The sequence below is a fragment of the Inquilinus sp. genome, assembly GCF_039594555.1.
Lineage (GTDB): Bacteria > Pseudomonadota > Alphaproteobacteria > DSM-16000 > Inquilinaceae > Inquilinus.
Genome location: NZ_JBCNNF010000004.1, coordinates 1 through 47948, shown reverse-complemented (window position 1 = coordinate 47948; position 47948 = coordinate 1). Strand labels below are relative to the sequence as shown.

The 47948-nt window shown below is 69.7% G+C and carries 46 protein-coding genes; 26 read left to right on the top strand and 20 right to left on the bottom strand.

The window, feature by feature from the left end:
• Positions 1-171: 171 nt before the first annotated feature.
• Positions 172-1092: a helix-turn-helix transcriptional regulator gene (locus ABDW35_RS01055; protein WP_343711985.1), complete on the top strand. Its 921-nt coding sequence runs from the start codon at positions 172-174 to the stop codon at positions 1090-1092.
• Positions 1093-1112: 20 nt separating this feature from the next.
• Here the strand turns inward: ABDW35_RS01055 and ABDW35_RS01050 are convergent, their stop codons facing one another.
• Complete coding sequence (locus ABDW35_RS01050; protein WP_343711984.1) at positions 1113-1505, bottom strand: type II toxin-antitoxin system VapC family toxin; 393 nt, start codon at positions 1503-1505, stop codon at positions 1113-1115.
• Positions 1502-1732, bottom strand: a complete 231-nt coding sequence (locus ABDW35_RS01045) for a hypothetical protein (protein ID WP_343711983.1) — start codon at positions 1730-1732, stop codon at positions 1502-1504. Before ABDW35_RS01045 ends, ABDW35_RS01050 begins: the two co-directional genes overlap by 4 nt.
• 50 nt (positions 1733-1782) lie before the next feature.
• Between ABDW35_RS01045 and ABDW35_RS01040 the strand changes: the two genes are divergently transcribed.
• Positions 1783-2313, top strand: a complete 531-nt coding sequence (locus ABDW35_RS01040) for an AAA family ATPase (RefSeq protein ID WP_343711982.1) — start codon at positions 1783-1785, stop codon at positions 2311-2313.
• On the opposite strand, the gene ABDW35_RS01035 is transcribed toward ABDW35_RS01040, so the two are convergent.
• From ABDW35_RS01035 to ABDW35_RS01005, 7 genes are all read right to left on the bottom strand, one after another.
• Entirely contained in the window at positions 2314-2643 is a 330-nt protein-coding gene (locus ABDW35_RS01035) for a TfoX/Sxy family protein (protein WP_343711981.1), read from the bottom strand. It lies immediately after the preceding gene.
• Between the two features lie 12 nt (positions 2644-2655).
• Positions 2656-3510, bottom strand: a complete 855-nt coding sequence (locus tag ABDW35_RS01030; RefSeq protein ID WP_343711980.1) for an FCD domain-containing protein — start codon at positions 3508-3510, stop codon at positions 2656-2658.
• Positions 3477-5036: a HEAT repeat domain-containing protein gene (locus ABDW35_RS01025; RefSeq protein ID WP_343711979.1), complete on the bottom strand. Its 1560-nt coding sequence runs from the start codon at positions 5034-5036 to the stop codon at positions 3477-3479. Before ABDW35_RS01025 ends, ABDW35_RS01030 begins: the two co-directional genes overlap by 34 nt.
• Positions 5037-5133: 97 nt before the next feature.
• Positions 5134-5979, bottom strand: coding sequence for a carbohydrate ABC transporter permease (locus ABDW35_RS01020; RefSeq protein WP_343711978.1), 846 nt, complete (start codon positions 5977-5979; stop codon positions 5134-5136).
• The gene (locus ABDW35_RS01015) at positions 5969-6907 is read right to left on the bottom strand and encodes a sugar ABC transporter permease (protein ID WP_343711977.1); all 939 of its coding nucleotides are present in this window, start codon (positions 6905-6907) and stop codon (positions 5969-5971) included. Before ABDW35_RS01015 ends, ABDW35_RS01020 begins: the two co-directional genes overlap by 11 nt.
• Positions 6904-8124 (bottom strand): sugar ABC transporter substrate-binding protein, encoded by a 1221-nt coding sequence (locus ABDW35_RS01010; RefSeq protein WP_343711976.1) that lies wholly within the window; start codon positions 8122-8124, stop codon positions 6904-6906. The genes ABDW35_RS01015 and ABDW35_RS01010 overlap by 4 nt, the downstream gene beginning before the upstream one ends.
• Positions 8125-8253: 129 nt before the next feature.
• Entirely contained in the window at positions 8254-9567 is a 1314-nt protein-coding gene (locus tag ABDW35_RS01005; protein ID WP_343711975.1) for an L-fuconate dehydratase, read from the bottom strand.
• Positions 9568-9789: 222 nt separating this feature from the next.
• Between ABDW35_RS01005 and ABDW35_RS01000 the strand changes: the two genes are divergently transcribed.
• Positions 9790-10476 (top strand): FadR/GntR family transcriptional regulator, encoded by a 687-nt coding sequence (locus ABDW35_RS01000; RefSeq protein ID WP_343711974.1) that lies wholly within the window; start codon positions 9790-9792, stop codon positions 10474-10476.
• Between the two features lie 12 nt (positions 10477-10488).
• Here ABDW35_RS01000 and ABDW35_RS00995 read toward each other — a convergent pair whose 3' ends face one another.
• Positions 10489-11499 carry a LacI family DNA-binding transcriptional regulator gene (locus ABDW35_RS00995; RefSeq protein ID WP_343711973.1) on the bottom strand — a complete coding sequence of 337 codons (1011 nt, stop codon included), beginning with the start codon at positions 11497-11499 and terminating at the stop codon, positions 10489-10491.
• 197 nt (positions 11500-11696) lie between these two features.
• Between ABDW35_RS00995 and ABDW35_RS00990 the strand changes: the two genes are divergently transcribed.
• The 4 genes from ABDW35_RS00990 to ABDW35_RS00975 all read left to right on the top strand — a co-directional run bounded on the left by ABDW35_RS00990 (position 11697) and on the right by ABDW35_RS00975 (position 16314).
• A complete protein-coding gene (locus tag ABDW35_RS00990; protein ID WP_343711972.1) occupies positions 11697-13052 on the top strand; it encodes a sugar ABC transporter substrate-binding protein in 1356 nt (451 codons plus the stop codon).
• A gap of 289 nt (positions 13053-13341) precedes the next feature.
• Complete coding sequence (locus ABDW35_RS00985) at positions 13342-14289, top strand: sugar ABC transporter permease (protein WP_343711971.1); 948 nt, start codon at positions 13342-13344, stop codon at positions 14287-14289.
• Positions 14282-15118 carry a carbohydrate ABC transporter permease gene (locus ABDW35_RS00980; RefSeq protein ID WP_343711970.1) on the top strand — a complete coding sequence of 279 codons (837 nt, stop codon included), beginning with the start codon at positions 14282-14284 and terminating at the stop codon, positions 15116-15118. Before ABDW35_RS00985 ends, ABDW35_RS00980 begins: the two co-directional genes overlap by 8 nt.
• Positions 15119-15141: 23 nt before the next feature.
• Entirely contained in the window at positions 15142-16314 is a 1173-nt protein-coding gene (locus ABDW35_RS00975; protein WP_343711969.1) for a glycoside hydrolase family 172 protein, read from the top strand.
• A gap of 30 nt (positions 16315-16344) precedes the next feature.
• Here ABDW35_RS00975 and paoC read toward each other — a convergent pair whose 3' ends face one another.
• Genes paoC through paoA form a run of 3 tightly spaced genes read right to left on the bottom strand, consistent with a single transcriptional unit; the run spans position 16345 to position 20138 of the window.
• Positions 16345-18552, bottom strand: coding sequence for an aldehyde oxidoreductase molybdenum-binding subunit PaoC (gene paoC, locus ABDW35_RS00970; protein WP_343711968.1), 2208 nt, complete (start codon positions 18550-18552; stop codon positions 16345-16347).
• A 3-nt stretch (positions 18553-18555) separates the two neighbouring features.
• The gene (locus tag ABDW35_RS00965; RefSeq protein ID WP_343711967.1) at positions 18556-19506 is read right to left on the bottom strand and encodes a xanthine dehydrogenase family protein subunit M; all 951 of its coding nucleotides are present in this window, start codon (positions 19504-19506) and stop codon (positions 18556-18558) included.
• Positions 19503-20138, bottom strand: coding sequence for an aldehyde dehydrogenase iron-sulfur subunit PaoA (gene paoA, locus ABDW35_RS00960; protein ID WP_343711966.1), 636 nt, complete (start codon positions 20136-20138; stop codon positions 19503-19505). The genes ABDW35_RS00965 and paoA overlap by 4 nt, the downstream gene beginning before the upstream one ends.
• Before the next feature lie 278 nt (positions 20139-20416).
• Here paoA and ABDW35_RS00955 point away from each other — a divergent pair, with 278 nt between their 5' ends.
• Genes ABDW35_RS00955 through ABDW35_RS00910 form a run of 10 tightly spaced genes read left to right on the top strand, consistent with a single transcriptional unit; the run spans position 20417 to position 31383 of the window.
• Positions 20417-21205, top strand: a complete 789-nt coding sequence (locus ABDW35_RS00955; RefSeq protein ID WP_343711965.1) for a GntR family transcriptional regulator — start codon at positions 20417-20419, stop codon at positions 21203-21205.
• Positions 21202-22707, top strand: a complete 1506-nt coding sequence (locus tag ABDW35_RS00950; protein ID WP_343711964.1) for an ABC transporter substrate-binding protein — start codon at positions 21202-21204, stop codon at positions 22705-22707. The genes ABDW35_RS00955 and ABDW35_RS00950 overlap by 4 nt, the downstream gene beginning before the upstream one ends.
• A gap of 2 nt (positions 22708-22709) precedes the next feature.
• Complete coding sequence (locus ABDW35_RS00945) at positions 22710-24203, top strand: ABC transporter substrate-binding protein (protein WP_343711963.1); 1494 nt, start codon at positions 22710-22712, stop codon at positions 24201-24203.
• Positions 24204-24236: 33 nt separating this feature from the next.
• The gene (locus ABDW35_RS00940) at positions 24237-25163 is read left to right on the top strand and encodes an ABC transporter permease (RefSeq protein WP_343711962.1); all 927 of its coding nucleotides are present in this window, start codon (positions 24237-24239) and stop codon (positions 25161-25163) included.
• Positions 25160-26029: an ABC transporter permease gene (locus ABDW35_RS00935; RefSeq protein WP_343711961.1), complete on the top strand. Its 870-nt coding sequence runs from the start codon at positions 25160-25162 to the stop codon at positions 26027-26029. Before ABDW35_RS00940 ends, ABDW35_RS00935 begins: the two co-directional genes overlap by 4 nt.
• Before the next feature lie 8 nt (positions 26030-26037).
• Positions 26038-26823 (top strand): SDR family NAD(P)-dependent oxidoreductase, encoded by a 786-nt coding sequence (locus ABDW35_RS00930; protein WP_343711960.1) that lies wholly within the window; start codon positions 26038-26040, stop codon positions 26821-26823.
• A 10-nt stretch (positions 26824-26833) separates the two neighbouring features.
• Positions 26834-27724 (top strand): polysaccharide deacetylase family protein, encoded by an 891-nt coding sequence (locus tag ABDW35_RS00925; protein ID WP_343711959.1) that lies wholly within the window; start codon positions 26834-26836, stop codon positions 27722-27724.
• A complete protein-coding gene (locus tag ABDW35_RS00920) occupies positions 27721-29271 on the top strand; it encodes a gamma-glutamyltransferase (RefSeq protein ID WP_343711958.1) in 1551 nt (516 codons plus the stop codon). Before ABDW35_RS00925 ends, ABDW35_RS00920 begins: the two co-directional genes overlap by 4 nt.
• A complete protein-coding gene (locus ABDW35_RS00915) occupies positions 29264-30418 on the top strand; it encodes an ABC transporter ATP-binding protein (protein WP_343711957.1) in 1155 nt (384 codons plus the stop codon). Before ABDW35_RS00920 ends, ABDW35_RS00915 begins: the two co-directional genes overlap by 8 nt.
• Entirely contained in the window at positions 30415-31383 is a 969-nt protein-coding gene (locus tag ABDW35_RS00910; RefSeq protein WP_343711956.1) for an oligopeptide/dipeptide ABC transporter ATP-binding protein, read from the top strand. The genes ABDW35_RS00915 and ABDW35_RS00910 overlap by 4 nt, the downstream gene beginning before the upstream one ends.
• A 141-nt stretch (positions 31384-31524) precedes the next feature.
• On the opposite strand, the gene ABDW35_RS00905 is transcribed toward ABDW35_RS00910, so the two are convergent.
• From ABDW35_RS00905 to ABDW35_RS00885, 5 genes are read right to left on the bottom strand one after another with little or no spacing between them, the layout of a single operon-like run.
• Positions 31525-32988, bottom strand: coding sequence for an aldo/keto reductase (locus tag ABDW35_RS00905; protein ID WP_343711955.1), 1464 nt, complete (start codon positions 32986-32988; stop codon positions 31525-31527).
• Positions 32972-33946, bottom strand: coding sequence for a branched-chain amino acid ABC transporter permease (locus ABDW35_RS00900; RefSeq protein WP_343711954.1), 975 nt, complete (start codon positions 33944-33946; stop codon positions 32972-32974). The genes ABDW35_RS00905 and ABDW35_RS00900 overlap by 17 nt, the downstream gene beginning before the upstream one ends.
• Positions 33943-34854, bottom strand: coding sequence for a branched-chain amino acid ABC transporter permease (locus ABDW35_RS00895; RefSeq protein ID WP_343711953.1), 912 nt, complete (start codon positions 34852-34854; stop codon positions 33943-33945). The genes ABDW35_RS00900 and ABDW35_RS00895 overlap by 4 nt, the downstream gene beginning before the upstream one ends.
• Positions 34851-35585, bottom strand: coding sequence for an ABC transporter ATP-binding protein (locus tag ABDW35_RS00890; protein WP_343711952.1), 735 nt, complete (start codon positions 35583-35585; stop codon positions 34851-34853). Before ABDW35_RS00890 ends, ABDW35_RS00895 begins: the two co-directional genes overlap by 4 nt.
• Positions 35585-36388, bottom strand: a complete 804-nt coding sequence (locus ABDW35_RS00885) for an ABC transporter ATP-binding protein (RefSeq protein WP_343711951.1) — start codon at positions 36386-36388, stop codon at positions 35585-35587. The genes ABDW35_RS00890 and ABDW35_RS00885 overlap by 1 nt, the downstream gene beginning before the upstream one ends.
• 151 nt (positions 36389-36539) lie before the next feature.
• Between ABDW35_RS00885 and ABDW35_RS00880 the strand changes: the two genes are divergently transcribed.
• The 4 genes from ABDW35_RS00880 to ABDW35_RS00865 are packed head-to-tail and all read left to right on the top strand — an operon-like array spanning position 36540 to position 39975.
• A complete protein-coding gene (locus ABDW35_RS00880; RefSeq protein WP_343711950.1) occupies positions 36540-37256 on the top strand; it encodes a GntR family transcriptional regulator in 717 nt (238 codons plus the stop codon).
• The gene (locus ABDW35_RS00875) at positions 37249-37605 is read left to right on the top strand and encodes a TIGR04076 family protein (RefSeq protein ID WP_343711949.1); all 357 of its coding nucleotides are present in this window, start codon (positions 37249-37251) and stop codon (positions 37603-37605) included. The genes ABDW35_RS00880 and ABDW35_RS00875 overlap by 8 nt, the downstream gene beginning before the upstream one ends.
• Before the next feature lie 4 nt (positions 37606-37609).
• On the top strand, positions 37610-38659 hold the full coding sequence (locus ABDW35_RS00870) for an aldo/keto reductase (RefSeq protein ID WP_343711948.1): 1050 nt from the start codon (positions 37610-37612) through the stop codon (positions 38657-38659).
• 56 nt (positions 38660-38715) lie between these two features.
• Complete coding sequence (locus ABDW35_RS00865; RefSeq protein ID WP_343711947.1) at positions 38716-39975, top strand: ABC transporter substrate-binding protein; 1260 nt, start codon at positions 38716-38718, stop codon at positions 39973-39975.
• A gap of 111 nt (positions 39976-40086) precedes the next feature.
• Here ABDW35_RS00865 and ABDW35_RS00860 read toward each other — a convergent pair whose 3' ends face one another.
• A complete protein-coding gene (locus tag ABDW35_RS00860) occupies positions 40087-40302 on the bottom strand; it encodes a hypothetical protein (RefSeq protein WP_343711946.1) in 216 nt (71 codons plus the stop codon).
• Between the two features lie 90 nt (positions 40303-40392).
• A complete protein-coding gene (locus tag ABDW35_RS00855) occupies positions 40393-41712 on the bottom strand; it encodes a mandelate racemase/muconate lactonizing enzyme family protein (RefSeq protein ID WP_343711945.1) in 1320 nt (439 codons plus the stop codon).
• 150 nt (positions 41713-41862) lie between these two features.
• On the opposite strand from ABDW35_RS00855, the gene ABDW35_RS00850 reads away from it, so the two are divergent.
• From ABDW35_RS00850 to ABDW35_RS00830, 5 genes are all read left to right on the top strand, one after another.
• Positions 41863-42891 carry a LacI family DNA-binding transcriptional regulator gene (locus ABDW35_RS00850; RefSeq protein WP_343711944.1) on the top strand — a complete coding sequence of 343 codons (1029 nt, stop codon included), beginning with the start codon at positions 41863-41865 and terminating at the stop codon, positions 42889-42891.
• Positions 42892-43159: 268 nt separating this feature from the next.
• Positions 43160-44356: a mandelate racemase/muconate lactonizing enzyme family protein gene (locus tag ABDW35_RS00845; protein WP_343711943.1), complete on the top strand. Its 1197-nt coding sequence runs from the start codon at positions 43160-43162 to the stop codon at positions 44354-44356.
• A gap of 143 nt (positions 44357-44499) precedes the next feature.
• Positions 44500-46005 (top strand): sugar ABC transporter substrate-binding protein, encoded by a 1506-nt coding sequence (locus ABDW35_RS00840; RefSeq protein WP_343711942.1) that lies wholly within the window; start codon positions 44500-44502, stop codon positions 46003-46005.
• Positions 46006-46085: 80 nt separating this feature from the next.
• Positions 46086-47042 (top strand): sugar ABC transporter permease, encoded by a 957-nt coding sequence (locus tag ABDW35_RS00835; protein WP_343711986.1) that lies wholly within the window; start codon positions 46086-46088, stop codon positions 47040-47042.
• Positions 47039-47948, top strand: a 910-nt coding sequence (locus ABDW35_RS00830; protein ID WP_343711941.1) for a carbohydrate ABC transporter permease, incomplete at its 3' end; no start/stop codon positions are given. The genes ABDW35_RS00835 and ABDW35_RS00830, both read left to right, overlap by 4 nt.

Below are 47948 nucleotides of genomic sequence, written 5' to 3'. Positions count from 1 at the left end.
GCCGGCACCGATCAGGTCCTGAACCACGGCGGAGCCGACGAAGCCGGTGGCGCCGGTGACGAAGACACGCATGAAGAGAGCCTCCTGTGAAGAGCGGAGGCGACGGTCCCGCGATGTGCTATCCTGGTAAAGACGGGAGATTATACGGGTATAATGGCTAACAGGCTCGCCATGCCGGTCGCGAACGACAACCCGCTCGGGGTCTATCTGAAGGATCGCCGCGCCAGGCTGGACCCCGCCTCCTTCGGCCTGTCCGGGCCGCGCCGGCGCACGCCCGGGCTGCGCCGCGAGGAGGTGGCCCAGCGCGCCAATATCAGCGCCACCTGGTACACCTGGCTGGAGCAGGGCCGCGGCGGCGCACCCTCGGCCGATGTGCTCGAGCGCATCGCCCGCGCCCTGATGCTGACGGATGTCGAGCGCGAGCACTTGTTCCTGCTGGGGCTCGGCCGCCCACCCGCGATCCGGTTCCAGGCGCCGGAGGGCGTCACGCCGCGGCTGCAGCGCGTGCTCGACGCGCTGACGCTGAGCCCTGCCCTGGTGAAGACCCCGACCTGGGATGTGGTCGCCTGGAACCGGGCCGCGGCGGCGGTGCTGACCGATTACGGGGCGCTGCCGCCGGAGCAGCGCAACATCCTGCGCCTGATCTTCCTGGATCCCCGCGTCCGCGCCGCGCAGTTCGACTGGGACGGCGTGGCCCGGTTCGTCGTGGGCGCGTTCCGCGCCGATGCGGCGCGCGCCGGCGCGACCGACCGGGTCGGAGCGCTGGTGGAGGAGTTGTGCCGGCTGAGCCCGGACTTCGCGGCGATGTGGCGCGACAACGACGTCCGCAGCTACGGCGAAGGCCTCAAGCGCCTGCGCCACCCGGTTGCCGGACCGATCGCCTTCGAGTTCTCGGCCTTCGCCGTCGACGGCCGGCCTGATCTCGGCATGGTCATCTACAATCCGGCGACGCCGGAGGATGCGGACCTGGTCCGGTCGCTCGTCGAGACGAAGGAGGAAACTGCCGGCGTCCACCTGGCCTCGCATCCGCGCGGGCGCGGCGACGTGGCGATGAGCACGGACGATATCACGGCACTCACCCGAGAGGGCTGAATGACCGTCTCCGCTTCGCGTCAAACCACCTCGACCCGCGCCCGGTGCCCGGGCGCGGCGGCGAGGCGCTGGTCACGGGTCAGCAGCGGGGCATCGAGCGCTTCGGCCAGGGCGATATAGGCGGCGTCATAGGCCGTGACATTGGCCCGCAGATCCCAGATGCGCGGCAGGAGGATATCGTGCGGATAGCGGTGGAGGGGGAAGTCCGCAAGATCGACCAGGGCGGCGCGGCCGCGCATATCGTCGATCTCCCCATTCGTGGCATAGCGCCGGATGACCTGTGCGACCTCGACATCCAGCAGATGGGGTGCGTGAAGCGTGACGGCGGAATCGAACAGCCGCGCCTCCACGGCTGCGGCCGCCGGCGTGCGAAGGAGCACTTCGATCAGAGCCGACGCGTCGACGACGATCATCGTCGATCGCGTTCGGCCCGCACCGCCTGTGCCGGCGCTTCGGTCGGCGCCACCGCCGGGCGCTGCTCCAGGCGCGCCCGCAACTCGTCGAGCGTCGGCCGCTCGGCCAGCCGGCGCATCTCCTGGAGCAGATAGTCGGAGAGCGACATGCCGGCCAGCGCCGCGCGCGACTTGAGCTGACGGTGCAGCACGTCTGGCACGTTGCGGATCTGGATCATCGTCGTCATGTGGAAAACATGGGCGCATGTGATACACATGTCAAATCGAAGGGATCACCATGGACCGTTTCGTCGTCATCTCCGGCTGTTCGGGCGGCGGCAAGTCGACGCTGCTGGCCGAGCTCGGGCGGCGCGGCCATGCCGTGGTCGAGGAGCCGGGGCGACGCATCGTCAAGCAGGAGCTGGAGCGCGGCGGGCGGGCCCTGCCCTGGGTCGACGGGCCGACCTTCGCCCGCCGCGCCATCGCCATGGCGCTGGCCGACCGTGCCGCCGCCGGGATCTGGCTCGGCTGGGTGTTCTTCGATCGCGGCCTGATCGACGCCGCATCGGCCCTGCAGCACATGACCGGCGAGCCGGCGCTGGAGACTCTGGCCCGGCCCAACCCCTATCACCGACGTGTGTTCCTGACCCCGCCCTGGCCGGAGATCTACGGCACCGACCCGGAGCGCCGCCACGGCCTCGACGCCGCGATGGAGGAATATGAGCGGCTGCTGAAGGATTACCCGGCCCTGGGATACGAGGTCGTGATCCTGCCGAAGGTGAACGTGGCCGAGCGTGCCAATTTCGTGCTGCGCACCCTGGCCGCGTAGCTATTTCGGCGGCAGGGTGCGGACGAAGGCGAGCGCGGCGTCCAGCAGCTGGCGGCGCAGCGCGTCGTCGCCATAGGCCGCGGCCCTGGCCCGCACCCAGCCGGGCATGTCCCGCCCCTGCATGACCATGATCTCGACGCCCGGCTGCTGCAGCGCCCAGCTGTCATTGCCCTTGCCGAGGCGGACCAGCATGCTGTCGACGCGGGCGCCGCACAGCAGGTTGCCGTGCAGCAGCCAGGCCAGGCCGCCGAACATCCGCTTCTCGTCCAGGCCCGGCTCCTCGCCCAACGCCTCGCGCACCAGTTCCTCCAGCCCCGGATCGCGCGCCATGCCCCTGCCCTCTCAGTCCGGCGCCGCCACCTTCTCGGCAATGCCACGGTTGCGGGTCAGCATCGCCATCACCGCGTCGCGCGCCTTCTGCGGGTCGCGGCCGCGGATGCCCTCGGCGATGCCCATATGGTAGTCGGCCGACGGGCTGTAGGCGTATTCGGCGGCGATGCCATGGGCCGAGACCAGGAACTGCACCCGCAGCAGCACGTCGAGCGGCCGGGCGAAGCCGGACAAGAGCCGGTTGTGCGAGGCGTTCAGCACCGCCAGGTGGAAGGCGACATCGGTGTCCAGCACCTGCGGCATGGTCTCCACCGCCAGCCGCGCGGCCAGGGCGACGATCGCCTCCGCCTCCTCCGCCGTGGCGCGCAGGGCCGCCAGCTCGGCCGCCCGCGGCTCGACGAGCTCGCGCAGCTCGGAGATCTCGACCAGGAAGCGGCCGATGCCATCCGGCTCGCGCAGATGCCAGGCGAGCACGTCGGGGTCGAGGATCGACCATTCCTCGCGCGGCCGGATGCGGGAGCCGTAGCGCCGGGCGGTGCGGATCAGCCCCTTGCCGGCGATGACCTTGATCGCCTCGCGCATGGCGTTGCGGCCGACCGCGTATTCGGCAGCCAGCTCGGTCTCGGTCGGCAGCGGCCGGCCGGCATCGTAGCGGCCGGCGACGATGGCGCGGCCCAGCGCCTGCACCGTCTGGCGCACCGCGCCGCCCGCGAGCGAGCGGCCGGACGCGCCGGACAGCGTGCTTTCCAGCAGGGCGGCCAGTGCCTCGGGGTCCGAAGGTCCGCTGGGGGGAGAGAGCCGCCGATCCGCCAATGCCGCGCCGTGGAAACAGGTCAGAAAATGCTCGCCGCCGTGGTCATCGGACACCAGCGAGAGAGCTTGAGATAGGGTATCAGCACCCGGTATGCGGCGTCATCCCCGATGCGGTGCAGCGCCTCGACCGCATAGCCGCGGACATAGCGGTTCTCGTCCCCGGTCAGCACCCGGCCCAGCGCCGGCACCGCCGCGGCGGCCGTCGGCCCCATCCGGGTCAGGCCCAGCACCGCGTCGAACCGCACCTCGGCATCGGCATCGTCCAGGGCGCGGGCCAGGGCGGCGACGATGGCATCGTCGGCCGGCTTCAGCCCCAGCGCCTCGACCGCGGCGATGCGCAGATGCGGGTCGGAGTCGCTGCTGGCGGCGATCAGCGCGTCGCGCACCTCCGCCCCCGTCCCGGCGATCTCGCCGAGAGCGAAGGCGGCGAATTTGCGCGACCGGCCGGCGCCGCCGCGCAGCAGGCGCAGCAGCTCCGGCACCGCCGGCGCTCCGATTTCGACCAGCCCGTAGATCGAGGACAGGGCAATGCAGTCCTTCGGCGTCAGCCGGCCGGAATCGCTCTTGTTCGAGCCATCCTCCGGATCGCGCCTGGTATCGGCCTCGACCCGCTGCACCAGCGCCGGCAGCGCCGCCTCCCCGATCGCGCCCAGGGCATAGGCGGCGTCGAGCTGCAGCGCCTCGTCATCGCCGTCGAGATGCGGCAGCAGCGCCGGCACCAGCGCCGCGGCGGCGGGCCCGAGATCGGCGATGGTCGACATCGCGGCCGCAGCCTCCGCCGTCGTGCCGGCCAGCGCCGCGCGCAGGGCGTCGAGGTCGGCCGTGCCGCCGGCCGCGGTGCTGCCGGTCAGCCAGCGCCAATGCGCCTTCCAGGCCGCTTCCATCGGGAAGGACGGCGTCTGGTCCGGCGTCCGCCAGGCGGGATCGCCATGCGGCCAGGCCGGCGCGCTGACCGGCGCCATGCGGATGAACTCGAACTTCATCATGAACCGCTTGTCGGCGGTCAGGTTCTTCATCTTCCGGTGCCAGATGTCGTAATGGATCATCAGCACCGAGCCGGCGGGACCGGACCCGTTGCGCTCCAGCGCGTCCGGGTCCTGGATCCCGGCGGCGAGCAGGTGGCTGCCCGGCACCACCCCGGTCGGCCCCAGCTCGGCCGGCGTGTCCTGCGGGTAATACATGATCATGACCCAGCGCGGCCGATGGTTCCGCACCCGGCGCATGTAGCCCCAGTAGCTGTCCTTGTGCCAATGCTGGATCGGCGAGCCCGGCGGGTTCTTATGCAGGGCCCGGTGCGGATGCATGATGTAGTCCGGCCCCAGCACGCTGGTCAGCGCGCCCTTCACCACCGGGTCCTCGAACACGGCGTTGATCTCCGGCACCAGCGGCAGGAGGTTGTTGCCCGGGTTCTCCAGCTTCTCGCCGCCGATCAGTTCGTCGAAACGCTGGAAGATCTGGTCGTGGAACGATTTCGGCAGCGCCGTCTGCAGCACCAGATAGCCGTTGGCCAGGAATTGGCGGATCTGCGCGTCGGTGAGGAGGCGCGGCGCCTCTGCCTGTGCCGGAACATGCATGTCCATGGTCGTTCCCTTCCCGTCCTATGGTGCGTCCGTCAATGATGCGACTCTAAATGGGATTTAGCAATATCTCATCATCTCTAAATCCTCTTTAAAATGACTACCGCCCGCCGAAGCCGGAGTTCATGGCGATGCCGCTGAAGATATAGCGCTGCAGCAGGATGGTCAGGCACAGGCCCGGGATCATCGAGATCGCGGCGCCGGCCATCAGGTAGTTCCACTGCGTGCCCTGCTGGGTCTGGAACATGGTCAGGCCCAGCGGGATGGTGGCGTGTTCGGTCCCGTTCACGATGATCAGCGGCCACAGGAAGCTGTTCCATTGCGCCGTGAAGGTGAACAGGGCCAGCAGGCCCAGCACCGGCAGCGACATCGGCAGGATGATGCTGACCAGGATGCGCAGCCGCGAGGCGCCGTCGCACAGGGCCGCCTCCTCCAGCTCGCGCGGGATCGTCTTGAAGAACTGGCGCAGCATGAAGGTACCGAAGGAGCTGAAGGCCACCGGCAGGATCAGCGCCTGGAAGGTGTTGACCCAGTCCAGCCTGCTGATGAGGAGGAACAGCGGGATCACCAGCACCGCCTGCGGGATCATCAGCGTCGAGAGGTAGGTCAGGAACAGCGTGTCGCGGCCGACGAAGCGCAGCCGGGCGAAGGCATAGGCGGCGAGGCTGGAGACGGTCAGCACGATCACCGTCACGGCGGCGGAGACCATGGCGCTGTTCAGGAAGAAGCGGCCGAAGGGCAGGTAGACCCAGGCATCGAGGAAGTTGCCCCATTGCCATTCGCTGGGCAGCAGCCGCGGCGGCACGGCCAGCACCTCGCCATTCGGCCGGATGGCGTTGGTCAGCATCCAGAAGAACGGGAACAGGAAGGCCAACGCCACCAGCGCCATCGCCCCCTGCGAGACCAGCGTGCCGGCGGTGATCGGGCGGGAGTCCCTATTCGTCATAGTGCACCCATTTCCGCTGCAGCCGGAACTGGAGCGCCGTCAGCGCCATGATGATGACGAACATCACCCAGGCGATCGAGGAGGCGTAGCCCATCCGGTAAGTGGTGAAGCCGTTCTGGTAGATGAAGAAGCCGAGCGTGGCGGTGGCGACGCCAGGCCCGCCGCGGGTCATGGAATAGACCTGGTCGAACACCTGCAGCGCGGTGATCGCGGTCATCACCGTGCCGAAGAACAGGGTCGGCGAGATCAGCGGCAGCTTGATCCGCCAGAAGCGCTGCCAGGCGTTGGCGCCGTCGATCTGGGCGGCGTCGAGATAGGTCTGCGGGATCGATTCCAACGCCGCCCCGAACAGCAGCAGGTTGTAACCGAAACCCGACCACAGCGAGACGATGACGATCGCCTGCATCGCCCAGGCCGGGTCGACCAGCAGGTTGGGCAGCGGCAGGCCCAGCGACTGCACCAGCCAGTCCATCAGCCCGCCGGGGGTGAAGATCAGCACCCAGACCAGCGAGGCGCCGATCATCGGGGTGAAGGTCGGCAGGAAGAAGATCAGCCGGAACAGCCGCTTGCCCCAGCGCAGGCTGGAAATCCAGACCGCCATGCCGACCGCCAGCACGATGTTCAGCACCAGGTATTCGACGGTGTAGAAGACCGTGTTGACCAGCACCCGCCAGAAGCTGGGATCGACGGTGAACAGCCGGATGTAGTTGGCGAAGCCGACCAGCTTCGGCTGGTTCAGCAGCTGCCAGTTGGTGAAGCTGAGCGCCAGCGACGCCACCAGCGGGAACAGCAGGAAGGCGAGGAAGCCGAGCAGGCTGGGCAGGAGGAACCAGAAGGCGGCCCGCCCCTCCGCCCGGAAGGCGCGGCGGCGCCGGACCCGCGGGACGCCCGCCACCCGCGCCCCGAGATCCTGGGCCCGCACGCTCATTCGGCGGCCAGGCTCTGCACGGTGGTCAGCACCTCGGAGCCGCTCTGCGACCCGCTGAAGGCCAGCGGCGCATACTGCTCCAGGAGTTCCGACACCGAGTTCCAGTTGGCGGTGGTGCGGTAGGGCTGGGCGGTCTTCAGCGCGGCGTCGATGGTTTCGCGCGCCCCGGTCACGCCCTGGGCCGCGACGTCGTACCAGTAGCCCTGCTGCGCGGTGCGGGCCGGGAAGGCGCGGCCCTGCGAGGCCAGATACTGCTCGGCCTCCGGCCCGGTCAGCACCTGGATCGCCTTCCACGCCAGGTCCTTGTGCGGGCCGGTCTTGTTGATGCCGAAGCCCGACCCGGCGGTGAAGGTGACGCTGCCGGCCTTGCCCGCGGGCAGCGGCGCCAGCCCGACCGGGAAGTTCGAGGATTTCCGGATGTTGATCACCTCCCACGGGCCGGTGACGTACATGGCGACATTGCCGGCCAGGAAGCGGCCGCGGGCGATGTCGCCGGACATCTGGCCGCTGGCGGCGATCACCGGCGCCACCTTCTCCTTGGTCACCAGGTCGACATAGGACTGGAAGGCGGCCCGCAGCGCCTCGTCGCCGAAGTTCAGCTCACCGGCCTCGGTCAGGTGCTTCGCCCCGTCGGACAGGGCGAACTCCATCCAGTCGCTGGCGGTGACGGCGAAGCCGAAATTGCCGTCCCGGGTCAGCGCCTTGGCCGCCGCCAGGAAGTCGTCCCGGCTCCAGCCGACCTTGGGCGGCTCGACCTTGTACTTCGCGAACAAATCGCGGTTGTAGTAGACAATCCAGGGCCCGAAATCATAGGGCAGCGCATAGAGATGGCCGTCATAGCTAAGGCCGTCGAGGATCGATTTGTCGAACTGGCCCAGGTCGAAGCCCTGCTTCACATAGTCGTCCAGCGGCTCGAACAGGGTGGTGAAGCCGGACAGCCGCAGCGACTGGATGCTGACGATGTCCGGCAGCGTGTTCGACGCCGCCAGGGTCGGCAGCTTGGTCCAGTAGTCGCGCCAGGGCGCGGTCTGCAGCTCGACCTTGATGTCGGGATACTGGGCGTTGACCATCCCCGCGACATGCTTCCAGGCCTCGGTCTCGGCATCGGTGCCGGCCCACATCTGCCAGGTCAGGGTCACCGGCTCCGCCCGGGCCGCGACAGTGGATAGCGAGGCGGCGGCGGCGGCCACCGTCAGAATGGTCGTCAGCGTCTTCATGGCGTTCGTCCTCCTGCTGCGGCCGCCTTCTTCCGGGCGGGCGCTTGGTTGATTGGCGTCGACCTCTATCCCCCGTCACTTCGGCTCCGGGCGTTTCGGCGTCGGCTCGCCATGCCACCTACAGCGTGGTCATGGCCGGGCCTCCTGGCCGTCGCGCCAGGCGCTGCCGTCGGGGAAGCGATGGGCCTGGAGCGAGGCGGGCTTCATGGCGATGGAATAGCCGGGCGCGGTCGGTACGACGTAGCAGCCCTTCTCGATCCGCACCGGGTCGACGAAATGCTCGTGCAGATGGTCGACATATTCGATGAAGCGGCCGGCCTTGGTACCGCTGACCGACACGAAGTCCCACATCGACAGGTGCTGCACGTATTCGCACAGGCCGACGCCGCCGGCATGGGGGCAGACCGGCACGCCGAACTTGGCGGCCATCAGGATGATCGCCAGGTTCTCGTTGACACCACCGACCCGGGCGGCGTCGATCTGGCAGAAGCCCATGGCCGTGGCCTGCAGGTACTGCTTGAACATCACCCGATTGTGGACATGCTCGCCGGTCGCGACCCGGGTGCCGTAGCGCCGCAGCACCCGGTCGATCTGGGCGTGGCCGAGGATGTCGTCGGGGCTGGTCGGCTCCTCCACCCACAGCGGCTTGAACGGCAGCAGCGCGGTCGACCACTCGATCGCCTGGCCGACATCCCAGACCTGGTTGGCGTCGACCATGAAGGTCAGGTCGTCGCCGATCTCGGCCCGAACCAGGGCGGCGCGGGCCAGATCGGCCTCGCGGTCGGCGCCGACCTTGATCTTGAACGCCTTGAAGCCCTGGGCCAGCGCCTCGCGCACCAGGCGGCGGATCTTGTCGTCGCTGTAGCCGAGCCAGCCGGCGCTGGTGGTGTAGGCGGGATAGCCCTCGGCCAGCAGCCGCTCGATCCGTTCCGCCTTGCCGGCCTCCTGCCCGCGCAGCAGTTCCAGCGCCTCGTCGGGCGTCAGCGCGTCGGTGATGTAGCGGAAGTCGATGCAGCGCACCGTCTCCTCGGGCGTCATGTCGGCCAGCAGGCGCCACAGCGGCTTGCCCTCGGCCTTGGCCCAGAGGTCCCAGATCGCGTTCAGCATCGCCGCGGTGGCGAGCTGCATCACCCCCTTCTCCGGCCCCAGCCAGCGCAGCTGGCTGTCGCCGGTCAGGCGGCGGTAGGTGGCGCCCATGTCGCGGGTGAACTCGGCCAGGTCGCGGCCCAGCACCGCCGGCTTCAGCGCCTCGATCGCGGCGCAGACGATGTCGTTGCCGCGGCCGATGGTGAAGGTCAGGCCGTGGCCTTCCAGGTCGCCATCGGTCGAGAGGATCACGTAGGCTGCGGAATAGTCGGGGTCGGGATTCATGGCGTCTGACCCGTCCAGCTTCTTCGCGGTCGGGAAACGGATGTCGAGGACGCTGATCCGGTCGATTTTCAAGGGTGTCTCCGTCCCAGGACGGCACGCCATGACGGCGGCCCGAGCGACGTTCCACGACCGCTTCTCCGGCGGCTGGCCCGCCTTTTTGGCCGGCGGGTCTTGGCATTAGGGGCAGGGCGCGGCTAGGCTGTCAAGTGGTCAGACCAGCTCAAATGGGATTTAGACGAAGTTTCTTTTGGGCACCGGCTGGCTGGTGGTGAGGCCTTAGAGCGGCAGGGCACGATGCCCCTTCAAGCGGTCGTCAATCGCAAGCTCTACATCCAGATCGCCGAGCAGATCACGGCACTGATCGAGTCGGGCGAGTTCAAGCCGGGGCGACAGCTGCCCTCCGAGCGCGACCTGGCGCAGCAGCTGGGCGTCAGCCGCCCGACCGTGCGCGAGGCGCTGATCGCGCTGGAGGTGGCGGGGCTGGTCGAGGTCAAGATCGGGGTCGGCGCCTTCGTCCGCGCCGCCGCCAAGGGCCCCCTGCCCGAGGCCGACCATTCGGCGCTGGAGATCATGCAGGCCAGGGCGCTGGTGGAGCCGGAGCTGGCGGCGCTGGCGGCCCTGCATATCACCGCCGAGGGCCGGGCCGAGCTGGCCGGCATCGTCCAGGCGATGCACGGCCAGACGGCGCGGCGGGAATGGTCGCAGGGCTCCGACCGGGCACTGCACCTGCTGATCGCCGAGCATTGCGGCAACCAGGCGCTGAAGGAGATCGCCCTGACCCTGTGGCGCGGCCGCGAGGAGGGGCTGAGCGCCGCCTTCCACCAGCATCTGTCGCGCCGGCCGGCGCTCCTGGACCGGATCATGGCCGACCATGACGGCATCGCCGCCGCCATCGCCGGCAGCGACCCGGACCGTGCCCGGGCGGCGATGGCGGCGCATCTCGACTATGTGCAGAAGGAGATGCTGGCGGTCTGGGACTGACCGCCGGCGTGGTCAGGCGATCACGCGGCAGGAGTCGCGCACCGCCAGCTGCGGCGCGAACACCGCGCGCACCGGGTCGGCCGGCGCCGTGCCGGCCAGACGCGCCAGCAGGCATTCCACCGCCCGCTCGCCCATCGCCCGCACCGGCTGCACCACCGCGGTCAGCCCCGGCGAGAAGGCCGTGCTCCATTCGAAATCGCCGATGCCGGCGACCGAGACGTCCTTCGGGCAGCGAAAGCCCTGCTCGGCGATCGCCCGCATCACCCCGATCGTGGTCAGGTTGCTGGTCGAGAAGATCGCCGTCGGCCGCGGCCGGTGGTGCAGCAGCGCCGCCGTGGCGTCCTTCGCCGTCTCGATCTGAAAGTCGCCGCAGACGGCCAGCGCCTCGTCGAAGGCGATGCCGGCATCGTCCAGCGCCTCGCGATAGCCGTCGAAGCGGTCTGTCGCGGTCGAGATCCCCGGCCGGCCGGTGATGACGCCGATGCGGCGATGGCCGCTGCGGATCATGTACTCCACCGCCATCCGCGCCGCCGCGCGGTCGTCGAGCATCACGGAATCAAGATCGGGCAGCCCCCGCAGCGTGCGGTCGACCAGCACCGCCGGCACGGTGACCAGGCGCCGGATCGCCTCGGCATTGCCGGGCTCGACCCCGCTCAGCACCAGGATCAGCCCGTCTGCGCGCTGGGTGCGCATCAGCTGCAGGTGCCGCAGCTCCTTCTCCGGATCGTCGGCGGAGGCGCACAGCACCAGGGCGTAGCCGGCGGCGTCGCAGGCCCGCTCGATCGCGGCGGCCAGGGCGGCGAACAGCGGGTTGGTGAGGTCCGGGATGATCAGGCCGATGGTGCGGGTGCGCCCGGTCTTCAGGCTGCGCGCCACCCCGTCTGGGGCGTAGCCCAGCTCCTCGATCGCCTGCTGCACCCGCTGGCGCAGCGCGGCGCTGACCGGCGCCGTCCGGTTGACCACCGCGGAGACCGAGCCGATCGACACCCCGGCCCGGTTCGCCACATCCCGCAATGTCGCCATGGTCTTCCGAAGCCGTTGCCAAGCTGCAAATCGGATGATAGCCTTTCTGAAACGTTTCAAACAAGCGGATAGCGGCTGAATTCCGAGGCTTCGGACGGCTGCATCCGGCTGCGATTTGCCGGAACCGCCGGATCGGCTGAAAGGTTTCGATTCGGTCGGCGCCGGCACCGCATCACGACAAGAAGGGGAGGATCGTCATGACCCGCCGCAACGGCACCATCACCGGACATCCGATCGGCCGCCGCACCGTCCTGGCCGCCGGCACCGCGCTGGCCGGCGCCGGCCTGCTGCCGATGCCCTACATCTCCCGTGCCCGCGCGGCGGAGGGGCCGCTGAAGTTCTGGCAGTTCTACGCCCCCGGCGGCGCCGTGCCCGGCCAGGTGCAATGGTTCCAGGACATGGTGAAGGGCTGGAACGACAGCCAGGAGGTGAAGGTCGAGCTGGAATACATCCCGACCTCGCAATACATCAACGGCACCAAGCTGCAGACCGCCTTCGCGGCCGGCGAGGGGCCGGACATCTTCCTGATCAGCCCCGGCGACTTCCTGCGCTACCACAATGGCGGCGCGCTGCTGGACCTCGCCCCCTATGTCGCGGCAGAGGCCAGGGCCGATTATTACGACACCGCCATCGCCACCCGGCTGGTCGATGACGGCCTCTACGGCCTGCCGATGGAGGTGGAGCCGATGGCGATCTACTACAGCGTCAAGGCCTTCAAGGACGCCGGCCTGGGCGATGCCGACATCCCGAAGACCTGGGACCAGCTGCTGGAGGTGGCCAAGAAGCTGACCAACGACCGGCGCTTCGGCATCCTGTTCGAGACCAACCCCGGCTACTACCAGAACTTCACCTGGTACCCGTTCCTGTGGCAGGGCGGCGGCGAGATCGTCGGCCCGGACGGCAAGAGCGGCTTCAACTCCGACGCCGCGAAGGCCGCGCTGAAGTTCTGGCAGGATGCGGTCGCCCAGGGCGTGGCGCCGCGCAAGCCGCTGGGCTACGGCGCCAACGACATCGCCGCCAATCTCGGCTCCGGCTTCTGCGCCATGCAGAATGTCGGCATCTGGGGCATCAGCGCCCTGCGCAACGCCGACCCGAACTTCGAGTACGGCGTGTTCAAGCTGCCGCTGCCGCCGGGCGGGCAGGACCGCACCGTGGCTGGCGGCTGGGCCTTCGTCGCCAACGCCAATGGCCGCAACACCGAGGCGGCGGGCAAGTTCTGCGCCTGGGCGCTGGGGTCGATGGAGCCGGGCTCGGTGCAGCGCGTTGCCGACTGGTGCACCAAGGCCAAGAGCGACATGCCGCCGCGCAAATCCGCCTTCGAGAAGGCAACGGCGGCCCAGGCCTATGGCAGCGGCGCGATGAAGACATTCGCCGAGCAGGTGTTCCCGACCGCGCGCGGCGAGCCGCGGGTGCCGCCCCAGGTCTACAAGGCGATCTCCGACGCCATCCAGGCCTGCCAGCTGAACGGCGAGGATCCCGGCAAGCGGGCCGAGATGGCGGCGCAGCAGATCGACGGGTTCCTGGCCGGCTATGACGGCGCGCCGATCCTGTGATGGCGATGCACGAGGCTTCTGGACGGATATCGACGTCGGAGCGTGTTGCCTCTCCCGCTTGCGGGAGAGGTCGGAGACGCGAAGCGGCTCCGGGTGAGGGCCTGCGGCCTCGATCATCGGAACCGCTCTGCCCGCATCGGGAACGGAGCATCCGCTCGCTAGCGGCAAAGATGCGCCTTCGGCAAGACCGAGCCGTCCCCTCACCCGGACATCCTTCGGATGTCCGACCTCTCCCGCAAGCGGGAGAGGCAACGCGAGAGTGGAGGCGTCCAGACAGATGGCCGGCGGCATGAGCACGGCTTCACGAGCCGCGATCTCGCAGGCAGCGGGGACGGCCAAGCCCCGCCGCCTGTCCGCCCGGCATCGGGAGTGGATCGCGGGATATCTCTTCGTGCTGCCCGACGCGCTGGGCCTGCTGGTCTTCGTTGGCGGGCCGATGCTGCTGTCGCTCAGCCTCGGCTTCTTCGGCGTCACCGGCTTCGGCGGCTACCGCTTCGTCGGCCTGGCGAATTACCGCCGCATGCTGGCCGACCCGCTGTTCCTGGAGAGCCTGAAGGTCACCCTGCTCTATGTCGTGCTGCTGGTGCCCAGCCTCTATGTCACCGGCCTAGGCCTGGCCCTGCTGGTGCACCGGCGCAGCCGCTTCTCCGGCCTGTTCCGCACCATGTTCTTCCTGCCGCACATGGTCAGCCTGGTGGTGGTCGGGCTGATCTGGCAGGTGCTGCTGATCGACAAGATCGGCGTGGTCAGCCGGATCTCGGCCGCGATCGGCCTCGGCGGCCTGTCCTGGCTCGGCGACCCCGGCCTCGCGCTGTACGCCATCGTCGGGGTCAGCGTCTGGTTCCTGATGGGCTACTACATGCTGATTTTCCTGTCCGGGCTGCAGGACATCCCGCGCGAATATCTCGACGCGGCGCGGATCGACGGCGCCGGGCCGGTCGCCGCCTTCCGCCACATCATCCTGCCGCTGCTGCGCCCGACCAGCTTCTTCGTGCTGCTGGTGTCGACCGTCACGGCGGTGGCCGGGGCCCAGACCTTCGACCTGGTCTATGTCATGACCAAGGGCGGGCCGGCCAACTCGACCTCGCTGGCGATCTATTACATCTACGAGCAGGCGTTCCAGTTCGGCGAATACGGCTATGCCGCCGCCATGGCCTCGGTGCTGGTGATCATCCTCTTGGCCTTCACCGTGCTGCTGTTCCGGGTCACGCGCGGCGGGCGCTTCGACTATGACTGACGCCGCCCTCCCCGCCCGCGCCACCCGCCCGGCCGGCACCGTCTGGTTCCTGGCCTCGGCCCTGGCGGCCCTCACGGCCGTGGCGCCGCTGCTGTGGATGCTGTCGATCGCCTTCAAGGGGCCGGACGAGATCTTCGATTCCGGGCTGATCCCGGCGCGGCCGACGCTGGACAACTTCCTCTACGTCTTCACCGAGGTCGATTTCCTGCGCTTCCTGCTGAACACGCTGGTCGTCGCCGGGTCGGTGACGGTGATCGCGCTGCTGTTCCACTCCATGGCCGGCTACGCCCTGGCGCGGCTGCGCTTCCCGGGGCGCGAGGCGATCTTCCTCGGCATGTTCGCGACCTTCCTGATCTCGCTGCCGGTGATCATCGTGCCGCTGTTCATCCTGGTGCGGCAGCTGGGGCTGGTGAACTCCTATGGCGGCCTGATCATCCCGGCGATCTTCAACGCCTTCGGCATCTTCCTGCTTCGCCAGTTCTATTTGAACGTGCCGCGCGAGCTGGAGGAGGCGGCGTTCATCGACGGCGCCGGCTACTGGCGGGTGTACTGGAGCATCGTGCTGCCCTTGTCGCGGCCGATCCTGGCGGCCCTGGCGATCTTCTTCTTCCTGGCCAACTGGAACGCCTTCCTGTGGCCGCTGACCATCACCACCGATGAGAGGCTGTGGGTGGTGCAGGTCGCGGTGGCCAGCTTCCAGGCCCAGTACTCCGCCTCCTGGAACTACATCATGGCCGCCTCCACCGTGGTGGCGCTGCCGACCCTGCTGCTGTTCGTCCTGTTCCAGCGGCAGATCATCGAATCGATCAAGACCGGCGGGCTGAAATAGCCGCCGCCACGGGAGACAGCACCATGCAGAGCAATGCCGGATTGTCGCCGCTGCGCGGCCTGGCCAAGCTGCGCCAAGCCCGGACCCGGCGCTTCTCCAGCTGGGACCGCACCGGCGGCAATGACGACCGGCTGCACATCGCCCCGGGCGAGACGGTGACGATCGCCGAGGCCTCGGGTGCCGGAATCGTCACCCATATCTGGGTCACCGTGAACTGCGCCAGCCGCCACGCGCTGCGCAAGATCGTGCTGCGCGCCTGGTGGGACGGCGAGGCTGAGCCCAGCATCGAATGCCCGCTGGGCGACTTCTTCGGCATGGGCCACGGGCAGACCCGCAACTTCGCTAGCCTGCCGCTGCAGATGAGCCCGCAGGATGGCAAGGCGCTGAACTGCTATTTCCCGATGCCCTTCGCGGCCGGCATGCGCTTCGCCGTGACCAACGAGGCCGAGCACGAGCTGCTGTTCTACTACTACATCGACCTCGAGCTGCACGACGCGCTGGAGGACGGCCTGGGCCGCTTCCACGCCCAGTGGCGCCGGGCCGCGCCGCAGCCCTTCGCCGAGGCCGGGCTGAGCAATGAGGAGGTGCTATTCGGCGGCGTCACCACCGATGCCGCCAGGAACCACACCATCCTCGACGCCGCCGGCCACGGCCACTATGTCGGCTGCCTGCTGAGCGTCTATTCGCTGCGCCGGTCGCGCAACTGGGACTGGTATGGCGAGGGCGACGACATGATCTTCGTCGACGGCGAGCCCGGCATCGCCGTGCCGGATGCCGGCCGCAAGCGGCAGATCGCGGCGGAGGCACCGCAGCCGGTCATCGCCGATCGGTTGGAGAGCGCGCCCGGCGCCAACGACGCCTGGCCGCCGACCCTGCATGGCACCGGCACCGAGGACTACTTCAACACCGCCTGGTGCCCGAACCAGGAGTATTCCGCCCCCTATCACGGCATCATCGCCGGCGGCGGCCCGAACTGGCAGGAGCCGGTGACGCTGTACCGCTTCCACATCGAGGACCCCGTGGTGTTCAAGCGGTCGATCCGCGTCACCATCGAGCGCGGCCACGCCAACCGTCGCGACGACGAGGTGTCGAGCACCGCCTTCTGGTACCAGGCCGAACCGCACAAGCCCTTCCCGCCCCTGCCCGCCGCCAAGGACCGGCTGCCGAGCTTCCGGGCGCCGTTCGAGGAGCGCTGAGGCCTGCGGCCCCGGTGCAGGCCGCAGCGATCACGCCACCTCGGGCAGCCGGTCCAGCAGCTTGTCGAGGGTGATCGGATAGTCCCGCACCCGCACGCCGGTGGCGTTGTAGACGGCGTTGGCCACCGCCGCGGCCACGCCGCAGATGCCGAGCTCCGCCACGCCCTTGGCCTTCATCGGCGAGGAGTACGGGTCCACCTCGTCCAGGAAGATCATGTCCTGGTGCGGGATGTCGGCATGGACCGGCACCTCGTAGCCGGCGAGATCGTGGTTGACGAAGAAGCCGTGGCGCTTGTCGACCGCCAGCTCCTCCATCAACGCGGCGCCGACGCCCATGGTCATGGCGCCGATCACCTGGCTTCGCGCCGCCTTGGGGTTGAGGATGCGGCCGGCGGCGCAGACCGAGAGCATGCGCCGCACCCGGATCTCGCCGGTGGCCGCATCCACCGCCGTCTCCACGAAATGGGCGCCGAAGGTCGATTGCTGGTGCGTCTCGGTGACATCGCCGAACTCGATCGTGTCCTCGGCGACCAGGCCGCCCTCGCCCGCCGCCTGGGCCAGCGGCGCGCTGCGGTTGCCGGCGCGGACCTGACCGTCGGCGAAGACCGCCTCGGCGGAGTTGAAGCCGAGCTTCTGGGCGACAGCCTCGCGCAGCTTGACGCAGGCGGCGTAGACGCCGGAGGTCGAGCTGGCGGCGCCGAACTGCCCGCCCGAGCCGGCCGAAACCGGGAAGCTGGAATCGCCGAGCCGCACCACCACCTTGTCGAGCGGCACCCCCATCATCTCCGCCGCGGTCTGGGCGATGATGGTGTAGCTGCCGGTGCCGATATCGGTCATGTCGGTTTCGACCGTCACGTCGCCGCGCGCGTCGAGCCGGACGCGGGCGCCGGACTTGACCAGCAGGTTGTTGCGGAAGGCGGCGGCGACGCCCAGGCCGACCAGCCAGCGCCCCTCGCGCGTCTGGCCGGGCTTCGGGTTGCGCTTGCTCCAGCCGAAGCGCTCGGCGCCGGTGCGCAGGCACTCCACCAGATGGCGCTGCGAGAACGGCCGTTCGGGCTTCTCCGGATCGACCTGGGTGTCGTTGAGGATGCGGAACTCGACCGGGTCTAGGCCGAGCTTCTCGGCCATCTCGTCGATCGCGATCTCCAGCGCCATCATGCCCGGCGCCTCGCCCGGCGCGCGCATGGAGTTGCCCTCCGGCAGGTCCAGCACGGCCAGCCGCATCGCCGTCATCCGGTTGGCGCCGGCATAGAGCAGGCGGGTCTGGTTGACGGCCAGTTCGGGCCCGCCGCCGGGCAGGTCGCCGGACCAGCTTTCATGGCCGATCGCGGTGATCTTGCCGTCGCGATTCGCGCCGATGCGGATGCGCTGGATGGTGGCCGGGCGATGCGTGGTGTTGTTGAACATCAGCGGCCGGGTCAACGCCACCTTCACCGGCCGCCCGGCGGCGCGGGCACCGAGGGCCGCCAGCAGCGCATCGGCCCGCACGAACAGCTTGCCGCCGAAGCCACCGCCGATGAAGGGCGAGATCAGGCGGACCTTCTCCTTCGGGATGCCCAGCGTCTTCGCCACGTCGCCCACGCCCCAGTCGATCATCTGGTTCGAGGTCCATACGGTCAGCCTGTCCCCGTCCCATGCGGCGATCGAGGCATGCGGCTCCATCATCGCGTGGCCCTGGTCGGGCGTGGTGTAGGTCTCATCGAGCCGGACCGGCGCCGCGGCGAAGGCACCTTCGAAGTCGCCGACCGCAGTGTCGGCCGGGCCGCCGATCTTGGGCTCGGGCTTGGTCGCGGAACCCTTCGCCGCCGCGAGGTCGAAAGCCCCCTCGCCCTTGGCATAGTCGACGCGGATCAACTGCGCCGCCGCACGGGCCTGCTCGAAGGTCTCGGCCACCACCACCGCGATCGCCTGGTGATAATGCTCGATCTCCGGGCCGCCGAGCAGCTTGGCGGTGTTGTAGTCGCCCTTGCCGAGCTTGCCGGCGTTCTCCGCCGTGACGATGGCCAGCACGCCGGGCGCGGCCTTGGCGTCGCCGAGCTCCATCCCGGTGATCCGGCCCTTGGCGATGGCCGAGCCGACGACATAGCCATAGGCCGGGTTCGGCACGGCGTCGTGCCGCTCATAGGCGTAGGGTGCCGTGCCCGAGGTCTTCAGCGGGCCGTCGATGCGGTCGGTCGGCCGGCCGATGACGGTGAGCCGGTCGATCGGGTTGGCGCCGGCGGGGGTGTCGAATTTCATGGTTCAGGCCCTCGCTTCGGCCAGCACCGCGGCGAGCGTGCGCTCGACCAGCGGCAGCTTGAACGCGTTCTCGGGGGTCGGCTTGGCGCCGGCCAGCAGCTGCGCGGCGACCGGCTTGGCCCCGCGCGGCAGCTGGGCCTCCGCCGCCTCGACGCGCCACGGTTTGTGCGCCACGCCGCCGAGGGCGACGCGGCCGGTGCCGTCGCGCTGCACGATGGCGCCGACCGAGACCAGCGCGAAGGCGTAGGACGCCCGGTCGCGCACCTTGTGATAGACCTGCGCGCCGCCGACCGGCTTGGGCAACGTCACCGCGGTGATCAATTCCCCGGGATCGAGCGCCGTCTCGATATGCGGTGTGTCGCCGGGCAGACGGTGGAACTCCCCGATCGGGATGGCCCGTGTCGCGCCGTCGGGCTTCACCGTCTCCACCGTCGCGTCCAGGGCGCGCATCGCCACCGCCATGTCGCTGGGATGGGTGGCGATGCAGGCGTCGCTGGTGCCCACCACCGCGAGCTGCCGGCTGAAGCCGCCGATCGCGGCGCAGCCGCTGCCGGGCTGCCTTTTGTTGCAGGGCTGGTTGGTGTCGTAAAAGTACGGGCAGCGCGTGCGCTGCAGCAGGTTGCCCGCGGTGGTCGCCCGGTTGCGCAGCTGGCCGGAGGCGCCGGCGAGCAGCGCCCGCGACAGCAGGGCGTAGTCGCGCCGAACGCGCCGGTCGGCGGCAAGGTCGGTGTTGCGCACCAGGGCGCCGATGCGCAGGCCACCCTCCGGCGTCTCCTCGATCGTGTCGAGCCCGAGGCCGTTGACGTCGACCAGATGCGCCGGCGTCTCGATCTCGAGCTTCATCAGGTCCAGCAGGTTGGTGCCGCCGGCGATGAACTTGGCGCCCTCGGTGCGGAACACGGCCGCGGCGGCCTCGGCGGGCGAGCGCGCCCGTTCGTAGGTGAAGGACCTCATGCCTCCCTCCCCGCCACCTCGGTGATCGCCTCGACGATGTTGGAATAGGCGCCGCAGCGGCAGATGTTGCCGCTCATCCGCTCGCGCAACTCGGCCTCGGTCAGGCGCGGCTGGGCGGTCAGGTCGGCCGTGACATGGCTGGGAATGCCGGCCTCTACCTCGTCCAGCATCGCCACGGCGGAGCAGATCTGCCCGGGCGTGCAGTAGCCGCACTGATATCCGTCATGCCTGACGAAGGCGGCCTGCAGCGGGTGCAGCCGGTCGGGTCGGCCCAGCCCCTCGATCGTGGTGATGCGCTCACCGTCATGCATCACCGCCAGGGTCAGGCAGGAATTCACCCGCCGCCCCTCGATGATGACGGTGCAGGCGCCGCACTGGCCGTGATCGCAGCCCTTCTTGGTGCCGGTCAGGTGCAGGTGCTCGCGCAGCGCGTCGAGCAGCGTCGTGCGGGTGTCGAGATCGAGGTCGCGGGCTTCGCCATTCACGGTGAAGGACAGCTTGGTCATGACGGGGGCTCCGGCAGTGGCGGCTGCGGCATCGGCGACCGACGGCATCGTCGTCATCGCCGCGGAGGCGGCGGTGCCGATCATCAGGCCGCGCCGGCTGATTGCGAGTTCGCCGAGTGTGTGCATGGTGTCCCAATCCCACTTGGCTGGCGGTTGCTGGCAGAGGGGCGGTTCAGTCATCGGACCGCGGGAACGACCCTTGGGATCCAGGGTCAACGCGCGGGGGCGACGCGTGCGAGCGATGCGGATCGGCGCGCCCTTAATCCGAGCCAATGCCCTGGCGGCTGCAAGAGTTCCTCTCGACCAAGCCAAGCAGCAAACGGTCGGCATGGGAAATAACACCCACCTTCGTGAAATTTCAGATTCAGCTTGTGAGATGTCACGTACAATGAGACGCTCACAATATGTACGATCATTCCTCGCCCTTCGCCCAGGCGCGCACGCCGGGTGCCGAGCCGAAGGCGGCCTTCGCGCTGAAGCGGCTGCGCCGCGCCGTGATCGAATGCGAGCTGCGGCCGGGAACGGATTGCTCGGAGCCTGATCTGGCCCAACGCTTCGGCCTGGGCCGGGCGGCCGTCCGCACCGCCCTCACCACCCTGGCGGCCGAAGGGCTGGTCGCGGTCGAGCCGCGGCGCGGCTGGCGGGTGGCGCCGGTCACCGGCGCGCTGATCGGCGACGTGATCCGTGCCCGCCAGGCGCTGGAGCCCGGCCTGGCCGAGCTCCGGCTGCCGTCCGACGCCGCCGCCGGGCTGATGGCGCTGACCCGCATGGGCGCGGCGCTGCAGGAGCGCGAGGACCGCCAGGCCCTGGTCACGCTGCGCGCCGCCGACCGCCAGATTCTGGACCGGCTGGCCGCCCTGGCCGGCGGGCTGGTCGGCCGCTGGCTGGACGAGGCGTGGAACCAGGCGGACCGGATCACGGCCTTCTTCGACCTCGCCGGGCGGCACCACCGGCCGCCGCGGCGCGAGGCGCTGATCGCCGCCCTGGCGGCCGGCGACGCCAAGGCGGCCCGGCATGAGATCACGGCCGCGCTGACGGCCTTCCAGGACTTCGCCACCGCCGCCCTGCTGTCCCTGCCCTCCTCGCTTGAGGTGGCCGGGACGAAGCAGGGGCGGCGGCGGCGACAAACCGGACCCGAGGCGACGCCGCAGGCGCGTCCGCCCCGGCCGCACCAACAGGGGGACATCACATGACGCAGAACAGATGGCTCGGCGCGGCTCTGGGCATCGCGCTCGGGGCGATGATGCTGGCGGCGGCCCCGGCGATGGCCAAGGACCGCCTTACCGTCGACCTGGTGAACGAGCCGTCCTCGCTGGACCCGCAGTTGCAGTGGAACCCGGACAGCTACTACGTCTACCGCAACATCTTCGACAACCTGGTCACCCGCGACGACAAGGGCGAGATCGTCCCGCAGGTGGCGACCGCCTGGAAATACCTCTCGGACACCGAGATCGAGTTCCAGATCCGCGACGACATCACCTTCCATGACGGGCAGAAGCTGACGGCGGAGGATGTCGCCTACAGCATCCGCCGCATCACCGACCCGAAATTCGCCAGCCCGCAGCTGGGCCAGTTCAACAAGATCACCGGCGCCGAGGCGACCGGCCCGACCACCGTCCGGGTGAAGACCGACGGCCCCTACCCGGCCCTGCTGGCACAGCTGGTGAAGCTGTCGGTCGTGCCGAAGCATGTGGTCGAGGCGGTCGGCAACGACGCCTTTAACCTGAAGCCTGTGGGCAGCGGCCCGTACAAGTTCGAAAGCTGGCAGCGCGGTGTCGCCGTCACCCTGACCCGCAACGACGCCTATTGGGGGACGAAGGGTCCGTTCCAGACCGCGGTGTTCCGCGCCGTGCCCGACGCCGCCACCCGCGTCGCCGACCTGCAATCCGGCACCGCCGACCTGGTGGTGACGCTGGACAGCGACCTGGCGGCCCAGATCCAGGGCTCGGACAAGGTCAAGCCGCTGGTGGTGCTGACCGAGCGTGTCGCCTATCTGCGGCTGAACCCGATGAACCCGCCTTTCAACAACCTGAAGCTCCGCCAGGCCGTGGCCTATGCCATCGACAAGCAGGGCCTGACCGAGGGCATCCTGGGCGGCTACGACAAGCCGGTGGCGGAGCTGCTGACCCCCGCCCATGTCGGCTGGACCGAGGGCATCGAGGGCTTCCCCTACGATCCGGAGAAGGCCAAGGCGCTGGTGGCCGAGGCCGGCGACGCGGCGAAGGTGGAGGCCGAGCTGTCCACCGCCCCGGTCTATGACCAGCGCATCGTCCAGGCGGTGCAGCAGCAGCTGACCGAGGTCGGCATCAACGTGAAGATCACGATGACCGACATGGCCAGCTACCTGAAGCGGTCGCAGGGCAAGCCGCAGGAAGGCGCCAGCATCACCTTCGGCCGCTGGTCCTGCGCCTGCCAGGACGCCGACGGCGTGCTGTTCCCCCTGCTGCACAGCAGCAGCGGCTGGTCGAACTACCGCAATGCCGAGGTCGACAAGCTGCTGGTCGAGGCGCGCTCGACCCTGGACCAGGCCGTCCGCCTCGACCGCTACGCCAAGGTCAACGAGATCGTCGCCGCCGAGGTGCCCGCCCTGCCGCTGTACCAGGCCGCGATCATCTACGGCGCCGCCAAGGGGCTGAACTGGCAGCCGACGCCGAATGAGAGCCTGTTCCTGAACCGCATGTCCTGGACCGACTGACGATGGCGCGCACTCTCAAGGCCGCCCTGCTCGGCGTCGCGCTGGCACTGGTGGCAGTGCCGACTCTCGCCGAGGCCAAGGACCGCTTCGTGGTCGACCTGGTCAATGAGCCGTCGACCCTGGACCCGCAGCTGCAGTGGAACCCGGACAGCTACTACGTCTACCGCAACATCTTCGACAACCTGGTCACCCGCGACGACAAGGGGCAGATCGTCCCGCAGATCGCCACAGGCTGGAAGGTGCTGTCCGACACCCAGGTCGAGTTCGAAATCCGCGACGGCGTCACCTTCCATGACGGCAGCCCACTGACGCCGGAGGATGTCGCCTTCAGCATCAACCGGATCATCGACCCGAAGCTGGCCAGCCCGCAGCAGGGCCAGTTCGACAAGATCGTGAAGGCCGAGGCGACGGGGCCGCATAGCGTCGTGCTGACCCTGGCCGGCCCCTACCCTGCTTTGCTGGCGCAGCTGGTGAAGCTGTCGATCGTGCCGAAGCACGTGGTCGAGGCGGTGGGCAACGATGCTTTCAACCTGAAGCCGGTCGGCAGCGGGCCGTACAGGTTCGAAAGCTGGCAGCGCGGCGTCGCCGTGACCCTGACCCGCAACGACGCCTATTGGGGGACGAAGGGGCCGTTCGCGACCGCGGTGTTCCGGGCAGTGCCGGACGCCGCTACCCGGCTGGCCGATGTCGAGGCCGGCAGCGCCGACCTGGCGGTGTCGCTCGATTCCGACCTGGCCGGCCAGCTCGAAGCGTCGGGCAAGGGCAAGCGGCTTTACACCCTGACCGAACGGCTGGCCTATCTGCGCCTGAACCCGACCAAGCCGCCCTTCGACGACAAGCGGCTGCGCCAGGCCGTGGCCTATGCGGTCGACAAGGAGGGCATCACCCAGGGCATCCTCGGCGGGCTGGACCAGCCGATCGGGCAGATGGTGACGCCGGCGCATTTCGGCTGGTTCGAGGACATCCCGGGCCTGCCCTATGACCCGGACAAGGCCAAGGCCCTGGTCGCCGAGGTCGGCGGCTCGCCGAAGGTCGAGATCGCCACCGGCGCCTTCTTCGACCAGCGCGTTGTCCAGGCGATCCAGCAGGAGCTGGCCGATGTCGGTTTCGACGCCAGCATCAAGCTGGTCGACACCCCGACCTTCCTGAAGCTGATCCAGCAAGGCGCGCAGGGCGGCCCGGTCCTGGCCGTCAGCCGGTCCTCCTGCGCCTGCCAGGACGCGGACGGGGCGCTGTACCAGCTGTTCCATTCCGGCAATCCCTGGACCATCGTCGAGAACAAGGAGCTCGACGGCTGGCTGGACGACGCCCGGGCGACGCTAGACACCGACAAGCGGCTGACCGACTACCGCAAGGTCAGCACCTTCATCGCCACCGAGCTGCCGGCGGTGCCGCTGTTCCAGACCGTGGCGATCTACGGCGCCGCCAAGCCGCTGCAATGGACCCCGACGCCGAATGAGAGCCTGTTCCTGAACCGCATGACCTGGTCGGAATGAGGGAGGCCAAATGAGCGAGGGCCACCGCCCGGCATGACCGCCTTCCTGCTCCGCCGCCTGGGCCAGGCGCTGCTGACGATCTTCGGCGTCGCCACGCTGATCTTCTTCCTGCAGCGCCTGACCGGCGACCCGACCTACCTGCTGGTGCCGGACACCGCCACCCAGGCGGATATCGAGGCGCTGCGCCACGCGCTGGGCTTCGACCGGCCGCTCTGGGTGCAGTACCTGTCCTTCCTGGGCGAGATCGCACGCTTCGACCTGGGCCGGTCGGTGGTGCAGAACGTGCCGGTGGCGGACATCATCGCCTCGCGCCTGCCCTACACCCTGGCGCTGGCGGCCGGGGCGCTGCTGGTCGCCTGCGGCCTCGGCATCCCGGTCGGGGTGGCGCTGGCGCTGTGGCGCGACCGCTGGGCCGCCCGGATCCTGGCAGGCGTGGTGCTGGCGGCGCAGAGCATGCCGACCTTCTGGAGCGGCATCCTGATGATCCTGGTCTTCGCCGTGACGCTGGGCTGGCTGCCGCCCTCCTCCACCGGCGGCATCGACCATCTGGTGATGCCGTCGGTGGCGCTGGGCCTGCTGAGCATGGCGACCTTCGCCCGGGTGACGCGGACGGCCCTGCTGGAGGAGCTGTCGAAGGACTATGTCCGCACCGCCCGCGCCCGCGGCGCCGGCACCGGCCGCCTGCTGCTGCGCCATCTGGCCCGCAACGCCTCGATCCCGGTGATGACCGTCGCGGGCCTCGAGGTCTCGAACCTGCTGGCCGGCGCGGTGATCGTCGAGACGGTGTTCGCCTGGCCCGGTCTCGGCCAGCTCACCGTGCAGTCGATCCTGGCGCGGGACTTCCCGATCGTGCAGGGGGTGGTGCTGCTCGGCTCCTTCGTCACCGTCGCGCTGAACCTGCTGACCGACCTGCTGTACACCGCGGTCGACCCGCGCATCCGGCTGGGGAGCGCGCGATGAGCGCCGTCGTCGATACGACGCCGACTCCGGCCCCGGCCGCCAGGCGCAACCCGCTGCGGCGGGCCTTGCCCTTCATCATCCTGCTGGCGCTGTTCGCCCTGGCCGCCGTGCTGGCACCGCTGGTCGCGCCCTATGACCCGAACGCCCAGAACCTGCTGGGCCGGCTGAAGCCGCCCGGCACCGTCGCCCGCAACGTCCACTACCTGCTGGGCAGCGACGAGCTGGGCCGCGACCTGCTGAGCCGCCTGGTCTGGGGCGCCCGGGTCTCGCTGCTGGTCGCGGTGCTGTCGGTGCTGATCTCCGGCGTCATCGGCACCGTGCTGGGCATGCTCGCCGGCTATCTGCGCGGGCCGGTCGAGATGGTGGTGATGCGGGTGGTCGACGTGTTCCTGTCGGTGCCCGCCATCCTTCTGGCCATTATCACCGTCGCCGTGGTCGGCCCCGGCCTGCTGAACGTCATCCTGGTGCTGGCCCTGACGCGCTGGCCGCGCTACGCCCGCGTCGCCTACGGCCAAACCCTGGCGATCGCCGGCCGGCCCTATGTCCGGCTGTCCGCCTTCATGGGCGCCGGTCCGTTCCGCGTGCTGTTCCGCCACATCCTGCCGAACATCCTGGGCGCCGTGACCGTGGTCGCGACGCTGGAGTTCGGGCTGATGGTGCTGTTCGAGGCCGGTCTGTCCTTCCTCGGCCTCGGCGTGCAGCCGCCGACCGCGAGCTGGGGCGCGATGCTGTCGACCGGGCGCAACTACGTCGCCACCGCCTGGTGGATCGCCACCTTCCCCGGCCTCTGCCTGTTTCTTCTGGTGCTCGCCGCCAACCTGATCGGCGATGCGCTGCGCGACCGTCTCGACCCCCACAGCCGATGAGGACCTCCATGAACATCCCCAGCGATCTGAACGGCAAGCGCGTGGTGGTGACCGGCGCCTGCGGCGTGGTGGGCAGCTGGATCGCCGCCGCCTTCGCCGAGGCCGGCGCCAGCCTTTGCCTGACCGACACCTCCGAGCCCGACCTCGACCGCCTGGCCATGAACCTGAAGGGCGACCGCTTCACCTATGCGGCCGACCTGCGCGAGGCCGCGGAGATCGACGGTTTGGCCGCCGAGATCGGCGTCCGCTGGGGCACGGCGGACATCCTGGTCAACAATGCCGGCGTCTATCCCAGCGGCTTCCTGCTCGACATCGATGTCGAGGAATGGGACCGGATCTTCGAGGTGAATGTCCGCGCCCCCTTCCTGCTGAGCCGCGCCCTGGCGAAGCAGATGATCGCCGCCAAGGTGCCGGGCAGCATCATCAACATCTCCTCCGGCGCGTCGCGCAAGATGCGGCGGACCGTGGTGCCCTACTGCGTCTCCAAGACCGCGCTGGACCGGCTGACCAAGGGCTTCGCGCTGGAGCTGGCGGAGTTCGGCATCCGCGTCAACGCGGTCGAGCCCGGCTTCATCGCCGGCAGCAAGGTCAGCCTGCTGACCCAGGAGCATGTCGAGGCCACCAGCGGATCGATCCCGCTCGGCCGCCCCTCCTCCGCCGCCGATGTCGGCAACGCCGTGCTGTTCCTGGCCAGCGACGCCGCCGCCTACATGACCGGGTCGACCATGACCGTCGACGGCGGCAACTCGATCGGGTCGATGGCCGTGTACCAGGCCAAGAAGTCGCCGCTCTAGGAGAGGTCCGATGGTCCAGCCCTGGCCGCGCTACCAATGGCCGCAAGGCCGCGACAGCGCCTTCTGCTTCACCGTCGATGTCGACGCGGATTCCCCCTATCTCTGGCAGCAGCGGGCGCCGGAGGCGACGCGCTCGCTGGGCCAGCTGGAGCAGCGGCGCTTCGGCCCGCGCATGGGCATCTGGCGGCTGCTCGACCTGCTGGACCGCTTCGGCATCAAGGGCAGCTTCTTCGTGCCCGGCGCGGTGGCCGAGGCCAACCCCGAGCTGCTGCCGGCCTTCCTGGAGCGCGGCCACGAGGTGGGGCTGCACGGCTTCTTCCATGAGATCGTGGCCCAGAGCAGCGACGCCGAGTTCACCGGCGCGCTGGAGGCGGCGATCGAAGTGTTCCGCCGCCAGACCGGCGCGGTGCCGAAGGGGTTCCGGTCGCCGGCCTGGGAGATGACGCCGCACATGCTGGCGGAGATCCGCCGGCACGGCCTCTGGGACAGCTCGCTGGCGGGCGCCGACCACCCGTACGAGATCGACGGCGTGGTCGAGGTGCCGGTGCAATGGGCGATCGACGATGCCGTGTTCTTCAAGTTCTCCGGCGGCGGCACCGACCAGTGGCCGCCCGAGGCGCCGGGCCCGATCCTGGAAGGCTGGCTGGATGAGTGGGAGATGCTGCGCCGGCTGAACGGCCTGTTCATGCTGACCGTCCATGACTGGATCTCCGGCCGCGCCCAGCGGCTGCGCCTGCTGGAGCGGCTGCTGGAGCGGATCACCGCCGCGCCCGGCGTCTGGATCGCCACGGTCGGCGAGGTCGCGGCGTATCACGCCGGCTCGGCCAATGCCGGGCGGTTCGTCGCCGCGTCGGATATCCCCGGCCCGGTCGAGCCGCGCCGCTTCGGGCGCACGGCATGACCCTGGACGGGCGCAAGACCGAGATCCGCAGCCGCCACGGCCTGGTCGCCGCCCAGCATCGCTACGCGGCGGAAGCCGGCGCGGCGGTGCTGGCGCGCGGCGGCAACGCCATGGACGCGGCGGTGGTGGCGGCGCTGGTGCTGAGCGTGGTCGAGCCCTGGCTGTCCGGCATCGGCGGCGGCGGCTTCCTGCTGCATGCCGATGGCGCGACGGGCGCGGTCTCGGCGCTGGACTTCAACGTCCGCGCCCCCGCGGCGCTGGACCCGGCCGACTATCCGCTGGCCGGGGCCGACACCGGCAACTGGTTCCAGTGGCCGTCGGTGGTCGAGGACCGCAACCTGATCGGCGGCAGCTCGATCTGCGTCCCCGGCGCGGTCGCCGGCCTGGCGGAGGCGCTGGAGCGCTTCGGCAGCATCGGCTGGGCCGAGGCGCTGGCCCCCGCCATCGACCATGCCGAGCGCGGGCTCGAGATCGACTGGTACGCCGCCTTCTGCCTCTCGATCGAGGCGCATGCGCTGGTCCGCTTCGCCCCGACCGCCGCGCTGCTGCTGGAGGATGGCGAGGCCCCGAAGGCGGCCGAGGGCAAGCACCGCCCGATGCCGGCCAAGGCCCGGATGCTGCGGCGCCTGGCGCGGGAAGGCGCCCGCGACTTCTATGAGGGCGAGACCGCGCGGGATCTGGCGGCCGACCTGGCCGAGGCCGGGTCGCGTATCACCGCCGCCGACCTGGCCGCGTACCGGCCGCGCTGGGCCGAGCCGCTGCGCGGCGCCTATCGCGGCCGCGACGTCTGGGCCATGCCGGGGCTGAGCGGCGGCCCCAGCCTGTTGCAGGCGCTGGACCTGCTGGCGCCGCGCACCGCCTGGGGCGAGAGGCCGGATGCGCGGGCGGCGCTGGCCTATGCCCGCGCGGCGCGCGAGGCCTATCGCCGCCGCCTGACCGGCATGGGCCATGCCGGCCTCAGCCGCGATCCCGGCTGCACCAGCCATGTCAGCGTCGTCGACGCGCGGGGCAACATGGTCTCGCTGACCAACACCCTCCTGTCCCGCTTCGGGTCGAAGGTGGTGCTGCCGCGCGCCGGCATCCTGATGAACAACGGCATGATGTGGTTCGACCCGCGGCCGGGTCAGCCGAACTCGATGGCCGGGGGCGCCCAGCCGCTGGCCAATATGTGCCCGCTGATCCTGGGCCGCGACGGCCGGCCGGATCTCGCGATCGGCGCCGCCGGCGGCCGGTCGATCTTCCCGGCGCTGCTGCAGCTGCTCTCCTATGTCGTCGATTACGGCATGACGCTGGAGGAGGCGTTCCACACCCCGCGCGTCGACGCCAGTACCCCCACGATCAAGGTGAACGCGGCCGCGGCGCCGGACGTCGCGGCCACGGTGGCGCGCGACTTCCCGGTGCAGATCGTCGAGGACACGCTGTATCCGGTGAACTTCGCCATCGCCTCCGCCGCCGCGCGCGACCCGGTGACCGGTGAGACGGTCGGCATGGCGCACCCGACCAGCCCCTGGTCCGGCGTCGTGGTCGGGGGACCGGCCGATGCCTGAGATGCCCCTGCTCGCCATCGACGGGCTGCGGGTCGCCATCGGCGGCCGGTCCGTGGTCGACGGGGTGTCGCTGTCGATCGGCCGCGGCGAGGTGCTGGCTCTGGTCGGCGAGAGCGGCTGCGGCAAGAGCCTGACCGCCCTGTCGGTGCTGCGCCTGCTGCCCGCCGCCGCCCGCGTGGCCGGAGGCGCCATCGCCATGGAGGGCACCGATCTCCTGGCCCTGGACGAGGCGGCGCTGCGCGACCTGCGCGGCAACCGGGTGTCGGTGATCTTCCAGGAGCCGGTGGCGTCGCTGAACCCGCTGGTCCGGGTCGGCGACCAGGTGGCGGAGAGCCTGCGGCTGCATCGCGGCGCCTCGGCCGCGGAGGCCCGCGCCGAGGCCGTGGCCATGCTGGCGCGGGTCGGCATCGCCGATCCGGAGCGGCGGGCCGGGCAGTTCCCCTTCGAGCTGTCCGGCGGCATGTGCCAGCGGGTGATGATCGCCTCGGCCCTGATCTGCCGGCCGGAGATCCTGATCGCCGACGAACCGACCACGGCGCTGGACGTCACCATCCAGGCGCAGATCCTGGACCTGCTGAAGACCCTGCGGGCCGAGGCCGGCAGCGCCATCCTGCTGATCACCCACGACATGGGCGTGGTCGCCGACATGGCCGACCGGGTGGCGGTGATGTATGGCGGCACGGTGGTGGAGAGCGGGCCGGTCGACGCCATCTTCGACGCCCCCGCCCACCCCTACACCCGGCTGCTGCTGGCGACCGTGCCGCGCCTCGACGGCCCGCGGCGGGAGGAGCTGAAGACCATCGCCGGCACGGTGCCGGACGCGGCGCATTGGCCGCAGGGCTGCCGCTTTCGCACCCGCTGCCCGCTGGCCGATGAGCGCTGCGCCGAGACGCCGCCGCTGGAGCCGGCGCGGCCCGCCGGCATGAACGGAAAGGCCGGTGCCGCCCCCTCACCCGAAATCGCCGACGCGATTTCGACCTCTCCCCGGGGGAGAGGTGAAAGGTCCCTCTCCCCCGGGGAGAGGGAGGGGCCCGGCGCGCAGCGACGGGAGGGTGAGGGGGAGCAGGCTTCTCCATCGCGAGCCGATCCGGCAACGGAGCATCTCGCTGCTTGCTGGTATAGCGACCGCGTGGGGACGCTGGCATGACCGGCGCGCCACTTCTCTCCGTCCGCGACCTCGCGGTGCATTTCCCGGTCCGCGGCGCCGCCAGGGGCGCCGTGGTCAAGGCGGTCGACGGCGTGTCGCTCGACCTCGAGGCCGGCCGCACCCTGGCCCTGGTCGGCGAGAGCGGCTGCGGCAAGTCGACCACCGGTTACGCCATCCTGGGGCTGGAGCGGGCGACGCGGGGCACCGTCGCCTTCGAGGGCCGCGACGTCACCCATGCCGCCCCGGCCGAGCGCCGCGCTTTGGCCGGGGCCATGCAGATCGTGTTCCAGGACCCGAGCGCCGCCCTGAACCCGAAGATGCGCATCGGCGCCAGCATCGCCGAGCCGCTGGCCATCCGCGGCACGCCCGGTGCCGAGCGGCGGCGAAGGGTGGCGGAGCTGCTGGACCTGGTCGGCCTGCCGGCCGGCTACGCCCAGCGCACCCCGAACGAGCTGTCGGGCGGGCAGCGCCAGCGGGTGGTGATCGCCCGCGCTTTGGCGCTGTCGCCGAAGCTGCTGGTCTGCGACGAGCCGGTCTCGGCGCTCGACGTCTCGATCCGGTCGCAGATCCTGAACCTGCTGGTGCGGCTGCAGGACCAGCTGGGCCTGGCCTATCTGTTCATCAGCCACGACCTGTCGGTGGTGCGCCACATCGCCGACCGGGTGGCGGTGATGTATCTCGGCACCATCGTCGAGCAGGGCAACACCGACGCCGTCTTCGCGGCGCCGCGCCACCCCTATACCGAGGCGCTGCTGTCCGCGATCCCCCTGCCCGACCCGCGGGCGCAGCGGCAGCGCCGCAAGATCATCCTGTCCGGCGACCTGCCCAGCCCGCTGGCGGCGCCGGCCGGCTGCCCCTTCGTCAGCCGCTGCCCGATCCGGGTCGAGGATTGCGCCGCCGTCCGCCCGGTGCTGCGCCCGGCCGAGGGCGGCACCGAGGCCGCCTGCCTGGTGCGGGCGGGGTGACAGGCGATCGAAGGCCCGGCCCGGGGCGTGGTGGGGATGGCCCCGGGCCGGGCTGGGCGCTCGGGGAAGTGTGAGTGCCGTTGATGTGACGATTCCGGACCGCGATCTCTTCCATCATTTCGTCGAGGCGAAGCGATCCGGTCAGTCGACCACCGCCTCGACCTCGATCTCGACCTCGTAATCGCCGACCAGGGCGCCGGCCTGGACCAGGGTGTTGGCCGGCTTGACCGCGCCGAACACCCGGCCATGGGCGCGCGACACCGGCTCCCACATCCCCGCGTCGCGCAGATAGATGCGGGTGCGCACCACATCCTCGATCGACCCGCCGAGCGCCGAGATCGCGGCCGCGATCTTGTCGAGAATGTAGGTGGTCTGCGCCCCCGGGTCGCCCGGCGCCACGCAGCGGTCGCCGCCATGAGTGGCGGTGGTGCCGGAGACGCGGATCGTGTCCTTCACCCGAATTGCGCGGCTGTAGCCCGCGATCGGCTCCCATACGCTGCCAGAGGAGACGCGCAGCCGGTCCGGCCGGCCGGGCACCGGCTCCGCCGCGAAGACCGGCGGCAGCGCGTCGAGATGGTGGCTCAGGTCCCCCGAGGCGGTCAGGTAGGGCGGCCGGCGGTACTCGTCGCCGCAATCGCCGGGGATCGGCGTCGCCGCGGCGAAGGCATCCTCGAGATGCGCCCGGTCCTCGGCGTCGAGCGCGAAGGCGAAGGCGGCGAGGTTGTCGGCGCGATGCTCGCTCTCGCCCAGCCGGGCGCCGATGATCGCGGCGGCCACCGCCTCATGCTCCAGCACCCAGCGGGTGGCGACGTTGGAGACGGAGACGCCGTGCTTGCGCGCGACGTCGGCCGCCGCCTGCAGAATGCCCTGGAACACGTCCCAGCCGCCCGCCGCGTCGATGAAGCGCTTGTATTTCGACCGGCTCCAATCCGGCATCGTGTCCGGCTCCGGCTTGCCGAGCCACTTGTCGGAGAGGAAGCCGCCGCACAGCGTGCCATAGGCCAGCAGCTTGACGCCCTTGGCCCGGCACAGATCGGACAGCGCGCCGGCGGCGCGGCGGTCGACCAGCGAGAACGAGACCTGGTTGGTCAGCACCGGCACGCCGTCCGCCAGCGCCACCGCCAGATGCGCGGCGTCGAAATTGGTGACGCCGATCGCGCCGACCAGCCCCTCTTCCCGCAGCCGCGCCATCTCGTGCAGCGCGTCCAGCCAGGCCGGATGCTCGAAGCTCCACCAGTGGAACTGCAGCAGGTCGACCCGGTCGACGCCCAGACGGTCCAGCCGCTCCTGCACGCCGCGGCGGATCACGGCGGCGGTCATCGGCCCCGGCTCCGGGCACCATTTGGTGAAGGCCAGGGGCCGCCCGGTACCCTTGCCATGGCGGGCCAGCAGCCGCCCGGCGATCAGCTCGGCGCTGCCGTAATGGTCGGCCATGTCGAAGGTGTCGAAGCCGGCCTGGGCATAGGCGTCGAGGGCGTCGGCGCCGCGCTCGGGATCGAGCGTGGTGCCGTCCTTCTCCAGATCCGCCACCTGCCACAGGCCGCAGACCAGGCGGCTGATCGACAGGCCGGGGCCGAGATCGATGCGGTCAGGGGTGTTCGGCACGGGAATTCTCCTTGCTGCGGCGGCGTGACGGCCCGCGGTCCTCGCCCAGGATGCCGCGCGGGCGCAGCAGCAGGACGGCGCAGAGCGCGACGCCGATCATGACGATCTGCAGCGCGGCGGCGCGCGCCTGCTGGTCGGGCGGGAACAGGGCCGAGATGGCGCCGCCGGACGCCGCCCACAGGCCCCAGACGAAAACCGCGCCGAGGATGGCGCCGAGATTGCTGCCCGAGCCGCCGACGATCAGCATCGCCCAGACCTGGAAGGTCAGCCGCGGCAGGTAGTTGTCGGGCGCGATGAAGCCGATGAAATGCGCCTGCACCGCGCCGGCCAACCCCATGATGCCGCCGCCGATGGCGAAGGCCTGCAGCCGGAACGACACCGCGTTCTTGCCCAGGGCGCGCGCCGCCGTCTCATCCTCGCGGATCGCCCGCAGCACCCGGCCCCAGGGGCTGCGCACCAGCCGCTGCAGCGCCAGGTACAGCACCAGCACCACCGCCGCGACCACGGCGAGATTGGCCAGGCCGAACAGCAGCGGGTCGCCGGCCGTGTCGGCGAAGGGTCGCGGGATGAAGCCGATGCCGAAGGGACCGCCGGTGACCTTGACCATGTTGAGGGCGCAGAGCTGCACGGCCACGGCGACGCCAAAGGTGGCGATGGCCAGATAGTCGGCCCGCAGCCGGATGGTCAGCGCCCCGATCAGGAACGACACCAGCGCCGTGGCCAGCGCCCCGCCCAGCCAGCCGACGACGATCGGCAGGCCGAAGCCGCCGAAGCGGTCCGCCGCCTCCGGCGTCGTCAGCAGGGCCGAGACATAGGCGCCGATGGCGACGAAACCGGCGACGCCAACATTGAACAGCCCGGTCTGGCCCCATTGCACGTTCAGGCCGAGGCACATGATGGCGTAGGTCAGCGCCATGGTCAGGAAGAAGCAGCCATAGGCGACCAGCTCGACGCTCATCCGGCCCTCCCGAACAGGCCCTGAGGGCGGAGCAGCAGCACCAGCACCAGCACGACGAAGGACACGGCGGCGCGCCATTCGCCGCCGACCAGCGGCACGGCCACGGCCTCGGCCAGGCCGACGACGAGGCCGGCCAGCATCGCCCCCGGCACGCTGCCGATGCCGCCGAGGATCGCGGCGGCGAACAGCGGCAGCAGCAGGTCCAGCCCCATCTGTGGCCGGATCTGGACCAGCAGGCCGGCGAAGATCCCGGCCACCGCGGCCAGCCCCGCCCCCAGCAGCCAGACGATGCGGATGACGCGGCGCACATCGATGCCGACGACGCCGGCCAGCTGCGGGTTCTCGCTGACCGCACGCATCGCCCGTCCGGTCGCGGTCCGGGTCAGCAGCAGATGCACCGCCAGCACCAGGACCAGGGCGACGCCGAGGGTCAGCAGCTGGTCGGGCGTGGCCCGCAGGCCGCCGCCGAGCTTCACGGCGATCTGCAGCGCCTTGGTGTAGTAGGCCGGCTTCGAGGTGAAGATGAACTCCAGCAGGCTGCGCAAGGTCAGCGCGGCGCCGAAGCTGGCCATCACCAGGATGATGACGGTGCTGCGCTTGTCGCGCAGCCGGCCGAACAGCAGCCGGTCGACCAGCAGCGCCAGCCCGCCGGTGAACGCCACCGCGATCAGCGCCGCCAGCGGCAGCGCCCAGCCGAAGGAGAACGGGCCGATCGGGGTCGTGAGCCCGCCGGAGAGGCTGCCCAGCGCCCCGGCCGCGGCCAGCGCGGCATAGGCGCCCCAGGACAAGAGCTCGCCATGGGCGAAATTGGCGAAGCGCAGGATCGAATAGGTCAGGGTCACGCCGATGGCGCCGAGGCCGATCATCGCCCCGGTGACGAGGCCGTCCATGATCACCTGCGGAGTCATGGCGTGGCCTCATGGCGGCGGGCGCCGAGATAGAGCTCGGCGACGATCGGGTCATCCGCGAGCCCCGCCGCAGGACCCTCGTGGCGCACCTGCCCCTCGACCAGGATCACGGCGCGGTCGGCGATGGCCAGGGCCGCCTTCACATTCTGCTCCACCAGCACGATGGTGACGCCGGCGCGGTTGATCGCCTGCAGCCGCGCGAACACCTCGGCCACGATCTTCGGCGACAGCCCGGCCGAGGGCTCGTCCAGGATCAGCACCGACGGCTCGACCACCAGGGCGCGGGCCACCGCCAGCATCTGGCGCTGGCCGCCCGACAGCTGCCCGGCCCGCAGCGACGGCCGCGCGGCGAGATCGGGGAAGGTGTCGTAGAGCGCGGCGATGCGCCGGGCGCGCTTGTCCTTCGGCAGGATGTCCGCCGCGGCGCGCAGATTGTCGTGGATCGACAGCGTGGCGAAGATGTTCTCGGTCTGCGGCACGAAGGCCAGGCCATGGCGGATCTTCTCATGCGCCGGCACGGCGGTGATGTCGGTGGTGCCCAGCGCCATGGTGCCGGAATGCACCGGCACCAGCCCGGCGATGGCCTTGACCAGGGTCGACTTACCGGCGCCGTTCGGGCCCAGCAGCACCACCAGCTCGCCCTGCCCTACCGCCAGGTCGACGCCGCGCACGATCGGCAGATCGGGCTCGTAGCCGGCGACGAGATCCTGCGTCGAGAGCGCGGTGTCCATCACGCCGCCGCCCCACCGAGATAGGCGTCGACCACCGCCGGGTGGCGCGCCACCTCGGCCGGCGCGCCTTCGGTCAGGAAGCGGCCCGAGGCCATGACCACGACCCGGCCGCACAGCCGCGCCACCATCTCCATATTGTGCTCGATCAGCAGGATCGACCGGCCCTGGCGGTTCAGCTCGAGGATCCGGTCGATGATCAGCTCCAGCAGCGTCGGATTGACCCCGGCCGCCGGCTCGTCGAGCAGGATCGCCTGCGGGTCGGCCATCAGCACCCGCGCCAGCTCCAGCAGCTTGCGCTGGCCGCCGGACAGCACGCGCGCCGGCTCATGCGCCAGATGCGACAGGGTCACGAAGTCCAGCAGCGCCTTCGCCTTCGCCGTCGCCGCCCGCTCCTCCGCCGCCACCCGGCGGGGTGCCAGGAAGTTCGGCCACAGCCGCTCCCCCGACTGGCGCTGGCCACCGGCCAGGACGTTCTCCAGCACCGTCATCCCGGCGAAGGGGCGCGGGATCTGGAAGGTGCGGGCCACGCCATGGGCGATGCGCTGCTCCGGCCCCCGCCGCGACAGCTCGCGCCCGCCGACCCGGATCGACCCGGCGCTGGGCGCCAGGCTGCCGGCCAGCAGGTTGAACAAGGTGGTCTTGCCGGCGCCGTTGGGCCCGATCAGCCCCAGCATCTCGCCGGGGCGCAGCGCGATCGACATGCCGTCCACCGCGCGCAGCCCGCCGAACTGCTTGACCAGGCCGCGCCCCTCGATCACGGGCGCACCGGCGGAAGCGTTCGGGGCATGTGCGGCTGGCTGCATCCGCCTCGGACCAATTTTGATCGGTGATGTTTGATCAAAGTTTACAGCCGGTGCGTTGGCAAGTAGAAAATTCGGGGAGAGCAGCAACTGCCCATCAGCCTGGAGGGTCCATGCCCGATCGGGACCAGAACGCAGTGTCGGACACCGCCGCATGAGCCGCCGCGGCGCCCTGTCGCCGGTCGGCCGAGAGACCCTGCACGACCGGGTCTATGCCGAGCTGCGCCGGTCCCTGATCCACGGCATGTTCGACGCCGGCGAGGTGCTACGCATCGTCGAGCTGGCGGAGACGCTGCGCACCAGCACCATGCCGGTGCGCGAGGCGCTGGGCCGGCTGGTGTCGGAGCAGGCGCTGGAGGCGCTGCCCAACCGCTCGGTCCGGGTGCCGCTGATCACGCGGGAGCGGCTGGACGACCTGGCCCGCGCCCGCTGCCTGATCGAGGGCCAGATGACGGCGCTGGCGTTGCCCAACCTCTCGAAAGACGACTTCACCCGGCTGCGCGCGCTAACCGTGGCCTGCGAGGACGCCTTCCGCAGCGACGACCCGGACAAGGCGCACCGGACATCGGAGCTGAACCACGACTTCCATTTCGCCGTGTACCGTGCCGCCGGATCGGCCGTGCTGATCCCGATCGCCGAGAGCCTGTGGCTGCAATCCGGCCCCTATGTCCGCGCCGCGGCGCAGATCCATGACGAGCAGCGCGACATCCCGGCCACGCATTACCATTGGGAGCTGATCGAGGCGCTGGAGCGCGGCGATGCCGGCGGCGCGACCGCGGCGCTGACCAGCGACATCACCCGATCTTTCCGCCTGATCCGCGGGCGCCTGGACGCCGAGGATGCCGAGCAGAGGACCACAGCCCATGCCTGACACAGACGACGACAGCTTCGAGCTGTACGATTTGCGGGTCGAGGTGGTGGCGCCCGAGGGCGGGCCGATCTATTGCGGTGCCAGGGTCGGCGACCATTTCGAGCTGCGCGGCGAGATGCTGCATCTGCCGCCGGGCCAGGGCTTCTCGATCTACTCGCTGGCGGCGCTGCTGCCGCTGCTGCCGGCCAAGCAGCGCCCGACCCATGCCAACGACTGGATGACGACGGACGCCGAGGTCGCCTGCCCCGACCCGAACTGCTCGTCGCGCTTCCGCATCACCCGGACCGGCAAGCGCCGGTTCAGCCACGCCGCCACCACCGCGGTGCCCCTCCCAGACGACCGAGGCTGAGAGCATGCAGAGAATCCGCCTGGCCCCGGACTACGAGATCTCCCGCGTCATCCGCGGCGGCTGGCAGATGTCGAGCGGCCACAGCGAGGCGCGCAGCGGCGACCCGGTGGCCGACATGGTCGCCTTCGCCGATGCCGGCATCACCACCTTTGACTGCGCCGACATCTACACCGGCGTGGAGGAGATGATCGGCCGTTTCCGCCGGCACTATCGCGACCTGCGCGGAGCGGAGGCGCTGGGCCGGATCAAGGTCCACACCAAATACGTGCCCGATCTCGACATCCTGCCGCGGATCCGGAAGGCCGATGTCGAGCGCGTGATCGACCAGTCGCTGCGCCGCCTGGGGCTGGAGCGGCTGGACCTGGTGCAGTTCCACTGGTGGGACTATGCCGCGCCGCGCTGGCGCGAGGCCGCGCTGTGGCTGGAGGAGCTGCGGCAGGCCGGCAAGATCCACAAGGTCAGCGGCACCAATTTCGACACCGATCACATGCTGGAGATCGTCCAGGCCGGCGTGCCCCTGACCACGATGCAGGTGCAGTACTCGCTGCTGGACCGCCGGCCGGAGCGGCGGATGGCGCAGGCCGCGGCCGGGCATGGCGTCGCCTTCCTCTGCTACGGCACCGTCGCCGGCGGCTTCCTGGGCGACCGCTGGCTGGGCGCGGCCGAGCCGGCGGAGCCGCTGGAGAACCGGTCCTTGGTCAAGTACAAGCTGATCATCGACGACCTCGGCGGCTGGGACCTGTTCCAGGCCCTGCTGCGGGCGCTGCGCCAGGTGGCCGACCGGCACGGTAGCGACATCGCCACCGTGGCCAGCGCCGCGATGCTGGACCGGCCGGGCGTGGCCGCGGTCATCGTAGGCGCCCGCAACCGCGACCACTTGGCCGCCAACCTCGCCATCTCGGACATCGCTCTGACCGAGGCCGACCACGCCCTGATCGCCGGGGCGCTGGCCGGGGGGCGGGATCTGGAGGGCGATGTCTACACGCTGGAGCGCGATCGCCATGGGCGCCATGGCGCGATCATGAAATACAACCTGAACAAGGGCGCCGCCTGATCGTCATTAAGCAACGGCCGGCACGCCGCCGGCCCAATCAAACAGGGAGCACAATGATGAAGCATATCCTTCTGACCACCGCCCTGGTGGCGGCCGCCGCCGTGCCGGCCCTGCCCGCCTCCGCCTGCGACATCACCGTCGGCCTGGTGATGGAGCTAACCGGTCCGGCCGGCGCCTATGGCCAGGCCGGCGCCAAGGCGGTCGAGATGGCGTTCCGCGACGTCAACGACGCCGGCGGCGCCGCCGGCTGCAAACTGGTGACCGACACCCGCGACAGCCAGAGCCAGGGCACCGTCGCCGTCGACCAGGCAACGCAGCTGGTCAACATCAAGAAGGTGCCTGTGGTGATCGGCGGCATCATCTCCTCGGTGTCGATCCCGATCTTGACCTCGGTGACGGCGCCGGCCGGGGTGGTGCAGGTGTCGCCGGCCTCCTCCTCCCCGACCCTCACCGAGCTGGGCCGACAGGGCAAGACCAACGGCGTGTTCTTCCGCACCATCACCTCGGACGCGCTGCAGGGCACGGCGGCGGCGAAATACGCCCTCGACCAGGGGCTGAACAAGATCGCCATCATCCACGTCAACAACGATTTCGGCGTGAACATCGTCCGCGAATTCTCGGCCGCCTACACCAAGCTGGGCGGCACCATCACCTCGACCACGCCGTACAACGAGCAGCAGTCGAGCTATTCGGCCGAGGCCAGCGCGGCCATGGCGGGCGAGCCGGAGGCGCTGTACCTGGTCAGCACCCCGGTCGACGGCGCCACTATCGCCCGCGCCTGGATCTCCGGCGGCGGCGCGCAGAAGCTGCTGCTGAACGACGGTATGAACTCCAGCGACTTCATCGAAGCCGTCGGCGCGCAGTATCTGAACGACGCCTACGGCACCTCCTCCGGCAGCACCAAGACCGACTCGACCGACTATTTCTACAGCGGCTTTGAGGCGTTCTCCGGCGGCATCAAGCCGGACGCGCCGGCGGCCGACCGCTCCTATGACGCCGGTGCCATCGTCGCCCTGGCTATCGCCAAGGCCGGCAAGGCCGATGCTGCGGCGATCAAGGCGGCGATCCCGCAGGTGGTGGCCGAGGGCGGCACGCCGATCCATGCCGGCAAGTCGGAGTTCGCCAAGGCGCTGCAGCTGATCAAGGACGGCAAGCCGATCAAGTACGAAGGCGTGATCGGCCCGGTGAGCTTCGATCAATACGGCGACATCACCGGCCCGTTCCGGCTGTGGCGGATCCAGGACGGCAAGGTCACCACGGTCGGCGAGATGAGCGCCGCCGAGGTCGACCAGACCCGGGCCGCGCTGGCGAAGTAAAGGCTTGCCCGCGAGTTCGCCGCCCTAAAACGCCGTCATTGCGAGGAGGCGAAGCTGACGAAGCAATCAAGGGGCGACGCCAAACAGCCCTGGATTGCTTCGCTGTGCTCGCTATGACGGTTCATGAACCCGACGCCGGACCGACCAATCCACGATCGTGCCGTCGTCCAGCACCGCGTTCTGCGTGTGCCGGACCTTCGGCGCGAAGCGGTGGCGAGCGCAGTCGGCCTCGTCGACCTCCACCGCCAACTCCGGCGCGTCGGGGATCTGCCAGAAGCGATCGACCATGCGGATCGGGCCGCGGACGACATCGAAATACCAGAGCATCGCCCCCGCTCTCCGGGGTCCCTGGGATTGCCGGGCAAGCCCGCAATGACAGTAAGGGTGAGCAGACGTCCTTGATTTCCCCGTTGGCACTCAGCCTCTCGACCGGCGCTCGAAGCCGATGCGGATCCGGTTCCACTCCTCGGTCGGCTGGAACAGGGTGCCGGGATGGCGCAGCTGCGCCTCGACAGCCTCCTCATTCAACTCGACGCCCAGGCCCGGCGTGTCGGGCACGGTGACGTAGCCGCCCTCGAGATAGTCGGAGTCAATCCCGGTCACCAGCTCGCCCCAGTTCGGCAGGTCCAGCCCGTGATGCTCGACTGCAACGAGGCCGGAGATCGCGGCGCCGCAATGCACGTTCGCCATCAGCCCGATCGGGGTGCAGCAGGCGTGCAGCGCGGTGGCCAGGCCGAAGCGTTCGCCGTAATCGGCGATGCGCTTAGTCTCCAGCATGCCGCCCGAGGTCAACAGGTCCGGGTGCAGGATGTCGAAGGCCCGGGTCTCGATCGGCTCGCGGAAGCCGTCCCAGAGATACAGCTCCTCGCCCGCCGCCACCGGGGTCAGCAGCGCATCGGCCACCTTCTTGTGGCCGGCGAAATCGTGCCAGGGCAGCGGATCCTCGACCCAGGCCAGGTCGAATGGCTCCAGCGCGTGGCCCAGGCGGATCGCCTCATCGGCGGTCATGAAGCCCTCGCCGAAGTGGTCGATGCACAGCGAGATCTCGGGGCCGACCGCCTCGCGCACGGCGCGGACCACGTCGACCGCGGTGGCGATGCCCTTCTGGCTGAGCTTGATGCCACGCCCGGCGCCTGGCGCGCGCCAGGCCTTGGCCAAGTCGTATTCATGCTTCGTCGCCTGCCCGACCAGGGCGCCGTCGATAGCGTTGAAGAAGCGCGGCGGCAGGTCGAACTTGATGAAGGTCAGGCCCAGCGCCTTGCGCCGCAGCACGGCCTCGACATAGCCCTCGGGCGTCGGCTGGGCCGGGGCCGGCGTGTCGCCGTAGATCCGCACGCGGTCGCGGTGCTTGCCGCCGAAGAACTGGTGGCAGGGAACGCCATAGGCCTTGCCGACCAGGTCCCACAGCGCGATCTCGATGCCGGAGACGCCGCCCCCTTCCCGCCCCCAATTGCCGTAGCGGCGCAGGGCCGAGAAGATCATGTCGACATTGCAGGGATTCTGGCCCAGCAGCATGGATTTGAACTGCAGGGCGTATTCGGCATGGCCGCCGTCGCGCACCTCGCCGAGGCCGGAGATGCCCTGGTTGGTGTCGATGCGGATGATCGGGTGGTAGCCGCTGCCGACCACCACCGCGACCCGCAGGTCGGTGATCCTGAGCTCGCTCGGCCGGGAATGGCTCGATACCGCGTCCTCGACCCGGCCCATGGCCGCGCCGTCCAGCTGCCCCGTGGTCATGGCGTCCGCCCCTGAAGTTTGCTGTTCGTTAGGTAATTTGCTATCACTACCAAACAAGTTGCGCAAGCCGATGCGGCGGCACGGGACGATGTTGACGGCGGAACCAGCGCTGCGGCAGAAGATGCGGCCCAAACAGGAGCGCAACCCCGCATGAGCTCAGGCCGCGTCACCATCCAGGACATCGCCGACCGGCTCGGCATCTCGAAGTTCTCGGTGTCCCGCGCCCTGTCCGGCAAGTCGGGCGTCGGCGAGGCCACCCGCAGCCGGGTGCTGCGCGCCGCCCACGCCCTCGGCTACCGCCGCAACCATGAGCTGCCGGCCGCCCACCGCCAGATCCTGTTCATCCGGCAGGAGATCGATCCGGTCGCCAGCGAGCTGTGGCTGAACATGCTGCACGGCGCCGAGCGCGAGGGCGAGCGGCTGGGCTTCGCGATCGTGCCGCGCCAGGCCCGGCATCTGGCCGGGGCCGGGCCGCTGGACGACGCCGTGGCCGGGTTGATCCTGGCGGTGCCGCGGCCGCAGGAGATCTCGGCCCTCGCCGCCCGCACCGGACTGCCGGTGGTCTGCGCCACCTATGTCGACGCGATGGAGCGGATCGACCAGGTCACCGGCGCCGACTGGGAGGCCGGGGTCGGCGTCGCCCGGCTGCTGCTGGGCCTAGGCCACACCGCCGTCGCCTTCGTTCACGGCAGCACCCTGCCCGCCGGCCGGGCCGAGCGCTTCCGCGGCTTCCGCGACTGCATGCTGGAGGCGCCGGGCACCATGGTCGAGGACATCGTGTTCGACGAGGCCGAGGGCTTCCGCGACGCCTTCCTGGCCTATCTCCGTCGCGGCGGCGCGCCGACGGCGCTGTTCTGCGCCCATGACGGCATCGCCGTGAACGTGATCTCGGACCTGCTGCGCCTGGGCATCCGCGTGCCCGAGGACATCTCGGTGGTCGGGTTCAACGACTTCGCCGCCGCCTCGCAGGTGTCGCCGCGGCTGACCACGGTGCGGACGCCGCAGGTCGAGATCGGCGCCGCCATGGTGCGCTGCATCGCCGACCGGCTGGGCGATGCGGAGGCCGCGTCCCGGCCGCCGGTCAGGCTGGCGCTGGTGGCCGAGATCGTCACCCGCGCCTCGACCGGACCGGCCGCGCCGACGAGCTGGCTGGCGCCGGCGCTGAAGCGGGCGAAGTAGCGCCCTCCCCTCCTTCGCTGTCATTGCGAGGAGGCGAAGCCGACGAAGCCATCCAGGGGCCACTGCGAGCGGCCCCTGGATTGCTTCGCTGCGCTCGCAATGACGGTTCTAAATATTCTCAGGAGAGCCAGCACCTAACAAGTTGCAATGAGTCTCGCCTGTGTTAGGCTCGGTTCGCGACTGCCTAGATCGGACATAAAAAGGGCAGCGGAGGAAACAACCGGGTGGGCGGCGACGCCCGTCCCCGACCAAGCGGGGCGCCCAGACCATGAAGATCATCGATCTAAAATGCGCCGTGATCGGCAAGAACCCGATCGTGCGCATCGTCACCGACCAGGGCCTCAGCGGCTATGGCGAGGTCGAGTCCTACAAGCCGTATCTCAAGCCGCACATCCTGCATTTCCGCGACGCGCTGATCGGCGCCGACCCGACGCTGGTCGAGCAGACCATGATGCGGATCCGCCAGCGCGGCGCGTTCAAGCCCTGGGGCGCCGCAGTCAGCGCCATCGAGATGGCGCTGTGGGACGTCGCCGGCAAGGCGGCCGGCGTGCCGGTGCACAAGCTGCTGGGCGGCAAGGTGCGCGACCATGTGCGGGTCTACAACGGCTCGCTGCGGGCGCCGCTGGGCGGCTACGACCCCGAGCACTACGCCGCCGACGCCCAGCGGCAGATGGCCCTGCCCGAGGGCTTCACCATGATCAAGCAGCCGATCGGCTTCCACAGCCCGATGAAGCGCGAGGTGCCAGACTTCTTCTACGGCAATCCGGGGCAGAGCGTGTTCCACGGCGCCATGGATTCCGGGCTGATGACCGAGCGCGGGATGAAGCACATCGTCGCCTGCGTCGCGGCGATGAAGGAGGTGCTGGGCGACAAGGTGGCGCTGGCGCTGGATTGCGGGCCGGGCTGGACCGTGCCGGACGCGATCCGCTTCGCCGGCGCGGTCGAGGAGTACAACCTGCTGTGGCTCGAGGACCTGATCACCGGCGACTACGTGCCCTATGTCAACGCCGACGTGTATCGCGAGGTGACGCGTGCCACCTCGACCCCGATCCACACTGGCGAGCAGATCTATCTGCGCCAGAATTTCAAGGCGCTGATCGAGGGACACGCGGTCAACGTGGTCGGCCCCGACCCGTGCGATGTCGGCGGCATCGCCGAGCTGAAATGGATCGCCGAATACGCCAACCTGCACGGCATCCTGATGGCGCCGCACGGCACCGGCAACGGCCTCCTGGGCCTGGCCGCGCTGGTCCAGGTCTCGGCCACTCTGCCGAACAACTTCATCGCCTTCGAATACCCGAGCGGCAACCCGGCCTGGTGGTACGACATCGTCGACGGCCTACCCAACCCGATCGTCCGCAACGGGCTGATCGAGGTCTGGGACCGGCCCGGCATGGGCGTCGACATCAACCCCGAACGCGCCCGCCCGTACCTGGCCGAAGAGGACAAGACATTCTTCGACTGAACGCCCGGTCGACGAATGCGATCGACTAACAACATAACAAAAGCCGCAACTTGTTGCGCAGCATCCTTGACGCGTTTTGCCGCCCCAGCCTAGGCTGACCCGGAACTCGCAGACGACAAGCGAGGCCATTGGGAGGACCGCTCATGACCAAGCCTCATGCAGGTGACCTCTTTTCCCATGAAGTCGACCGCCGCCGCTTCCTCGGATATGCCGCCGGGGCCGGCGCCCTGGCCGCGGGGCTGGGCCCGTTGCGCGCCCTGGCGCAAGACACCGGCATCGACACCTCGAATTGGACGCCGGACTACATCAGCAGCATCGCCGGCACGATGGAGGTCGACACCGCGGCCGAATGCGCCAAGGTGGTGCCGCTCGACTACAAGGGCCGGCTGACCTACTGGTATGTCGGGCCGAACGAGGCGTCGCCCCGGATCGACCACGAGATCGACACCCAGTTCTGGGACACCTTCGCCAAGACCTACCCCAACATCACGGTCGAGAAGCAGAATCTCGACTACAACCAGATGCTGAACAAGCTGCGCGCCGCGGCCCTCGGCAACGCCGCGCCGATGGCGGCGAAGCTGCCGATCCTGTGGGGCGTGGAGTTCGCGGCCAAGGGCCAGCTGAGCGAGCTGTCGCCGGAGAAGGTCGGCCACCGCACCGCGGATTTCTGGCCCGGGGCGATGAAGTCGGTGACCTGGAAGGACAAGACCTACGGCGTGCCGACCAACAACGAGACCATGGCGCTGATCTGGAATGCCGGGATCTTCAAGGAGGCCGGCCTCGACCCCGAGAGCCCGCCGGCGACCTGGGACGACCTGGTCGCCTATTCCAAGCAGATCAAGGACAAGACCGGCAAGAACGGCTATGGCCTGGTGGCCCGCAGCAATGCCGGCAACACGCCGTTCCGCTTCATGCCGCAGCTCTGGGCCTATGGCGGCGGCGCGCTGGACGAGGCCGAGGCCAGCCCGACCTACAAGAATGTCTATATCAACAATGACGGGTCCAAGGCCGCGCTGCAGGCGTCCTACGACATGTATGTCCGGGACAAGTCGGTGCCGACCTCGGCCCTGACCAACACCCAGACCGAGAACCAGGACCCGTTCATCGCCGGCCAGCTGGCGATGATGATCAGCCACCCGATCGAATACGCGACCATGTTGGACCGGGCCAAGAAGGCGACCGGCGCCGACAAGCAGATCGCCGACGCGGTGGTGGCCAACATGCGCTATGGGCTGATCCCGAAGGGGCCGGCGCGGCGTGCCGTGGTCTTCGGCGGCTCCAACGACCACATTTTCCACCCCGACGTGGTCGATGGCGGGCTGGACATGGACGCCGCCCGCGCCCTGATCGCCTTCGCCACCGGGCCGGAATGGTCGACCAAGGTGGCCTGGGTCGGGTCGAACCCGGGCAACACCCGCGGCTTCCGCACCAAATGGATGAAGCAGCGGCTGGACGAGATCAAGTTCCTGAACGTCACCACCTCGATGCTGCCGAGCGGGATCCCGTTCCCGGTGATCCCGGAATCGGCGGAGATCATGAACATCATCGTCCCGGACATGATGCAGAACGCGCTGACCGGGAAGATGACCGTGGCCGACGCGGCCGACGACGCCGCCAAGAAGATCGAAGACCTGCTGTCGGGCCTGTAGCCCGCCTGTCCCGCACCCGGCCGGGGCCCGCGGGCACCGGCCGGCCCCTTTCCCCCGCCAAGGAGAAATCGGGCGTGACCATGGCTGCCGCGCAGGAGGATGCGCCCGGGACGCGGGCGGCGCCCCGCCGCCGACCCGGGCTGATGCGGCGCATCATCCGCCACCGGGCCGACTACCTCTACATCCTGCCGGCCTTCGCGGTGATGCTGCTGGTGATCGGCTACCCGATCTACGACACGGTCTACCTGTCCTTCTTCAACACCCCGCCCAGCCTGGCGATGGCCGACAAGACCTATGTCGGCCTCGACAACTACAGCCGGATCCTGACCAGCGCCAGCTTCCGCGAGGTCACGGTCAACACCCTGATCTGGACGGTGTTCTCCACCCTCTTCGCCTTCCTGCTGGGCCTGGGCGCGGCGCTGGCGCTGAACCGGTCCTTCATCGGCCGCGGCCTGCTGCGCGGGCTGTTCCTGATCCCCTATGTGATCAGCGCGGTCGCCGCCTCCTATGTCTGGCGCTGGCTGTATCACAGCGATTTCGGCGTGTTCGGCGCGCTGTCGGTGGCCTTCGGCTTCACCGACGCGCCGATCAACTTCCTGGACAACGTCCACACCTCGCTGCCGTCGCTGATCGTGGTCAATGTCTGGAAGGAGTTTCCCTTCGCCATGATCATGCTGCTGGCCGGGCTGCAGACCGTGCCGGACGAGCTGCACCGCGCCGCCAAGGTCGATGGCGCCGGCACCTGGCAGCGCTTCTGGCACATCACCATGCCGCATCTGAAGGGGGTGACGCTGGTGACGGTGCTGCTGCTGCTGGTCACCAACCTGAACGGCTTCACCATCCCCTGGATCATGACCGGCGGCGGCCCCGCCGGGTCGTCCGACATCTGGATCACCCAGATCTACCAGCTGGCCTTCGGCCGCATCCGCTTCGGCATCGCCTCGGCCTATTCGGTGATCCTGTTCGTGGTGATGATGGGCCTGGGCTACTTCTACGTCCGGGCGCTGACCCAGGGCGAAGGGAGGCGGCCGGAATGACCGCCACCGCCCTCGATCCCCGCCCCGCCGCCCCGAAGCGCCGCCGCGCCAAGGCCGGCCCCTGGGGCGTCGCCCGCATCGTCTACCTGATCCTGCTCGGCATCTTCACCGTGCTGCCGATGGCCTGGATGCTGCTGACCTCGGTGAAGACCCAGTTCGCGGCGCTGCAGTATCCACCGGAATGGATCCCGTCCAACCCGACGCTGGAGCAGTATGCGCGCCTCCTCTCCCCCGCCAACGAGGTGGGGCAGGAGTTCCTGCACTACCTGCTGAACAGCATCATGGTGTCGACCGCGACCACCATCCTGGGCGTCGCCATCGCGGTGCCGGCGGCCTATGCCTTCTCCCGCTTCCGCTTCCCCGGCCGCAAGCTGCTGTTCTACGCCGTGCTGGTGCGGAACATGTTCCCGGCCGTGGTCTTCCTGATGCCGCTGTTCATCATGATGAAGGCGATGGGGCTGGTGAACACGGCCTGGTCGCTGATCCTGACCTACCTGACCTTCGGCCTGCCGCTGTCGATCTGGCTGCTGAAGGGCTTCTACGACAACATCCCGCCTCAGCTGGAACAGGCGGCCCGGATCGACGGGGCGACGCGGTTCCAGGCCTTCCTGTTCGTGGTCATGCCGCTGTCCACGCCCGGGATCATCGCCACCGCGATCTATTCCTTCGTCCTGGCGTGGAACGAATACGTCTATGCCCTGACCTTCATCAACGACAAGAGCAAGCTGACGCTGCCGGTCGGGCTGGAGCGCTTCTTCACCGAATACGCGACCAACTGGCCGGGGCTGATGGCGGCGTCGTTCATCATGAGCGTGCCGGTCGTCGTGCTGTTCCTGGTCCTGCAGAAATACTTCGTCCGCGCCCTGACCGAGGGCGCGGACGAAGTATTTCTGCAGGACCAGGAAC

Excerpts from the sequence above, each read along its gene's own strand:
- ABDW35_RS01055 (WP_343711985.1), top strand. The coding sequence starts at position 172 with ATGCCGGTCGCGAACGACAACCCGCTCGGGGTCTATCTGAAGGATCGC.
- ABDW35_RS01050 (WP_343711984.1), bottom strand. The coding sequence starts at position 1,505 with ATGATCGTCGTCGACGCGTCGGCTCTGATCGAAGTGCTCCTTCGCACG.
- ABDW35_RS01045 (WP_343711983.1), bottom strand. The coding sequence starts at position 1,732 with ATGACGACGATGATCCAGATCCGCAACGTGCCAGACGTGCTGCACCGT.
- ABDW35_RS01040 (WP_343711982.1), top strand. The coding sequence starts at position 1,783 with ATGGACCGTTTCGTCGTCATCTCCGGCTGTTCGGGCGGCGGCAAGTCG.
- ABDW35_RS01035 (WP_343711981.1), bottom strand. The coding sequence starts at position 2,643 with ATGGCGCGCGATCCGGGGCTGGAGGAACTGGTGCGCGAGGCGTTGGGC.
- ABDW35_RS01025 (WP_343711979.1), bottom strand. The coding sequence starts at position 5,036 with ATGGACATGCATGTTCCGGCACAGGCAGAGGCGCCGCGCCTCCTCACC.
- ABDW35_RS01020 (WP_343711978.1), bottom strand. The coding sequence starts at position 5,979 with ATGACGAATAGGGACTCCCGCCCGATCACCGCCGGCACGCTGGTCTCG.
- ABDW35_RS01015 (WP_343711977.1), bottom strand. The coding sequence starts at position 6,907 with ATGAGCGTGCGGGCCCAGGATCTCGGGGCGCGGGTGGCGGGCGTCCCG.
- ABDW35_RS01010 (WP_343711976.1), bottom strand. The coding sequence starts at position 8,124 with ATGAAGACGCTGACGACCATTCTGACGGTGGCCGCCGCCGCCGCCTCG.
- ABDW35_RS01000 (WP_343711974.1), top strand. The coding sequence starts at position 9,790 with ATGCCCCTTCAAGCGGTCGTCAATCGCAAGCTCTACATCCAGATCGCC.
- ABDW35_RS00995 (WP_343711973.1), bottom strand. The coding sequence starts at position 11,499 with ATGGCGACATTGCGGGATGTGGCGAACCGGGCCGGGGTGTCGATCGGC.
- ABDW35_RS00990 (WP_343711972.1), top strand. The coding sequence starts at position 11,697 with ATGACCCGCCGCAACGGCACCATCACCGGACATCCGATCGGCCGCCGC.
- ABDW35_RS00985 (WP_343711971.1), top strand. The coding sequence starts at position 13,342 with ATGAGCACGGCTTCACGAGCCGCGATCTCGCAGGCAGCGGGGACGGCC.
- ABDW35_RS00980 (WP_343711970.1), top strand. The coding sequence starts at position 14,282 with ATGACTGACGCCGCCCTCCCCGCCCGCGCCACCCGCCCGGCCGGCACC.
- ABDW35_RS00975 (WP_343711969.1), top strand. The coding sequence starts at position 15,142 with ATGCAGAGCAATGCCGGATTGTCGCCGCTGCGCGGCCTGGCCAAGCTG.
- paoC (WP_343711968.1), bottom strand. The coding sequence starts at position 18,552 with ATGAAATTCGACACCCCCGCCGGCGCCAACCCGATCGACCGGCTCACC.
- ABDW35_RS00965 (WP_343711967.1), bottom strand. The coding sequence starts at position 19,506 with ATGAGGTCCTTCACCTACGAACGGGCGCGCTCGCCCGCCGAGGCCGCC.
- paoA (WP_343711966.1), bottom strand. The coding sequence starts at position 20,138 with ATGCACACACTCGGCGAACTCGCAATCAGCCGGCGCGGCCTGATGATC.
- ABDW35_RS00955 (WP_343711965.1), top strand. The coding sequence starts at position 20,417 with ATGTACGATCATTCCTCGCCCTTCGCCCAGGCGCGCACGCCGGGTGCC.
- ABDW35_RS00950 (WP_343711964.1), top strand. The coding sequence starts at position 21,202 with ATGACGCAGAACAGATGGCTCGGCGCGGCTCTGGGCATCGCGCTCGGG.
- ABDW35_RS00945 (WP_343711963.1), top strand. The coding sequence starts at position 22,710 with ATGGCGCGCACTCTCAAGGCCGCCCTGCTCGGCGTCGCGCTGGCACTG.
- ABDW35_RS00940 (WP_343711962.1), top strand. The coding sequence starts at position 24,237 with ATGACCGCCTTCCTGCTCCGCCGCCTGGGCCAGGCGCTGCTGACGATC.
- ABDW35_RS00935 (WP_343711961.1), top strand. The coding sequence starts at position 25,160 with ATGAGCGCCGTCGTCGATACGACGCCGACTCCGGCCCCGGCCGCCAGG.
- ABDW35_RS00930 (WP_343711960.1), top strand. The coding sequence starts at position 26,038 with ATGAACATCCCCAGCGATCTGAACGGCAAGCGCGTGGTGGTGACCGGC.
- ABDW35_RS00925 (WP_343711959.1), top strand. The coding sequence starts at position 26,834 with ATGGTCCAGCCCTGGCCGCGCTACCAATGGCCGCAAGGCCGCGACAGC.
- ABDW35_RS00920 (WP_343711958.1), top strand. The coding sequence starts at position 27,721 with ATGACCCTGGACGGGCGCAAGACCGAGATCCGCAGCCGCCACGGCCTG.
- ABDW35_RS00915 (WP_343711957.1), top strand. The coding sequence starts at position 29,264 with ATGCCTGAGATGCCCCTGCTCGCCATCGACGGGCTGCGGGTCGCCATC.
- ABDW35_RS00910 (WP_343711956.1), top strand. The coding sequence starts at position 30,415 with ATGACCGGCGCGCCACTTCTCTCCGTCCGCGACCTCGCGGTGCATTTC.
- ABDW35_RS00900 (WP_343711954.1), bottom strand. The coding sequence starts at position 33,946 with ATGAGCGTCGAGCTGGTCGCCTATGGCTGCTTCTTCCTGACCATGGCG.
- ABDW35_RS00895 (WP_343711953.1), bottom strand. The coding sequence starts at position 34,854 with ATGACTCCGCAGGTGATCATGGACGGCCTCGTCACCGGGGCGATGATC.
- ABDW35_RS00890 (WP_343711952.1), bottom strand. The coding sequence starts at position 35,585 with ATGGACACCGCGCTCTCGACGCAGGATCTCGTCGCCGGCTACGAGCCC.
- ABDW35_RS00885 (WP_343711951.1), bottom strand. The coding sequence starts at position 36,388 with ATGCAGCCAGCCGCACATGCCCCGAACGCTTCCGCCGGTGCGCCCGTG.
- ABDW35_RS00880 (WP_343711950.1), top strand. The coding sequence starts at position 36,540 with ATGAGCCGCCGCGGCGCCCTGTCGCCGGTCGGCCGAGAGACCCTGCAC.
- ABDW35_RS00875 (WP_343711949.1), top strand. The coding sequence starts at position 37,249 with ATGCCTGACACAGACGACGACAGCTTCGAGCTGTACGATTTGCGGGTC.
- ABDW35_RS00870 (WP_343711948.1), top strand. The coding sequence starts at position 37,610 with ATGCAGAGAATCCGCCTGGCCCCGGACTACGAGATCTCCCGCGTCATC.
- ABDW35_RS00865 (WP_343711947.1), top strand. The coding sequence starts at position 38,716 with ATGAAGCATATCCTTCTGACCACCGCCCTGGTGGCGGCCGCCGCCGTG.
- ABDW35_RS00860 (WP_343711946.1), bottom strand. The coding sequence starts at position 40,302 with ATGCTCTGGTATTTCGATGTCGTCCGCGGCCCGATCCGCATGGTCGAT.
- ABDW35_RS00855 (WP_343711945.1), bottom strand. The coding sequence starts at position 41,712 with ATGACCACGGGGCAGCTGGACGGCGCGGCCATGGGCCGGGTCGAGGAC.
- ABDW35_RS00850 (WP_343711944.1), top strand. The coding sequence starts at position 41,863 with ATGAGCTCAGGCCGCGTCACCATCCAGGACATCGCCGACCGGCTCGGC.
- ABDW35_RS00845 (WP_343711943.1), top strand. The coding sequence starts at position 43,160 with ATGAAGATCATCGATCTAAAATGCGCCGTGATCGGCAAGAACCCGATC.
- ABDW35_RS00840 (WP_343711942.1), top strand. The coding sequence starts at position 44,500 with ATGACCAAGCCTCATGCAGGTGACCTCTTTTCCCATGAAGTCGACCGC.
- ABDW35_RS00835 (WP_343711986.1), top strand. The coding sequence starts at position 46,086 with ATGGCTGCCGCGCAGGAGGATGCGCCCGGGACGCGGGCGGCGCCCCGC.